Below are 57,671 nucleotides of genomic sequence, written 5' to 3' on the forward strand. Positions count from 1 at the left end.
GTAGTGTAGAGAAAAAATTTATTTCTTTACCCTTTAGCACGCCGTCACAAACAGCGTGGGCACTTGATGCACTTATTTCTTACTACGATCAAGAAACACCGATTATTCGAAAAGGAATTTCATATTTGCTCGCGCAGTCTACTATGAATGAAAAATATCCTACTGGTACAGGGTTACCGGGTGGCTTTTATATTCGCTACCATAGTTATGGGCATATATATCCGTTACTTGCCTTAGCGCACTATGTAAAGAAATATAGAAAATAAACCGAGAGATACTCTCGGTTTATTTTGATGGGTAGTAGGTCCCTGTTGAAAAGAATAAGGAACGTTGTAGTGCCTTATTTTTCTGCTGATTGGCGTTTTTGACGTGCATCAGCGGCATTTGCACGTGCGTTTGCTTCTAAGTCATTGTGGTCAGCGAGTTCGCGAGCGAACTCAACATCAATGCCATCGGCAGCTTTGTTTCGATTTACATTCTTTTTTTTCATTCGACACAATCTCCTTGTGTTTTATCCCGCATAAACGGGTAGTAAAACTCCCACCTCAAAATTCAGATGGAACAAAGAAGCTAGGTGGGAGATTAACTGCCCGTAAATGCCCGATTGGTGAGGGCTAATAATCAGTGGGGGATGAACAAACTCTCTACTGATTAAAGTTTCACTTTATGCGGCGTTGCAAAGTTAGTTTGACACAAATAGACTTTTTTATACAAAGAGGATTTGGAAAGCATAGAGCCGAAATATACAATATAACTAATAGAAATGGGGGATAGGGATGGACTTGTTGAATGGGAAAACAGCTGTTGTAACGGGTGCTGCACAGGGGATTGGAAAAGAAATCGCACGAGTTTTTGCAAAACTAGGGGCTAAAGTATTAATTAGTGATGTAAATGAAGAGAAGCTACAAGAAACGACACGTGAATTATCAGATGAAGGGTATGATGTGAGCTTATATCGATGTGATGTGAGTAATCAAAATGAAGCGAAGTCGTTAATTGAATATGCGGTGCAAAAATTTGGTACATTACATATTTTAGTGAATAACGCTGGGATTACAAAAGATGCAATGTTACATAAGATGGAGAAGTCTGCTTGGGAACAAGTATTACAAGTGAACTTAACTGGCGTTTTTTATTGTATGCAGCCAGCACTTCTTTATATGAGACAACAACAGTATGGACGGATTATTAATATTTCTTCTATTAGTAGGGAAGGAAATATTGGACAAGCAAATTATGCGGCTACAAAAGCAGGGGTTGTAGGCTTAACAAAAACAGCAGCGAAAGAGGTTGGAAGTTTTGGTATTACGTGTAATGCGATTTGTCCAGGGTTTATGGATACTGATATGACAAAAACAATACCGGATAAAGTAAAAGAGAAAATGGTTGGAGCGATTCCAGTTGGAAGAATCGGAACACCGGAAGATATTGCAAACGCAGCTGCCTTTTTAGCATCAGAGTATGCGTCTTACATTACAGGAGAGGTATTAAATGTGAGCGGTGGGTTGCAAGTGTAAATGAATACATAATGAAAAGAACCTGACCGAGTAGGTCAGGTTCTTTCTCGTTAATTTAAGTTAATCCAAACGCTCTTCACTTCTGTATAGTTGTTCAGCGCGTAAGATCCCATTTCGCGGCCAAGGCCAGATTGTTTAAATCCTCCAAATGGAGATGCTGCATCAAAGACGTTATAACAGTTTACCCATACTGTACCTGCACGTACTTTGCTTGCAATATAATGTGCAGTTTTTACGTTTTCTGTCCATACACCAGCCGCTAAGCCGAATTGTGATTTATTCGCACGATCAATTACTTCATCAATATCGTTAAACGGTAATGCAGAAATAACTGGACCGAAAATTTCTTCTTTAGCGATTGTCATCTCATCATTTACATCAGCGAATACTGTAGGAGAAACGAAGTAACCTTGATCGAATGGTTTGTTTCCTCCGCAAAGTACTTCAGCACCTTCTGCAATGCCTTTTTCAATATAGCCCATTACACGTTTTTGCTGTTCTTCAGAAACTAGAGGTCCGATTGTAGTCTCTGGATTTAGACCAGCGCCTTGATTTAATTTTTTTGAATATAGAACGAGATCAGCCATGACATTGTCGTACATTTTCTTCGGAATAAATAAGCGTGACCCAGCGCAGCACACTTGTCCTTGGTTAAACATAACACCAGAAAGCGCAGCTGGAATCGCTCGAGATAAATCAGCGTCTGGTAAAATAATATTTGGCGACTTACCACCAAGCTCTAATGTAACGCGTTTTAACGATTCAGATGCTTGTCTCATAATTTGTTTGCCGACTGGAGTAGAGCCTGTAAATGCAATTTTATCTACGAGTGGATGATTAACGAGAGCTTGTCCAGCTGTTTCACCGAATCCAGGAACGATGTTAACAACGCCTTTCGGGAATCCAGCTTCTTCAATTAATTCAGCTAAGTATAGAGCGGATAATGGAGTTTGTTCTGCAGGTTTTAAGACGATTGTACATCCTGTTGCAAGGGCTGCTCCCATTTTCCACATTGCCATAAGAAGTGGGAAGTTCCATGGGATAATTTGACCGACAACACCAACAGCTTCATGGCGTGTATAGTTAAAATATTCACCAGAAACAGGGATTGTTTGTCCAACGATTTTTGTAGCCCAGCCAGCATAATAGCGCATATGTTCAATTGCAAGAGGAACGTCTGCTGCTAAAGTTTCGCGGATTGGTTTTCCGTTATCTAACGTTTCAAGCTGTGCCAGCTCTTCTTTATGCTCTTCCATTAAATCAGCAAGTTTGTACATAAGACGGCTTCGTTCAGCAGTGCTCATGCGTGACCAAGGACCTTCATCGAAAGCCATTCGAGCAGCTACCACAGCTTTATGAATGTCTTCGCGACCAGCTTCAGCAACGATAGCGAGTGTTTCACCAGTTGCTGGGTTAGGAGTTTTAAATGTTTTTCCGGAAGCGCTTTCAATGAACGCTCCGTTCACATATAGTTTCTTTGTGCCTTGAAGAAATTTCTCTACCTTTTCATGAAGATTTACAGCTAGTTGACTCATTGTATAACCCCCTTGAAAATATAATTTAAACGCAGTACGAGACGGCGTTTATTCCGAAATCAAGGATGTGGGAACTAGATGAAAAGCCTCTACTTAAAATCATAAATAACAAATGCTGAAAATTCAAATTTCATTTTCATTACAATTGTAAAAAATATGTAATGAAACATTGTATTCTATATAATTACAAAAAATCCTGCGCGTTTTTGTTTTCTAGTAGGAAAAACTAGAAAAACAGTGGTACAATTATACATCGTGAGAGGAGGGAGAAAATGAAGAATTATCATGATGATCCGCGCTTTCGAGTTGCCCATAGAGAAGCGTTAATTGGACTTGGCTTAGCTATTATTAATTTTATAATATGGTATGGATTTGCTTATGGGCTTGGAAGTAAGGATCCGAGTGAATATACATATGTATTAGGTTTTCCAGCATGGTTTTTTTATAGCTGTATCGTTGGATTTATCGTAATGGTTATTTTGCTTATTTTAGTTGTTCGTTTTTTATTTCAAGATATTTCACTCGATGAGGAAGAAAAAAGTGAGGAATGATAGATGAATTGGTATGTAATAATCCCAATGATAATTTCTTTTATCGTTGTGTTTTTAATTGGTGTATATGCATCAAGACGTGTACAAGCAACCGCTAATAATAAATTTTTACAAGAATATTTTCTTGGTGGGCGTGAACTTGGTGGCTTATTATTAGCTATGACGATGATTGCTACGTACGGTAGTGCAAGTAGCTTTATCGGCGGGCCTGGTATTGCTTACAATATAGGTCTTGGATGGGTGCTGTTATCAGCGATTCAAGTTGTAACAGGATATATCGTTTTAACGGTTATCGGTAAAAAGTTTGCTATTATCGCTAGGAAGATGGAAGCAATTACGCTTATTGATTATTTAAAGGGCAGATACAATAATAAAGCGGTAGTTGTTCTTTCTGCGTTATGTATTATAATCTTTTTGTTCTCAGCAACAGTAGCCCAGTGGGTTGGCGGCGGACGATTAATTGAGTCGCTAACAGGACTTTCCTACACAACGGCACTATTTTTATTTACATTTTCTGTACTTGTGTATGTGTTAATTGGTGGATTTCGTGCAGTCGCTTTATCAGATACGTTATTAGGAATCATTATGTTAGTGGGAACAACAATCATTTTAATTGCTACTGTCATTGCTGGTGGCGGAGTTGAAAAGATTATGCAGGAACTCGTTCAAATTAATCCGAATTTAATAACACCGTTTGGGGCGGATGGCAGTTTAACGAAATCATATGTTACATCATTTTGGATTTTAATTGGAATTGGCGTCGTTGGTTTACCACAAATTAGCGTGCGTGCTATGTCTTATAAAAATTCAAAAGCTATGCACCAAGCATTAATCATTGGAACGGTTGTCGTTGGTACGATTATGATTGGTATGCATTTAACGGGTGTGTTTGCAAGAGTAGTCCTTCCTGGTATAACGGTCCCAGATAAAGTAATGCCGCTACTCGCGATGGAAGTGTTGCCACCTTGGTTAGCTGGAGTTTTCTTAGCTGCACCAATGGCAGCGATAATGTCTACTGTAAACTCATTATTATTACTTGTAAGTTCGTCAATTATTAAAGATATATATGTGAACTACATAAATAAAGATGCCGCGGATAGTACGATAAAGAAAGGTAGCCTATGGATTACTGGTATCGTAGGATTACTCGTATATGCTGCCGCTATTAAGCCGCCAGACTTTTTAATTTGGTTAAATTTATTTTCTTTCGGTGGTTTAGAAGCAGCGTTCATTTGGCCGATTGTGTTAGGACTATATTGGAAAAAAGGAAATGCAACTGGAGCTCTCGCATCTATTTTAGTTGGAGTAGGTTCCTATATGTTTATTCACCTTTGCTATCCTAATCCATTCGGTATACATACAGTTGTTTTCCCGATTTGTTTTGCATTTATTGCTTATATAATTGGAAGTATGAGTGCTGTGAAAAAAACAATATAGGTTAGATGAAGAACGTAGTCCTTATAGACTGCGTTTTTTCGTATGAATTTGTTCTTTTTTATTCTGTATATCTACGGCTGTTCATAAATTAATAACAATTGAGGGGATGGAGTTGAGGTCGATGAAAAAAGTGTTGTTTTTGGGAGACCCGGGAATTGATGACTCTTTAGCCATAATGTATGGAATTCTGCATCCTGATATTGATATTGTTGGTGTTGTAACAGGATATGGAAATGTAACGCAAGAAAAGGCGACAAGTAATGCAGCATATTTATTGCAAATGGCAGGAAGAGAAGATATACCTGTTATTAATGGTGCGAAAATCCCTTTATCCGGAGATGTTACAACGTATTATCCGGAGATTCATGGGGCAGATGGCTTAGGCCCTATTAAACCGCCAAAAGCATTTTCACCTAATATAAAACCTTTTTGTGCATTTTTTGATATTCTTGAAAAGTATAAAGGTGAATTAATCATTGTTGATGCTGGCAGGTCAACGACACTAGCGACAGCATTTATTTTAGAAAAACCGATGATGAAGTATGTGAAAGAATATTATATAATGGGCGGTGCTTTCTTAATGCCTGGTAATGTTACACCAGTTGCAGAGGCGAATTTTCATGGTGATCCCATTGCGTCACAATTAGTTATGCAAAATGCCAAGAATGTGACATTAGTGCCACTTAACGTTACATCTGAAGCTATTATTACGCCGGAGATGGTAAAGTATATAACGAAACACTCTAAAACAAGTTTTAATAAGTTAATCGAACCGATATTTACGTATTATTATAAAGCTTATAAAAAGTTAAATCCCAAAATAACAGGTAGTCCAGTACATGATGTTGTTACAATGATGGTAGCGGCAAATCCATCTCTTTTAGATTACGTGTATCGCCGTGTTGATGTCGATACGATTGGAGTTGCGAAAGGGGAAAGTATCGCTGATTTTCGCCCGCAGCCTGAAGCGAAAGCATTGAAAAATTGGGTGAGAATTGGTTGGTCATTACATTATAAAAAGTTTCTTGAGGATTTTGTGAAAATTATGACGTAGACATAATAGGAACATACAAGTTAAAATAATGGAGATGATTATTTAAATAATCATCTCCATTATTTTGTTTTTAAGAGATAAATAGAGAAGAGTTACACAATAGGAGAGGAATTTCACTTGAAAAAAACTATAGTATGCGCAGTGATTGTGGGTATTTTTGTTTTGCTGATATCGGGTAACTTTTTAGTGAAAAAAGTGTGGAGTTCAAATAATGATGATGCGCAGTACATAGCATCCTTTATTGAAGAACATAAAGATGAAAAAAATAGTGCGCTTTTAATAAAAAGAAATGATAAAGTCGTATATTCTGTTAATCCTGAAGTAGTCTTACCAGTCGCAAGTACGATGAAATTAATTGTGGCACTTGAATTTACGAAACAAGTTACAGAGGGGAAAATCGATCCGTCTAGTTTCGTTTCAATTAATGATGTGAATCGTTATTATGTGCCGAATACAGATGGTGGTGCACAAGATAGATGGCAAAATTATTTGCAAAAAAAAGAGAAGATAACTGAAGGAGCGGTTTCTTTAGAAGAAGTTGCAAAAGGAATGGTTAAGTTTAGTTCTAATGCAAATACTGAATATTTAATGGAGGTATTAGGATTAGACAATATTAATCGGAATTTACAAAGTTTAGCGCTTCCTGCACATCAACCGCTATTTCCGATTGTTTCATCTTTATACATTCCGGGATATTTGCATAAAGAATTACATGTTCCAAAATATAAAATAGAGAAAAAGTTAAAGGAAATGTCTCAAGAGCAATATCGTGAATATGCTATGATTATTCATGAACGCTTAAAAAAGAAGGGACCATTATTACAGAAGGAAATTCCTCTGTATTTAGAGGAACGATATGATAAAATTTGGTCGGATAGATTGCCGGCTGCGTCCGCTAACGATTATATGGTACTGCTTCAAAAGGCCAATCATCAAGGTGGTCTTACAGAAGCGGAAGAAAAAGTGTGGGCGAATATTGTTGAAACAGATATGAGTGCAAAGAAATATCGTAAAACATTCAGGCATGCCGGGCAAAAGAATGGTTATACACCATGGACGGTAACAAAAGCAGTTTATGCAATGGATAAACGCGGAAACTGTACAGAAATTGTTTTCTTGGCAAATAATTTAAATGAAGATGACAGTGCTGAAATACGTAAACATTTAGCAAATCTACACTTCCAAGTGTTGCAAAGTGATAAGTATGATGCGACTTTTATTAAATAAACTCGGTGCTATGAGCGCCGAGTTTATTTTTATGTACAAGCACTTTTTCACCATCGCTGGGTATGATGGGTAGTAACACCTAGGCGAAAGGGGAAAAGGTGATGAAACAGAGTAAAGAAGAGTTTATTAAAAATGAAGGCGCTGATTTCCCTGGGAAAACATATGTAGATTGTGTATTACAGCATGTATTTAATTTTCAGCGTAATTATTTATTAAAAGATATGTTTCAAGTGCATAGGGCACATATTACTATGTTAACTGAAGAAAAGTTAATGAAAAGAGAAGAAGCGAAAGTTATATTAACCGCACTTAAAAAAGTAGAGGGGATTCCAAAGGAGAAGTTGCTATATACAGAGCAACATGAAGATCTTTTTTTCTTAGTTGAACATTTGCTTTCTCAAGAAGCAAAGTGTGAATTTGTAAGTAATATGCATATCGGTAGAAGTAGAAATGATATGGGTGTAACGATGTATCGCATGAGTTTACGGCAATTTGTATTGCGGTTAATGGAACATCATTTATTGCTGCAAGAAAGTATGCTGGAGCTTGCCGGTGAACATATGGAAACAATTATGCCTGCGTATACACATACACAACCGGCGCAGCCGACGACATTTGGTCATTATGTTTTGGCCATTTACGATACGATGCAACGAGATTTAGAAAGAATGAAAAAAGCGTATCATCTTTTAAATCATTCTCCAATGGGGGCAGCTGCCCTTTCTACAACAAGCTTCCCAATTAAGAGAAAACGAGTGGCACAGTTACTTGGGTTTACAAATGTAATTGAGAACTCATATGATGCTGTTGCTGGAGCGGATTATTTATTAGAAGTTAGCTCGTTACTAATGGTTATTATGACGAATACGAGTAGATGGATTCATGATTTTTTACTATTAGCGACGAAAGAATATGATGGGATTACTGTAGCGAAGCCATATGTGCAAATAAGTAGTATTATGCCACAAAAACGAAATCCTGTTTCAATAGAACATGCCCGTGCTATTACGAGTAGTGCTTTAGGGGAAGCATTTACTGTATTTCAAATGATTCATAATACACCATTTGGCGATATTGTCGATACGGAGGATGACTTGCAGCCGTATTTATATAAAGGAATCGAAAAGGCGATTCGTGTTTTTTGTATTATGAACGCAGTTATTCGAACGATGAAAGTAGAAGAGGAAACGTTAAAAAGTCGTTCATATAAACACGCGATTACGATTACAGATTTCGCAGATGTTTTAACAAAAAACTATGAAATACCATTTCGGCATGCACATCATGCAGCAAGTGCGATTGCGAATATGTCATTGGAGCAGAAAAAGGAGTTACATGAATTAAATTTCAAAGACATAAATGTATACTTACAAGAAAATTTGAAAGTAAATTTATTAGAAGAAGAGTGGAAAGAAATTATATCACCAGAAGCTTTTATTCAAAAAAGAAATGTATATGGTGGACCGAGTAAAAAAGAGATGGAGCGTATGATTAATAAACGTAAAGAATCGTTTCGAAAAGAAGAAGAGCTATTTGAGAAGGAAAAGAAGAGAGTTTTGCATGCTGAAAATGATTTGAACACATTAGTTTCAAATATTATCGAATCGTAAAAGAAGGATTTAATGAATTAATCGCCAATACTTTATTTAAATATAAATTGAGGGAAGAGATTGTCGATGATTCAATTACAAGTATATGAAAATGTTATTCGTTTTAAAGAGGATGTTATACCATTTTTAGAAAAGAATGAGCAGGAGAATAATTTGCTATTAGGTGTATTACAAGTTGCTGAAGAGCCGATGTTTATGGCGGCAGCGAAACAAGGGGAAGAAGTTACGATTGTATTTCTTCAAACAGTGGAGAAACAAGTTATTGTAGCTACATTTGAAATTTCAGAAGAGGCTATAGTGGAACTTGCAAAGCAATTAACGAATGTATATCCAGATATTCCTGGATTGATTGGTAATAAAAAAATCGTACAGAAATTAGCTGAAGAGATTGCGATATTAGAACAGAAAAAAACTACACTTGGAATGGAACAAGGTGTATATAAATTAAAACAAGTAAAGAAGAAGTGGAGCGGAGATGGAATTTTTCGAGCAGTAAATAGTGATGAGCTGCCATTAATAGAACAGTGGATATATCAATTTTGCGAAGATGTGAGGCTTCCTACTACGAAAGAAGAAGCAAAACAAACCGCACATACATTAATCACTAATAGTCGTCTATTTGGTTTGGAAGTGGACGGAAGGTTAGTTTCCGTAGCTGCAAAAACACGACCAACTAAAAATAATATAACAGTTAATTTTGTATATACGCCGAAAGAAGCAAGGAAAAAAGGATATGCATCCAAATGCGTAGCCGCACTTAGTCAACGTATGTTAGATGAAGGTTACGAAACGACTACACTGTATACTGATTTAGCGAATCCGACATCTAATAAAATATATCAAGAAGTTGGTTATGAGAAGATTATGGATTCTGTGCTTATATTTATTGAAAAGTAAAAAGGCACGCTATGAGCGTGCCTTTTTACTTTTCATCAATTCGAATAACCTCGCCTTGCGGAAATTCCTCAGTTTCTAGTAAGTTACGAATAGCTTTCGAAACATATTCAGGTGACAGCAGTTTTCCTTCTTCTTTTAGTGCGATGAAACGGTCTAAATTTGTGAAGTCTTCTTTATTTGTTTCACGAATTTGTGCTTGCATATTTGTATCAACAACACCTGGCGCAAAAGCGACGATTTTTACAGGGAATTCTTTTTCCGCTTCTTCAGTAGCTACGCACTGTGTAAACATATTTACACCAGCTTTCGTTGTACAATAAGCACCCCAGCCAAAGTAAGGATTTTTTCCTGCACCAGATGAAATGTTTATAACACGTTTATCTATTTTCCAGCTTTTCGTATGTTTCATGAAAGTGGATGTAAGAATCATAGGTGCGATTAAATTAATTTGAACGTTCGTAATCAATAGTTCGCTTTCTGACTTTTCAATGGGCTTCATTGGTGCAACTGTGCCCGCATTATTAATTAAATGAATAGATGAGACAGTGCCTTCGTCAATAGATGAAAGAATGTCATTAAAATGAATTTCTAAATTATGTACATCTTGAAGGTCTACGGAATGGAAAATACAATTGCTGTTATATTGTTCTGCGAGTTTAGTAAGCTCTTTATTTTCTCTTCTAGAAATAGAGATGACGGTTGTATTTTCTTCTAATAATTGTGTGGCGATTGCCTCACCTAAACCTTGTGAAGTTCCTGTTATGATAACGTAGCGCATAGTGTAGTAAACTCCTCTCCATATATGTGGAATTTTGTTGGACAACGTACATTGTATAGTTTGTCTACATTTTATAGTATAGAGCACTTTTTACTATAAATGAAATGAGATGATTGTGTGCCTTTTATGAATCGCTTTACAACAACAGTAACTGGTGCCGTCACGTTAACTGGGAACACATTAGGACTAAGTCCTACATCGCCTGCACCAAATAATAACTTCGGTACGATTGATGTATTTACAACGGTAAATACATCGCTCCAAGTACCTGGATTCCCAGCAGGAACAACGAATGACTGGCCATTAAATTCTTCAAGTGCAATTTTGAATCTTCCGGCAGGGAGTAGTATTTTATACGCAGAACTAGTATGGGCCGGCACATACCGGACCGATACAGAGGATGTTTCAGCTTTTTTAAATGATAACATTACATTTACAACACCGGCAGGAACGTTTTCTGTTACACCAGATCCTGCAACTGCGCAGCAAGGTTCAGTAGGGAACCAGTTTTATTACGTACGTTCAGCTAACGTAACGAATCTTGTTAACACAGGGGGAGCGGGAACATATACAACGGGTGCTGTACCGGCTACAAGAACTTCTGCTGATCCAACAGTCAGTCGTTCAGCTGGTTGGACGCTTGAGGTAGTTTATCAAAATACAAGTTTACCACTTCGGAATTTGTCAGTGTATGCAGGTCAAGAAATTATTGATGCTTCATCACCACCAGTTGATGCTACTATTTCAGGTTTCGCAACTCCATCTACAGGTTCTGTTACAGGAAGAGTACTTGTAACTGCTCAAGAAGGTGATTCTAACATTGTTGGAGATCAGCTTCGCTTTGGACCGAATGCAAATGCTACAGTCGCATTATTCGGACCGAGAAACCCCGCGAATAATTTCTTTCAATCACAAATTTGTAATGATAGTGGCAATCTAGATACAAGCGGCACATTTGGAGATTTGAATCAGCCGTTAGGAATCGCTTTAGCGGTCCGAAGACAAGGGTGGGATATTACGAACGTAGATGCCTCATCTTCTTTAGTGAACAATCAGACGTCAGCAACTGTTCGCTTTGTCACAAATGGAGATGGATACGCTGCAGCTGGTTTTGGTGTTCAAATTGATGCGACAGGTCCAATCATTAATCCTGTTAAATCGGTTAATAGGACAGTTGCAGGAGTAGGGGATACTCTCACCTATACGATTACGGTCCCGAACACAGGAACAGGAAGTGCAGAAAACGTTGTATTACAAGATAGTATTCCGAACGGAACGACATTTGTAGCAGGTAGTGTAACGGTAGGTGGAGTAACACAACCGAGTGCGAATCCAGCGAATGGAATTAATTTAGGTACAATCCCAAATAACACGCAAAGAATTGTTACATTTCAAGTTCGAATAACATCGTTCCCGAACCCAAATCCTATTCCAAATCGTGCAATGGTGTCATATCAATTCCGTCCTTTTGTCGGTAGTCCCCCTATTACAAGTACGTCTTCTTCAAATACAGTACAAACGACAGTGAATCAAGCAACTATAAGTATGCAAAAATCTGTGGACCTACAGACGGCAACGCTTAATGACGTATTAACGTACACAGTTAATGTCACGAATAATGGGAATGTCACTGCAAACAATGTTATTTTTGTTGATAGTATCCCTGCAGGAACAACATTTGTCGCAAATAGTGTTACGGTAAATGGAGTTGCACGTCCAGGAGCGAATCCATCAAGTAGTATTAATCTTGGAAGTATTAATGCTTCACAAACGACTGTAGTGCGCTTTCAAGTTCGAGTAACATCTAATCCTCTTGTAAATCCAATTCCGAACCGCGCGAGTGTGACATTTAACTTTACTCCAGTGCCTGGTCAACAACCAATTTCAGGTCAAGCGACAAGTAATACTGTATTTACTACTATTAATATAGCTGATCTAAGAACGAGAAAAACAGTGGATAGAGCTTTTGCGACAGTTAATGACGTTCTTACGTACACCGTTACAATTGAAAATACAGGAAATGTACTTGCGACAAATGTTATTTTTCAAGATCCGATCCCAACTGGAACGACTTTTATTCCAAATAGTGTGACTGTAGATGGGGTTTCACAGCCTGGAGCAAATCCTGCGACTGGGTTTACGGTAGCGAATATATCTCCCAGCGGAAGTAGGACAGTGACTTTTCAAGTACGAGTCACATCTACGCCATCAGGCGGTACGATTGCGAATCGTGGAAATGTATCTGCTAATTTCGTCGTTAAACCAAATCAGCCGCCAGTAACGATTAATAGACAAACGAATACTGTAGTGACACAAGTTAATACAGGTGGTTTAAATGTAATAAAAGAAGTGAATACAACGCAAGCGGCAGTAGGGGACACTTTAACATACACGATTGCCGTCCAAAATACAGGAAACGTTCCGTTAACAAATGTGTTTTTCCAAGACACTATTTCTTCCGCTGTTTCTTTCGTTGCAAATTCTGTAACGATTAATGGAGTACCGCAAAGTGGATTGAATCCGAATACAGGATTTTCTCTTCCAAATATTCCTGCGGCTCAAACCGTTGTAGTCACATTTGACGTATTAATTGTACAGGATCCAGAAAATGAAGATATTTTAAATCAAGCAAATGTGACAGCAAGTTTTCAAGTGAATCCGAGCGAACCGCCAGTAACAATCAATGTTCCGAGTAATATTGTGAATACAACTGTACAATCAGGGAATTTTGAAGTTGTGAAAGCAGTGAATACGGATGTTGCAACGGTAGGGGATGTTTTAGTATATACAATCGAAATCATAAATGCAGGTAGTGTACCAGCTACAAATGTATTTTTCCAAGATTCAATTCCGCAAGGGACTTTATTTATTGAAAACAGTGTATTTGTTAATGGTGTTTTACAAGAAGGGGCAGATCCAGAGCTTGGATTCCCATTAAATAATTTGCCTACTGGTGCGAGTGTAATTGTTACTTTTGAAGTATTAATTGATGAAATTCCCCAAGGAAATAATGTCGTAAATAATGCGAATGTAACTGGAGATTTCCTTGTAAATCCAACGGAGCCACCGATTACTGTAACAATACCAAGTAATACTGTTATGACAGTCGTGAATTCTTCAGGGTTAAATGTAATGAAAAGTGTAAGCGCTACTGAAGCAGGTGTAGGAGATACGTTAACGTATACAGTTCGTATACAAAATAGTGGAACAGTAGCAGCAACAAATGTATCATTCCTCGATCCAATTCCATCTGGAACAACGTTTGTAGCAAATAGTGTAACAATAAATGGAACACCTCAACCAGGTTTAAACCCAACAACTGGATTTCCACTTGCCAATATTCCAGTAGGAGGGATGGTAACAGTTGCTTTTCAAGTGACAATCACGAGTGTGCCACCAAATAGAGTTCTTCCGAATAATGCAAATGTAACTGCTGATTTTCAAGTAAGTCCTCTGCAGCCACCAATTACAATTGTAACGATTAGTAATATTGTTGTGACACGAGTGAATGTAGGATCAATTAATGTAATAAAGAGTGTAAACACACCGCAAGCAGGTGTAGGAGATACGTTAACGTATACGATTCTCATTCAAAATACAGGAACTGTTCCTGCAACGAATATTATTTTTCAAGATCCGATTCCTGTTGGAACTGCGTTTGTAGCAAATAGTGTTACGATAAATGGAGTTGTTCAGCAAGGCGCGGATCCTATGGCAGGTTTCCCAGTACCAAATATTCCGGTCGGACAAACGGCTACAATTACGTTTCAAGTAACAGTGATGAGTGTTCCGAGCGGTGGAAATATTAGAAACCAATCGAACGTTACTGCAAGTTTTCTTATAAATCCAGCTAATCCTCCAATAACGACTGTTACGAATAGCAATTTCGTCGTGACGCAAGTAAACACAGCGCAGTTAAATATACAAAAATCTTCATCTGTACAACAAGCAGCACTTGGAGAAACTTACACGTATTCTGTTGTCATTCGAAATAACGGCACAGTACCAGCGACGAATGTTTCTTTCATTGATCCTATTGCACCCGAAACAACATTTGTCACAAATAGTGTAACGATAAATGGAACGCCTCAACCTGGATTTGATCCAAATGTTGGTTTTCTACTTCCTAATATTGCTGCTGGGACATCAGTGGCAGTAACGTTCCAAGTTACAGTAGTTGCGCCATCCACGCGCGGAGCAGTATTAAATACGGCATCTGCTACAGCCACTTTCTTATTAAATCCTTTACAACCACCTGTAACAACGACAAATTCAAGTAATACGACAGTAGTTACAATACCGTTACCTCCTCCTGGTGAAGTAACAGCAACAAAAACAGTTGACGTTGCAACTGGGGCTGTTGGAGATGTATTAACGTATAGCGTGCTAATTACGAACATAGGAATTATACCTGTTACAGATGTACTCTTCCAAGATGTCATTCCGGAAGGAACGACATTTGTCGAAAATAGTGTAACGATAGGTGGGGTTCAGCAATTCGGTTTAAATCCAGAAATAGGATTTACAGTTACTCCGTTATTAATTGCTGGTGGAAGTATTACGGTAACATTCCAAGTGACGATTACAGAAATTCCAGATAATGAAGTCATATTAAACGATGCTGACGTTACATTTACTTCACAACCGAATCCGCAGGAACCACCGATTACGGAAACGATATTAACGAATTTAGTCGTTACGACAATTAATATAGCGTTTATTTTTCCGTTAAAATTAGTAGATAAAGAAGTAGCGACTGTAGGAGAAATTTTAACGTATGATGTATTGATTTTTAATTTTGGAACAGTGGCAGCGACGAATGTTCAATTTATAGATACTACTTCCGCGGGTGTAGCATTTGTACCAGGAAGTGTGAGCATAAACGGGGTATCGGCACCAGGATTAGATCCTTTTATTGGTTTTACAGTCCCAGATATACCTGTAGATGATTTTGTACTTGTCACATATCAGGAGATGGTAACGAGCATACCAGAAGGTGGTACAGTTGTTAACTTTGTAGACGTTACCGCTACATTTGCTGTAAGTGAAACAGAACCGCCTATTACTGAAACGACGACAAGTAACACGACATTAACAGAAATAAATGAATCTGGTTTGAATGTATTAAAATCAGTAAGTCAGCCGATTGTTGCAGTAGGCGATACAATCACCTATACGACAGTAGTTCAAAATACAGGGACAGTGACAGCAACGAATGTTCAATATAGTGATGTATTACCTTCCTCTATAGCATTCGTGCCGAATAGTGTAACGATAGGTGGTGTGATACAACCTGGGTTCAATCCTAATAATGGATTCCCACTTCCAGATATAAATCCAGGGGGAAGTGTAGAAGTCACATTCCAGGTAACTGTTGTTAGTGTTCCATCAAACGGAACAATTGCCAATACGGCAAATGTTACTGGAAGCTTTATATTAGTACCAGGAGAACCACCAGTTATAGTAAATCAGCCAAGTAACACAACGCTCACAACTGTAAATAGAGGACGCTTTAATGTTATTAAACAAGTCAATAGAGCTGCTACCTTAGTTGGAGATGTATTAACGTATACAGTGCAAATAACGAATACAGGAACAGTAACAGCTAACGATGTTCAGTTTATTGATACGATTTCAGCAGGAGCGTCATTTATACCAAATAGTGTAACGGTAAATGGAGCCCCGCAACCCAACTTAAATCCGATTACTGGATTTGGAGTTGGAGATATACTCGTTGGTGAAACGGTTATAGTGACGTTTCAAGCGACAGTTACAACCATCCCGTCATCAGGAACAATTACGAACGTTGCAAATATAACAGGAAGCTTTACTTTAGTGCCAGGAGAGCCACCTGTTGTAGTAACTGAACCGAGTAATACGACGATAACAAGGGTAAATAGAGGTAGATTTAATGTTATTAAATCAGTAAATAAACAAGCAACACGATTAGGAGATACGTTAACTTATAGTGTGCAAGTTACGAATACAGGAACGGTACTGGCGACGAATGTTCAGTTTATCGATGTTCCATCCGCTAGTTTAGAATTTGTTCCTGGAAGTGTACAGATAAATGGGATTCCACAAGTAGGTTTAGATCCTTTCGTAGGCTTTTCATTACCAAATCTTGCAGTAGGAGATAGCATACTAATCACATTTGAAGTAAATGTAATCGTAATTCCACCTTCTAGTAGCATTATGAATACAGCGAGAGTAACTGGTGATTTCGAATTGATTCCAGGAGAACCACCGTTTACAATTACGAATTCAAGTAATACGACAGTCACACCAGTAAATAGAGGCAGTTTAGATATGCTGAAAGAAGTAGATCATTCAATTGTTGGAGTAGGAGAAACGGTAACGTACCGTGTTCGCATATTAAATACTGGTACGGCTGATGCAATGAATGTTCAATTTATTGATGTACTATCTCCGGAAGCTGTTTTTGTACCAAATAGTGTAACGGTAAATGGAGTAGCGCGTCCAGGAGTAAATCCACAGGTTGGATTTACGATTTTAGACATTCCAGTCGGTGAGACGGCGATTGTAACATATGAAGCTACGATTACGAGTTTTCCAGATGGTGGTACAGTAGTGAACGTTGCTGGGGCATCAGCAGAATATATTTTAGTACCAGGAGAGCCGCCAGTTACAGTGATGGACACGAGTAATACAGTTATTGTAACGGTAAATACTGCAATCTTATTTGTTGCAAAAGGAGCAAACTTTGAAGTAGCAATGGTAGGAGATGTTGTCACTTACGGAATTGCTGTTATAAATGATAGTACAGTTCCTGTGACGGATATTGTTTTAACAGATATCATTGATCCAAATACGTTATTTATAAATGGCACGGTAACGGTAAATGATGTACCTTTTCCATTTGCCAATCCGAATACTGGTATTCCGTTAGGTGATTTTCAACCAAATGATGCGGCAATTATTAATTTCCAAGTTGTAATAACAGGAGGGCAAATAAATAATTTAGTTACAAATACTGCTAAAGCGAATGGGCTCGCAACTGTAAATCCGAATGAGCCGCCTGTAGTAGTTGAAGGCGATAGTAATACAGTTGTTATCCCGTTTATTCCTCAAAATGTCTCAACGACAGTCGTAAAAACGGCAGATCTTCAAACAGCAACAATTGGAGATGTCATTACGTTTACGACAGTCATTACAAATACGGGGGATACTGTCATACAAAATATTCGTTTTCAAGATATGTTAGATAGCAGTTTTCGATTTGTTCCTGGAAGTGTAACTGTTGATAATACGCCAGTGCCAAATGTAAGCCCAGTATCAGGGTTTCTTATAGGAAGTTTAAATCCAGGTGAAGCACGGGCAGTTTCGTTCCAAGTAGCAGTTCAGAGTGCACCAAGTGGTTCAGGAAATTATATTAATCAAGCGAATATTCGCTTTGAACATCAAGTAGGTACAATATTACCACCTGTTACACAAATAATAGAAAGTAACATGGTTGTCATTCCATTTATTCCAACGATAGAACAAATTTGTGAAACAAACTTTAATTGTTTAGATAAAATTCCATTTCACTGTTCTCCGTGTAATCAGTTGCAAATAAATAAAAAGTAAATATAAAAAGAGCATCCTGAAAGAATAGGATGCTCTTTTTTATGTGTATCAATCATGTAGATTCTTTTTCGGGTGAGGTAAAAAATTCGTTGGTTTTGTTGGAGAGTAGAAATGGAATAGCTCCTTTTATGACAGAAATATCCCAGTCCCACCATGCAAGTTTTTCTAGTTTTTCAATGGTTTCTTGCGGGAAACGATATCGAACTAGTTTTGCAGGATTACCAGCGACAATTGCATATGGAGGTACGTCTTTTGTAACTACACTTTTTGCACCAATAATGGCCCCGTTACCAATTGTAACACCAGATAAAACGCAGGATTGATAACCAATCCATACATCATTGCCGACTATGATATCACCTTTTGAAGAAGGGTGACCAGTAATATGTGCTCCTTCTTCGAAGAGGACATTAAATGGATAAGTCGTTATCCAATCAGCACGATGTTCACCGCCAAGTATGAAAACGACTTCTTCTCCTAATGAACAAAACTTACCTATTTTTAATTTCGTTTCATCATTCCAAGAAAAAATAGTTGGACCTACTTTACTATAAGTATAATCACCAATATCATATTTACTATATTCAGGCTTTTGATTTAAATATAACATAATTATTTAGCCCCCTTCCCCAATCAAGCAATAGGTATGGAATATTATATGCAAGGTGAGGTAAGGTGAACTGTGTTGTATGAATTGATAATGTGCAAAGTATATTAGTAGGCAAAATGAATAAAAGGGAGTGGAATGTATGAGGTACGAAATGGGATTATATAATAAACCTTTTCAGTCAATTCAATCAGGAAAAAAGGTATATGAAGTACGCTTATACGATAAAAAACGTCAACTTATAAAACAAGGCGATGAAATTGTATTTACGAACTTTACGACAGCAGAAACGATGGCTGTAAAAGTAACGGAGATAAAACGATATGAGAGTTTTAAAGAGATGTACAAACAAATTGATAAAAAATTATTTGATTGTGAAAAACTTAGTATAGAAGAAATGTTAGAAAGTACATACGAAATATATACGAAAGAACAAGAAAAAGAATGGGGAACAGTTGCGATTGGTGTTGAGGTAATAAAGTGAGAAGAAATCGCGGTGCAGCTATTATTGTACAGGACGATAAAATCGCTCTTATAAAACGTGTTCGAGAAGGTGAGATGTATTTTGTTTTTCCAGGCGGGGGAATTGAAGAAGGAGAAACACCTGAAGAAGCAACGAAGCGAGAGGTTTATGAAGAATTAGGGGTACATATACAAGTGGAGCATTTGATTGCAAAGGTGGAGTATAAAGGTACGGAGTATTATTATAATGCTCATATTACAGATGGAGTTTTCGGAAGTGGTACAGGTGAGGAGTTCGAGCTGAAAGATAGAGGGAGTTATATTCCTTTATGGATGCCGATAAATGAGTTGCCAAATGTAAATATAAAACCGTATGATGTGGCCCAAAGTGTATTCGATTATTATAGAGAATAAGGTCTGACAACATACAAAAAAAACCATTGACATAGTCTTCTGATTTAAGTATTGTATTCGAGTATGTTTATAATCAGGAGGTTTATATGAGCAATCAAACTACTACACATCATGTGAAAATGACAACAGCAGATCCATCTGGAATTGGTCTATTTGGATTAGCGATGGTAACACTTGTAGCATCATCTCAAAAGTTAGGCTTAACAGATGGCGTTTCACTTGTATTACCATGGGCAATCTTTTTAGGAGGATTTGCACAAATCTTTGCATGCATTCACGATGCAAAGCATAACAATACGTTCGGTACAACAGCATTTGGTGCGTACGGCCTATTTTGGTTAGGTGTTGGAATGACTTGGTTAATTCAACTTGGAGTATTTGGCGAAAAATTAGCCCAAACTGCAGATTCAAAACAGCTTGGTGTAGCCTTTATCGGATACTTGATTTTCACGATTTTTATGACAATTGGTGCAATGGAAACACATAAAGTATTATTTATGATTTTCGTCCTTATTGATTTCTTATTTATCGGTCTTTCATTAAGTACTTTAGGTGTTATGCCGCACGCAATGCATAATTTAGCAGCGTATTCTGAACTATGTATTTCATTACTATCTTTCTATGGTTCAGCAGCAGCTGTGTTAAATACACACTTCGGAAAAGTTGTATTACCAGTTGGAAAACCATTTGGTATTTTTAAAAAGTAATAAAGAAGAACAGATGATTGTATAGTCATCTGTTCTTTTTTTATGGAATTAAATAAAATAGCAAAAAATATAATTGAAATTGATTCTCATTATTAATATAATGAGAATGAGAATCATTTATTGTAAGAGGGGGATGCCAAAGTGGCGAAAATTTTAATAGCGTATGCAAGTATGTCAGGGAATACAGAGAGTATTGCTGATTTAATTAAAGTAAGTTTAGATGCCTTTGATCATGAAGTAGTATTGCAAGAGATGGAAGGTATGGATGCTGAAGAATTATTAGCTTATGATGGAATCATTTTAGGATCTTATACGTGGGGTGATGGTGAATTACCATTTGAGGCGGAAGATTTCCATGATGAGTTAGAAAATATAGATTTAACGGGTAAAAAAGTGGCTGTTTTTGGATCAGGTGATACGGCGTATGAACTGTTTTGTGAAGCGGTAACGATATTTGAAGAACGTCTTGTAAAATGCGGGGCAGAACTTGTACAAGAAGGATTGAAAATTGAATTAGCTCCAGAAGATAAAGAAGACGTTGAAAAATGCAGTGATTTTGCAATTGCTTTTGCCGAGAAATTCTAAGAATGGGAGTGTCAACGTGGAAACAATGTTAAGTGCAACTGCTATTACAAAATTAAGAGATGGAAAACTTATGTTAGCTACTACATATGATGGCTTATTTATTGAACAAGACGGAGAATGGAAACAGATTTTAACTGGATTCCAAAAACGAATTCGGGATTTACATAGTGAAGATAACGTAGTTTACGGAGTAGGAGACGAAGGAGTTTTTATTCGTAGTATGAATGGTGGAGAAACGTGGACGATCCAGCGCTTTCCAACGAAAGCAACGAGCTGGAATGTATGTAGTAATGAAAATGGAACAGTAATTGCTCATGGAGATAAAACACTGTATCATTCTAATAATTTTGGTTCCACATGGGAGACTATTCAGCCATTTCTTAATTATGGTAGCGAGGCACCATCTATTCGATCATTATTTTTATATAAACATTACTTATTTATTGGTACGAAAATACATACTAAGTATGGTGGTGTTTGGCTTTTTGATTTAGAGACACGTAAATTAAAAAGGATTAAAATAGCGATGAATCAGATGATTTCTGCGTTGACTATACATAATTCCTATTTAGTAGCGGCAAGTGGATCGTGCAGGGGAATTAGCGGGAATATTTCTTTTTGTAAAATAGATGAGAGTATTGAGAATGAAAAAATATGTTGGCATACATGTCAAAGTGAACAAAAAGCTAGTAGTTATTTAGATTTAAGTGTAGATCAACATGTGTTATATACAACGTCAACGCAAAATAAGGCGGGAATTAGCAATGTTTGCCGTGTGCTTCTTGAAGAAGGAATTGTTACAGTATGTGATTCGGTTAAAGGGCATGGTTGGCGCATTGTTAATGAAAAAGAAGGCTATGTTGTAGCGGGATCAGGTGAATTAAAAGCGATGCAGTGGAAGAAAAAAGCTGTATAGCTTAAAAAAAACTTTACTTTTATTATATTGATATGATATAGTTACTTTAAACCATTTTACTTTTAATAATATAGAGATTTAAATGAGCTGTAACTTCCGAGGAGGATAGCAATGTTAAATCTCCTCTGGGGTTGCAGTTTTTTAATATATGAAGTATTATTGTAAAGTGGTTGAAAATGAATATGTACATATAGGTACATTGTAGGAGGATTTTTTAAATGCAAAACGGTAAAGTAAAATGGTTTAACGCAGAAAAAGGTTTCGGTTTCATCGAAGTTGAAGGCGGAGAAGACGTATTCGTACATTTCTCAGCTATCCAAGGCGACGGCTTCAAATCTTTAGAAGAAGGTCAAGAAGTTACTTTCGAAGTAGAACAAGGTAACCGTGGACCTCAAGCTACAAACGTAAACAAGAAGTAATTATGAAAAAAAGAAGGGCTTGCCCTTCTTTTTTTTTGCGTTTTTTTGGTGAATGAATGTCCTCCTATGTATATTTGTGAATAAGACTGAATTTTTGTTTTATATTTAAGTTTATTAAATGTATAAACTGTATGTATAAATAGATACTGAAAATAAAGAGAAGCTGTTAATTAGGCTTTTCATATTAATAGGAATTTAGAAAGAGGTAAATAAATTGAAAAATGCTACACATTTCATTGTGTTTGATATTGAAAGGAATTTTAGGCCGTATAAATCGGAAGATCCGTCAGAAATAGTTGATATTGGAGCTGTAAAAATAGATGTGAGTACAATGAAGATTATTGGAGTATTTTCAGAGTTAGTAAAACCAAGTGCTCCATTAACTCGTCATACAACAAAATTAACTGGAATTACAAAGAAAGATTTAATTGGTGTAGAGAAGTTCCCTCAAATTATAGAGAAATTTATTAAGTTTATCGGAGAAGATTCTATATTTATTTCATGGGGAAAAGAAGATTATCATTTTCTATCTCACGATTGTACATTACATGGTGTAGAATGCCCATGTATGGAAAAAGAGAGCAGATTTGATGTGCAAAAATTTGTTTTCCAAGCGTATGAAGAATTATTTGAACATACACCAAGTTTACAATTTGCAGTGGAGCAGCTTGATTTAACGTGGGAAGGTAGGCAACATCGTGCTTTCGCAGATGCTGAAAATACAGCAAATATATTTCTTAAAGTATGTGGTGAGAGAGATATTAACAAACGATATAAAAGACATGGTGAGCTTGAACTTGTAAAGAACGGAAAACTAACAGAAAAAGCGAAAAAAAAGATGCGAAAATGGGCATTTAAAGAAATGAAAAAAAGTGCAGAGCGTCCTTTTGTATGGAGTGCATTTGAAAGTAGTGACACGTGGGAAAGTATAACGGAAAGATATTATATAAGTGAATCTGCAGTAGAACTTCTGAAAAAACACTTTCCTACGGCGGTGAGAAAAGCGGAAAGGCAGCTTAGGTATTTGGCTGAGATGGAGGAGAATGCAGAGGTTAAATGACATTCTCCTCCATCTTTAACTACATAAATTTAATGTCATCGTATTAACGGAAGAATAAAGTATTCATATTAAATAGGAATCAATTTGTTGTTATTATTGCTTTGTAATTTAAGGCGGTAGCTAGAATTTTAATTTGTATTAATAAAATAAGAACTCATACAAATGAAAGAGGGTACAGTTAAATGGAAGCAGTCTTTAACATTTTAACCATTTTAGTTTTTGGTATAATATTCACATCACTTATTGCTTTTATTACACTTCCTTTTATAGCAAAGAAGAAGAATTGGAAAAAGCTTAACATATCTTTAAACCGTGGTGTATTAAAGATTAAAATTGAAGAGTAAGGTAAGCATTTTATACATGGGAGATGCGATGATGATAAACTTGGATATTAAAGATGTCAACGTAAATATGGAATTAAATGGTGTCTTTTGGGATGAGGATAGGATTGCTGAAATGATGGTGACTACAGAAGCAGAACATTCTCTTATTCTTCGTCTATTAGTTGACTTAGAAAGAAAAACTATTAATGCGATGAGTGCCGAGATAGTGGATGGATTCTGTCCTCTGTGCAAACAGAAAAAGGAAGAATGTAGTGAACTTAATGACTCACAAAACAAAATGGATATTTTAGAAGAAGCCTACGATTGGGTGAGAGAGCATCCAAAATATCGTTTCCAATTATCTTTTTACGAGTACAATAAATTTGAGGTAGTAAAGTGAAATTTTCATTTTAACAAAATACATAGTGACTTAAAGGAAAACCATCAAAAGTTTATAGAAGGACTTGGTCTACTAGTAAAAAGTAAAGAATTTCTAATACGTGGTATACAAGTAAATATTGAAGAGGATCTATCGACTGGAAATGCGTTTGTACAAAAAGGAAAGAATCTCCTGGATCCTGCAACAAATTTCATCTTGGATCAAAAATAATTTTTAAAAATAAGCATATTTTGTTATAAAGCAGAGAAACCGATTCTTAGTAGAATCGGTTTTTAATGTAAACGTCAAGTAAGTCCAAAAAAAAGAGCGCTTTTTAATAGCGCTCAGTAAAAAATAGTTATATGGAAGCATTTATTTAATATTAGAACTAAGAATTTTAGTACTGGATGTTCACAAACGTGGTCACGCTTGTGAACACATAATTGATATTATAAACACTTTAGTAGTCACTGTTTATAAAAGAGTTCTATTCAATCTCGCTCGGATTATACCCAAACTGTTGCTTCTTCTCAATCCGCTCAATCACATCTTGCAATTCATCTGGCTTCAGAAACTCAATTGGAGAGAAGCCTTTTTCAAACGTAAGTGTGTCAGCCTCGATCATTAATACATAGCGGTCGTTTACCTTTGCGATATGTATTAAGTCTCCGAAATCAGCAAGCAGTGCTTTCACAGAGATATGGTCTGCTTTTAACTTTAATTCCACTTCAGGGGCGTGTTCGACGATTTGAGCGGTCGCTTCCATTACTTCTTCGGTTGAAAATTGTTCCATAATTTCACGTTTTGGACTGGCAGCCCATACTTCCATAGCTTGGTCGAATTGTTCGCGTTCTTCAGTACCTTCCTCAAATACATCTTCAATTTGGTCATATACCATGTCCATTACTTGTGTTTTCATAATTTCAGGCATAGAGCGTTCGTACTCGACGAATTTCAAGAAGTCCTCAAAGTAGCGGGCGTGTGATGCTTGGTGTATTTTTAGCTCGCCCACTTCGACCATACCTTCTTCAGGCATGTACGGATATTGGATAGATTTCATATTTTTTGTTGTGATGGCCATTTCAACGTTACGAATCAGTGTTGATTCATCAGAAATGGAAGCAACCTTTGGCTCGAAGTCACATTTCATTACGAATACGAATGGATCATCAAAGTATTTGCGTAGTTTTGCTTGAGCGATTAAAAATACACCACCACGTACAGCGCTTGTGTCAAGATATGTATAAACGAGAGGTTCGCTCATATCTTTGAAATGTTCTTTTGTTTCTGCAAAGCGAATACGATTAAAAAGGTTGTAATGAGGGTTTGAATCAAGTTCATGTCCTTCTTCTACAATAAAGCGACCAATCTTGGTTGGGGCTTGTTCCGTTTTTGCGTGACGTTCCACTTTTCGCTTTGAAATTTTTAATAATTCACCATTCAAAAATTCTTTTAAGGAGCTATCTTCATATTCTTCAGCGTCTAATGTTTGAAAATGTTTATAGCGTTTATCAACTGCTTCACCTTTTCCTTCTACTTGTACTACATAAAAGGAAAGAAAATTTATTTCAAAATCCATTTTTATCACCTTGTTTCATTTCATTAACTCTTATCAGTATAGAGATGTAAAAAACTTTCGTCAATTTATATAAGGAAGGGGGAGTCCCTTCCTTATATATTTGTTATTTTCGAAATTAAAATCCGTCTTCTAATGCTGAAAATGGAATGTTTAGCCTGTTTTCTACTGTACGTAAACGCTGATTTAAGCGGTTTAATCTACGCGTATGACGCTCAACTGTGTTTTCTAGTTGACGTACTCTTTGCTCAAGCTCATTTACTCGTCGTTCTAGTTGACGGTTTCCAGTACCAGGGAAAGAGATTGGAAGTTGAAATTGGCGATTTTGATCATATGGATTAATTTGTTCTGTTTGATCTATATATTGTTGGTATTGTGCCTGTAAATCATATTGAGGTTGGTAACCATATTGGTTATATGGATCATAAGGATTGTAGGGATACATAAAAACATCCTCCATTTCTTTATAATAGGTTAAATTCACCATAATGTATGTGCAAAAGCGGAGTAGTGGCACGGCAAATACCTAATTATGTTTACAGGATTTTTCTTTATAAATAAGAATATGGAGTTTTTACATTTGTATTTATTTCGTTTGATGGTATATACTGGATAAAAGGGTTGAGGTTACATAAAGGTTACAATTCTATCAAACTAAAATTTTTATATAAATATGTATAGACATTTACAAAAGAAAAGAGTAATTTTAATAGAGTAAAAAACAACTTGTAACATTTTCTAAATATATTGTAAAATGATTGTAACAAAACATACATAAAAATGAAATAATACATAAGAAATAATGTTGGGGAAAAGGAGAGAGTATATTGTTCCGAAAAATAAAGGGTATATTAGTAGGGGTGCTATGCGTAGCTGTAGTAAGTGGTTGTGGTACAAAGGTAAGTGATGTGGCATTAGTAAGCGATTTTGGTGGAAACGTTGTAGAGGCTAAGGCTGATGTACAGGATTCAATTAGCTTAGTGGATGGGCGTACTGGTACTGAAGTGAAAAAAATAGACTTATCGAGCTTAGGTTATTTTGAAGATGAGGCTAAATTCAAAAAATCGGTAACGAAGGTTGCAGGTGAAGTCGGGAAAAGCGTTGACAAAAAGATGGTCCCTTCACGGATAGCACCTGATGGATCATGGCAAGAAGGAAAGCCTTCTTATGAATTAATGGAAAAAGAATTAGTAGACAAATTATTAAATGTAGGTATGTGGGATTCTTCTTATCAGTTACCAATTGTGGAGAAAAAACCTGTCGCAACATTAAGTGATGGGCAAGGAAGCGGTACTGTAATTGGTAGATATGAAACGAATTTAGGTGGCTCAACAGGTGGCCGAATTGAAAATATTCGTTTGTCTGCAGCGAGCATCAATGGTGTAGTTTTAGCGAAGGGAGACAGTTTCTCTTTCAATGCATTAATCGGTGATACAACGCCAGATAAAGGATATCAATTAGGAAAAGAAATTGTAGATGGTAAATTAGTAGATGGTTATGGTGGTGGCGTTTGTCAAACATCATCAACTCTATACAATGCAGCCGATCAAGCTGGTTTGAAAATGGTAGAGAGAACTACACATTCTAAAACAGTAGGTTATGTCCCGCAGGGAAGAGATGCTACAATTGCATACCCATATTTAGATTTAGTGTTTGAAAATACGAATGATGCTCCTGTTAAGCTTTATATGGGCATTCAGGGCGGAAAGTTAGTTGCAGAAGTACATAAGATGAAATAAGCGTAATGGTTAAAAGGTAATACAATAATAGAGTTATAGTTTGCATAATAGAAGCCATCTCTTCTGAATTTCAGAGGAGATGGCTTTTTGTCATTAATGGCCTTGAAAAACTATTAATTCTGATTTTTCTTATTTACATAGTCTGTTTTTAGTTGTATCCTTCATAGTAACGGCTATGTTAATTTGTTTTGAAATAAAGGACTAGGAGAGGAAGTAATTCATGGTACAAATTCATCCGAAAACACGTATTGGTCATGTTGAATTTAAAGTAAAAGATTTAGAGCGTCAAATTGCTTTTTATGAGAATGTAGTAGGGTTAGAAGTAATTAAGCAAGAGGGGAATAAAGCATATTTAGCTGGAAAGGGTGGTGAGAAGACACTACTTGTACTTGAGCAGTTAGAAGATGCAGCGCTTCAAGAACCACGTACGACGGGTATATATCATGTTGCCTTTTTAGTCCCGACTCGTGAGGCTTTTGCTTCGGCATTATTTGGTGTTATTCGCAATAAGAATGTCATTGAAAGTCCAGCTGAGCAAGAAGGGCGTTATACATATTCAAATGAAATTTTACCAATTTCAAGGTTTAATAGCGCAAGTGATCATACGTATAGTGAGGCGTTTTACTTACAAGATTTAGAGGGTAATGGTATCGAAATATATGCAGACCGTCCACGTGATCAGTGGGGAGAAGGGCCAGGAGGAAGTACGCCACTTGATTTAAAAGAACTAGCAACGCTCGTTGATTATGAGTTTGATGGATTACCAGCTGATACGGTAGTTGGTCACGTACATTTACGAATAGCTGATGTCGAGAAGTCACATGAATTTTATGTAGATACAGTAGGTTTTGAAGTGCAACAGCGTGAAGATGATTGCTTATTCATTTCGGCAGGAGGCTATCATCATCATATTGGTGCAAATACGTGGAACGGGGTAAATAACCCGCATCCACCAGCATATGAAACTGGATTAAAAGTATATACGATAGTACTACCGCATAAAGAAGCGTTAGATGAAGTGAAAGAAAGATTAATAGAAAAACAACATGAAATAAATGAAACTTCAAATGGATTTAATGTAGTAGACCCAAGTGGTATTACAGTCCAGTTTGAAATAGAAGCAGTATAAAGTGAAACTTTAATCAGTGGGGGCTTTGTTCATCCCCCACCTAACTTCTTTGTTCCGGCTGAATTTTGAGGTGGGAGTTGTACTGCCCGTTAACGCGGGATAAAACAAGCCAGAAAGTGTGTAATCACTTTCTGGCTTGTTTTTAATTATTTATAGCTCAATCCAATACCTTCTCACAACATTACCATCTTCTTCAGTGAAATCTTCATCCCGGAGACCACCGTTATGTAAAATTGTTTTTTCCGAAGCTGTATTCACTTCGTCGCAAACGACAAGTGCTTTCGTGATGTTTAATTCCTTCGTTTTTTCTAGTGATAACTCTAGTAGTTTCGTAGCATAACCTTTTCTTCTTTCAGAAGGGCGAATGCCATAACCGATATGACCGCCAGCGTTAAATAGATGATCCGTTAAACTATGACGTATATTAACAGCTCCTACAATTTTATTTTCATCTGTAACGAGCCAATACGTAGAGTCTGGTACCCAAGTTTCAGGAATATTTATTCCGTTATGTGCATCGAGTAATTCTTGAATCATAGCTGGGAAGTTAGAAGGGTCTTTTGAGATAACCCATGGAATCATCGTTTCACCGCTATCTTTCCATTCGGTATAAAACTCTAAGTATTCTTCTTGTAAATCGGTAGTAGGTGTAAGTAAAGAGACGTTCATTGTTAGTAAGCTCCTTTTCTTTATGTTTTATTTCACAAAAAATTATGAGAAAAAATGAAAGCGTTTTCTGTTTTTCTCAACCTCAGTTCATGCAAACCACATTCTATTTTTAAATAAAATAGAATGTGGTTTGCAATTTAAAGTTTTTCTTATAAAATTAGGTTATTTTTAATTTATGTTAATATTAAAAATATTAACATAAATCGATTTGGATAGTAAGTGTATTTTAATAAAATGCTTTTATATCAATGAATAGATGCATGTGATAATTTTTATTTTATCTATCTATAATGAATGAAAGGGGGAAGTGCCCGTGAGCTTACATATTGATTTTATTATACGAATCGGTGTTGCCGGTTTATTAGGAGCAATAATTGGAATTGAAAGGGAAATTCGATCAAAAGAAGCTGGATTAAAAACACATTTCCTAGTAGCCGTAGGGAGTGCTTTAATAATGGTCGTTTCGAAATATGCCTTTTCAGATATTGTATTTAAAGATCATATGTCTCTTGACCCAAGTCGTATTGCAGCGCAAGTTGTTAGTGGGGTAGGCTTTTTAGGTGCAGGTACAATTATTATTCAAAAGCAGGCAGTGAAAGGATTAACGACAGCGGCTGGTTTATGGGCTACAGCGGGAATAGGATTAGCAATTGGGGCGGGAATGTATGTGGTAGGGATTGGAGCAATGATTCTCGTTTTGATTGGTTTAGAGATTGTAAGTCGTATTTTTAAGGTGCAATTTTTATTTCCGCAAAATATAACAGTGCAAATGTGTATGAATAAACACGCAGCTGTACAACAAATATTAGAAACGCTACGAGTGAAAGGTATTCCAATACTTTCATATGAAGTTGAAGCTTTACAGCAAGATACAGGGATAGTTTATAAGGTAGGGATACAGTTGAAAAATATATCGTCCGAAGAAAAGAATGCATTTATTCAACATATGCAAACATTACCGGAAGTTACGTTTATAAAGTTAAAATCATAGCGTTGAAATAGAGGATAGATGTAGCAGGAATTTCGCTATTATCTATCCTTTTTTTGACACAAATCGCATGAGGAGTCAAGCGTTAATTTTACTTTGCATGGATACATGTGTGAACGTTACCTTCTTTTTTCTCAATACAGAATAAATAGTCAGAATAGTAAAATAATGGAGCGGGACACTAAAAAAATGTAAGGTAGGGGAGAGCATGAAAGGCTATTCAAAAAAAGTTTTAGTAGGGGTAAGTTTTGCTAGTTTAATGTTAGGTAGTTTTCAAGGAAACATATTGGCGGAAGATACTAAGGGAGAACAAGTTTCTTATCGAAATGTGCTGAAAATGGAGCCGGTTGGTATACAATTGCCAGTGGAAGAATTAGCTCATTCATCGAAAGTACTCGAAAACAAATCTTTTGAGAAAAGGCTACAATTTGCTGATTTATCGCAAAGACCGCCTGAAGTAAAAAAGGAAAGTAAGCAATTAGCTGTAGCGAAAACTTATACAATTGCTGAATTAAATCAGTTAAGCAATCAGCAGTTAGTAGATTTACTTGTAACAATCGATTGGGAGCAAATTACGGGGCTATTTCAGTTTAATAAGGACAGCCTTGCATTCTATCAAAATGATAGTAGGGTGCAGGCGATTATTGATAAATTGAAGCAGCAAGGACAAGCTTATACGAAAGATGATTCAAAAGGAATTGAAACATTAGTAGAGGTATTGCGCTCTGGGTTTTATTTAGGGTTTTATAATGCAGAATTAAGTAAACTTAATGAGCGGAGCTATCATGACAAGTGCTTGCCGGCATTAAAAACGATTGCGAACAATCCAAATTTCAGCCTTGGTACATTGGAGCAAAATAGAGTTGTATCATCATATGGAAAATTAATAGGGAATGCTTCGAGTGATGTGGAAACGATAACATCAGCTGCAAAGATTTTTAAACAATATAATGATAACTTTTCTACATTAGTAGATAATCTTTCAGCTGGCAATGCGGTTTACGATATTATGCAAGGTGTGGATTATGATATTCAATCGTATTTGTACGATACGAGAAAAGCACCAAAAGATACAGTATGGTATCAGAAAATAGATAGTTATATTAATGAGTTAAGTAGATTTGCGTTAATGGGAACGATTACAGCGAAAAACGGCTGGCTTATTAATAATGGCATTTATTATACAGGTAGACTCGGTACATTCCATAGTACAGGGACGAAAGGATTGCAAGTTGTAACAGATGCGATGAAAATTTATCCGTATTTAGGGGAGCAATATTTCGTAGCAGCTGAGCAAATTACGACGAATTATGGCGGGAAAGATGCAAATGGTAACGTTGTTGATTTAGATCAAATACGAGAGGATGGTAAGAAAAAGTATTTGCCAAAAACGTATACATTTGATGATGGAGCAATTGTTTTAAAAGCTGGAGATAAAGTGACAGAAGAAAAAGTAAAACGGTTATATTGGGCGGCAAAAGAAGTGAAAGCTCAATTCCATCGTACTGTGGAAAGTGATCAGCCTTTAGAAAAAGGGAATCCTGATGATGTATTAACGATGGTTATTTACAATAGCCCAGCTGAATATCAATTTAACCGTCAATTGTACGGATATGAAACGAATAACGGCGGTCTTTATATAGAAGGAACAGGTACGTTCTTTACTTATGAACGTACACCGCAGGAAAGTATTTATAGTTTAGAAGAATTGTTCCGACATGAGTTCACGCATTACTTACAAGGTAGATATGAAGTGCCAGGACTTTGGGGACAAGGTAAGTTATATGAAAATGAGAGATTATCTTGGTTTGAAGAAGGAAATGCTGAGTTCTTTGCAGGGGCAACGAGAACGGATAATGTTGTACCGAGAAAGAGCATTATAGGAGGACTATCTTCAAATCCAGCAGAACGTTATACGGCAGAGCGAACGTTAAATGCAAAGTATGGAACGTGGGATTTCTATAATTATTCCTTCGCTTTACAATCATATATGTACAATAAGAGATATGATATGTTTGACAAAATTCATGATCTTATTAGGAAAAATGATGTGACAGCATATGATGCATACCGCTCTGCTTTAAGTAAAGATGCAAATTTAAATAAAGAGTATCAAGACTATATGCAAATGTTAGTAGATAATCGTGAGAAATATAATGTGCCACTTGTGTCAGATGATTATTTAGCAACTCATGCACCGAAACCAGTTTCGGATATTGCGGCAGAAATTACAGCGGAAGCGAAATTAAATAATGTATCAGTAAAGAAAAATAAATCACAGTTCTTTAATACATTTACACTGCAAGGAACTTATACAGGTACTACTGCAAAAGGAGAAAATGAAGACTGGAAAACAATTACGCAAAACGTTAATGATACGTTAAAACGTTTAAGTGCAAAAGAATGGACAGGCTATAAAACAGTAACAGCTTACTTTGTGAATTACCGTGTAAATGCATCAGGGCAATTTGAGTATGACGTTGTGTTCCATGGTATTAATACAGAAGAAGGTGCAGTGAATAAAGCGCCGGTTGCGGTTATTAATGGCCCGTATAGCGGAAATGTGAATGAAGCAATCTCGTTTAAAAGCGATGGATCAAAAGATGAAGATGGAAAAATTGCTTCTTATAAATGGGAGTTTGGCGATGGTACTGTAAGTAATGAACAAAATCCAACTCACGTGTATACAAAAGAAGGAACATATACGGCAAAATTAACAGTAACAGACGACAAAGGATTAACTAATACTGTTACAACGAATGTAACGGTTCAGAAGAAAGAAGATAATAGTGTAGAAAAAGAACCAAACAATTCATTCCAAACAGCAAATAAACTGCAGTTAAATCAATTGTTACGTGCAAGTTTAGGAAACGGTGATACAAGTGATTACTTTGAAATAAATGTAGAAACTGCAAAAAACCTTCAAATTAACGTAACGAAGGAAAATAATATTGGGGTAAACTGGGTTCTTTATTCAGCAGCAGATTTAAATAATTATGTTACGTATGCTCAGACGCAAGGAAATAAATTAGTGGGCAGCTACAATGCGCATCCAGGTAAGTATTATTTACATGTATATCAATATGGTGGGGGAACAGGGAATTATACGGTGGAAGTGAAATAGCAAAAAGGTCGCCATTCATGGCGACCTTTTTATTACGCGTTATACCCAAATAATTTTAAATCTTCTCCTGAGTCTGAAATTATTTTTTCAAATCGCAATCCTACTTTTTCTAACAAATTGCCTGAAGCAGCATTATCTATAGAAGTAATTGCTACAATTCGTTTCATACCTAGCTTATGTACACCGTATTCGATTACCGCAGAAGCTGATTCATAGCCGTACCCTTTCGAACGGAATTTTTCTAAAAAGGCAAAGCCGATATCAACATCTTCTAATGAATCTCTTTTAATAAGGCCGCACATGCCAAGTGGAGTGAGATCTTCTTTTCGTTCAACTAAGTAAAGACCAAAGCCCATTTTATTATACATATCGACGGGTCCGTTTAAGATGTAATTTTTTGCATCTTCTAAGTTTTTAACCCCTTTATCACCAATAAACTGAATCCATGCAGGATCGTTTACTAACTGGAGAATGAACGGAGCATCTTGTATATTGAACCAACGAAGAGTGATTCGTTCAGTTTCAAGAACTATCAATCTATTGCACCACCTTTAAAAGTTATAATAATCAGTATGGATTGTGTAACACAAAAGCGCAACATATTTTAATAGAGCCCTGCTTGTTCACACAAAGTTCGATTGTTTTGTATAAAAGGATATTTTATAATTAGGATTAATTGTAAAGAGTGAGATGCTTATACAATGACTCCTAGGAAACTAGGAGTTTTTACTATATAACTATCATTATTACTAAATATGACACATTACACATTCTACTTAAGGAGGTACATAATGAAGAAATTATATAACGCATCGTTTACGTATTTAATTATTGGTTTACTATCAGGAATATTCGCTAGGGAGTATGGGAAATTTAAAGGAATACTAGGATCTACACTATTAAATCTTTTGCATACACATACGTTAGTACTTGGCTTTTTCTTCTTTTTAATTGCTTTAGGATTAGCGAAAGTATTCGCTTTTCATGAAGTGAAAGGATTTAATAAATGGTTTGTTTTACATAATATCGCATTAACTTTAATGTTAGGATCGCTGGCAGCGAGAGGACTTCTTCAACTAAATGGAGCGGACTTTAAAGGGTTAACTTATATTGTAGGGTTTTCTCATTCTCTGATGGCATTTACTTTAGTTTGGTTTATGATTTTATTGAAAAAATCGTCTAAAATATAGGTTTAAAAAAGAACTTGTAGGGAATACTGCAAGTTCTTTTTTGCACATAAAATTTCATAAATTCAACTATTCTGATTATTTTGTATAAAAATGGTATAATTAATGTAGAGTAAATAATATAAAAGGAGAGTGTGTAATGGAAATAACAATTGAGCGTTTAGTAAATGAATTAAAGGATGTACTTCCTGAAGATCAAGTAGTGGTTAATAAGACAGTAAGAGAGTTACATAGTAAAGATGAATCTTACCATACTAGTAGTTTACCTGATGTAGTTGTTTTTCCAAAAACGACGGAAGAGGTTAGAGCAATAATGAAAGTAGCGAGTGAGCATAAAAAACCTGTCATTCCATTTGGAGTAGGATCTAGTTTAGAAGGTCATATAATTCCTTATGAAAAGGGGATTACAGTTGATTTTTCATTAATGAACAAAATACTTGAAATAAGAGAGAAAGATTTTCTAGTGAAGGTACAACCGGGAGTGACACGCTCTCAGCTCAATAAAGAATTGAAAAAGTACGGTCTGTTTTTTAGTGTAGATCCAGGTGCAGATGCAACGTTAGGTGGAATGGCTGCTACGAATGCAAGCGGAACGACAGCGGTGAGATATGGAGTTATGCGTGATCAAGTTCGTGATTTAGAGGTGGTACTTGCTGATGGACAAGTGATACATACTGGCAATTTAGCGGCGAAGTCATCATCAGGTTATCATTTGAATGGTATTTTCGTAGGGTCAGAGGGAACGCTAGGATGCTTTACAGAGCTAACATTAAAAGTATACGGCATACCAGAACATGTTATGGCGGCGAGAGCATCGTTTCTAACTATAAATGATGCAGTAGAAGCTGTTATTAATATACTGCAAGCTGGCATTCCAATTGCGAGAATAGAACTTGTTGATGAATTATCTATGAAACAAGTAAATCATTATAATGAAACAAATTACAGAGAAGAACCAACACTGTTTTTAGAGTTTCACGGAAATGAAGCAGGGCTAACGCAAGATATCGAGTTTACGAAGGAAATTGTTTTTGATCATAAATGTAGAGAAGTTGCTTTTGAAACTGAAACTGCGGCGAGAAATAAATTATGGGATGCAAGACATAACTTAGCATACTCTTACGTTCATAGTTACCCTGGTAAAAAGCTAATGAGTACGGATGTTTGTGTACCAATTTCGGAATTAGCTGGCGCAATACAACATGCGAAAGAGACATTAGATAAAGTTGGTCTTGTTGGTGGTATTCTTGGTCATGTAGGAGATGGGAATTTTCACGTGCTCTTAATGATTGATCCAAATGATAAAGATGAAGTGAGAAAAGGGGACGAAATAAACGAAAGTATCGTACTGTATGCTCTTAAACGTGGTGGAACGTGCACAGGAGAGCACGGCGTTGGAATAGGGAAGCAGAAGTATCAAGAAGAAGAGCATGGGGCTGCGCTTTTAGTAATGGAAAAAATAAAGAAAGCTCTTGATCCGCAAAATATTTTAAATCCGAATAAAATTTTTAAGTTAAAAAATAAGGAATGATGAAGTTTGGAGAAACGAATTATACACTTTGAAGGATTGGTCGTCTTATTAGCTGCGGTTTATATATATGCATTATGTAGATTTAGTTGGTTATTATTTATCGTATTACTTTTTGCGCCTGATTTAGCGATGGTGGCGTACGCTATTAACAAACGTGTCGGTGCACAAATTTATAATCTATTTCACACATATATCATATCAATATTACTTGTTTTAATAGGGGTCTATTTAAAGATGGATACAATTTTAATGGTTGGTTTAATATGGACAGCACATATTGGAATGGATCGAATGCTTGGGTATGGATTGAAGTATGAAACTGATTTTAAGGATACGCATATTCAGAGGTTATAAAAGTGATTTGAGAAGGGTGGTCAATTGAAACAATTTATTACTGTTGAGAAATATAATACACAATGGGAAAGTGAATTTTGTAAATTACAGACGTTGATTAATAACGTAATGGGAGAACTCATTTTTTCTATAGAGCACGTTGGGAGTACATCTATTAAAGGTCTTGCTTCTAAACCGATATTAGATGTCGATGTTATAATAGAAGATTATGATGTTTTTCCAAAAGTAATAAAAAGGCTTGAACACATAGGTTATTTTCATCAAGAAGAGTGGAGTTTTAAGGGGAGAGAAGCCTTTGGGAGAAAGAATCAATATGTTCCGAGGGACGGGAAGAATACAATTTGGATGGAACATCATTTATATGTATGCGATAAGAATAGTGAAGAGTTAAGAAGACATGTGGCGTTTCGTGATTACCTTCGTGGAAATCCAAACGTTGTTATTGAATATGGAAAGCTAAAGAAAGAATTAGCAGAAACGGCGGAAAATCGCTTAAATTATAGCTTAGGTAAAACGGAATTTATTGAATATGTATTAGAAAAAGCTATGAAGGGATCGTTGAATAAGGGAGTTTGTATAAATAAAAAAATTGACTAGACTAAGGTGGCAGAGATTATATAATGTCACCTATTATTTTTGAAGAAGAGGTTTTACTATATGAACTGACCTTATAAAACTATTACAATCTGCCCCTGCCCAATAATAAATTTCATAAATATAATGAGAAATAAGAAGATAAGAAAAGAGGGAGCTTATGTACATACCAAAACATTTCACTATACAAGATGAAGAGACGAAGTACGAAATTATTGAACAAAATAGCTTTGCAACTTTATTTTCTCAACATAACGGAGCACCTTACGCAACGCATTTGCCGTTATTGTTAAATAGGGAAACACTTACTTTATACGGGCATTTTGCACGTCCGAATGAGCAGTGGAAAGATAGTGGAAATCAACAAGTGTTAGCTGTTTTTCAAGGACCACATAGTTACATCTCTCCGTCATGGTATGAAACAAATAAAGCAGTACCAACATGGAACTATGTTGCGGTCCATGTATATGGAGAGTTAGAAATTGTTGAAGATGAACAGGAATTAATAGATTCTCTTCAAGATTTAGTACATAAATATGAAAACTCAAAGAGCACCTACTCACTGAAGGATGTAGATCCGAATTATATGGAAGGATTAAGGATGGGAATAGTTGGGTTCAAAATAAAGATAAATAATATAGAAGGAAAAGCGAAGTTAAGTCAAAATCATTCTGTGGAGAGAAGAGAATTAGTTATAAAAGAACTTGAGAAAGTTGGGAGTGAGGGAAGCAGGGGGATTGCTAAAATGATGGAAAGGAATTAGTTGTAATTACGAAAAATAAGCACTAATCTCTCAGCTAATACATAATAGACATGGATGCAGTACAAGAGAAGAGCTCTTGTTAGTGGTATGAAAAACAAGCTATTTAGTAGTAATGCATAAGGGAGCTAAGAATAAAAGAGTGAATTTTTCAATGAATAAACATGAAGTCATACAATAATGCATGACTTCATGTTTGAAATTTTTGCGTGATAGGATGTATAAATCAACCGCCGCCATCACCTACAGAAAGACTTTGTATCTTGGTATTAGAATGATCCAATTTCGTTGGGTTTGTTACACCGATACTTAATGCTAGAATTGTAATGATTCCCATAAAACTTAAGAGTAACTTTTTCATTTTAATCCTCCTTTAGCGTTTGCTTTTTTCTTTGCCTGTAATGCCCGGTAAAAATATTCACTTGCCTCAGAATGTTGGTTTTCGTCATGGAACTTAATTGCCAATGATTCATAATGTTCCTGAACATCTTCATATAATTCTTCTCTGTCAAAATATTTAATTCCTGCTAATGCTACTTTTTCAAATACTTTAGCAGATGAACTGTTATTTAATTCTTGTAAAATCGTAAAGCGATGTTGGAATTCCTCTTGTTTTAGTTCGTTACTAATATTTAATCCTCTTTTTATTAGCTCGTCTGCGATACCAATTTCCTTTAATTTGTAGTGTTCTAAAGCACTAGCAAAGATAGCCTTATAATGATTTGGGGATTTCTCGACAACTTCGGAAAGATAACGAATAGCCAATGTATGAAGGTTTTGATTTGAATACATCCATCCTAAATTATGTCGAACCATTAAAATGAATTTTTCTTTTCCTGTTTTTTGGAACTGATTCATTGCAGCTGTAAAATGTTCCTCAGCAAGTTCCCATTCTTTTAAATTTATACATGCTAAACCTAAAATGTTATCACAAAAAGCTACATTCACTTCATATCCTAGGTGATTAGAAAACATCTCTTTAGCTTTTGTTACTTCTTTGATGGCTTGAAGTGTTTGTTGATTATCATAGTAGGAGTAGCCTAGTTTATAGTAGAATTCTGCCTTTTCAATTTCATCAGGAATGTATTGAAGTAAAGCCTCAGCTTTATCATAATGCTCTCTCGCTAATATGTAGTTTCCAATTGCATCAGAGTGAATAGCTTTAAAGAAATGATAGTAATATGATAAAAAATTATTTGTTGGAATTTCAAACGATTCAACTTTATTGAAACTGTCCTTAGAGACGCCTAAGTTATCAATTAAATAATTGTATCGGAAATTTAGTAGAGAATAATAAAGTAATAGGTTTTGGTCAGGTATACCTTTTGGATATTCGGTTTTTAAAATGTTAATTTTATTATCTATTTGCTCTTTAAAACGATTTGCACTATCTATACGTCTTAAACGAATCTCTATGTACCATTCGTTTAATAGCTGTGTGATTTGTTCACTTTTAGTGGATGTAAACATGAAAATTCCTCCTTTTTCGAATATTCTTATAAATAATAATAACAAAAATAATAGTATTAAAAAGTAAAACTTATATTTCTCAACATTTGTCATGGAAATTATGCATTAAATTGATTGGAATAGTAAGATATGTTTTTTGATTTCATAGGATTATAATTTGTGCTTGTGTTAAATAGAAAATGTGCCTTCAATAATTGAAAGCACATTAAAAATATTAAACAATCACGTCCCGCAAAAAGTCCTATAAGGACGATTAGTCGGTGCAGGAGGTGTACAGTAATCCGCTTGTTCTTGAGAATATTCATAAGGATTTGATAAAGCTTCAAGAAGTTTATCCATTACGCTATAGTCACCATTTGTAACAGCTGCTTCTAATGCCTCTTCCACTCTGTGGTTTCGAGGGATGATTGATGGGTTATTATTTTTCATCATCTCATAGGCGTTCTCTTTCGATTCTTCTTGTCGTTCTAATCGAGATTGCCATTGATTGTACCATTCTTTAAATTCGTCGCTACCAAAGAGAGGACTGCTTTCTAACGTGTTAAGAGTTAAAGAACGGAATGTATTTGTGTAATCGGCTTTATATTTCTCCATCATTTTTAAAAGTTTCTCAATAAGTGCTTTGTCTTGTTCGTCTTCGTTAAATAGTCCTAATTTCTTCTTCATTCCGAGGAACCAATTGTTTTCGTACTGCACGCTGAATTTTGAAATTTCGTCTTGTGCAATCTTTAATGCTTCTTCTTCATCTTCGTGCAGAATAGGTATTAAAGATTCTGCTAATCGCGCAAGGTCCCATGCGGCCATATATGGCTGATTCCCATATGCGTAGCGACCTTGTGTATCAATAGAGCTAAATACAGTTCCTTGGTCGTAATTGTCCATAAATGCACAAGGGCCGTAATCAATCGTTTCTCCACTAATCGTTATATTGTCAGTATTCATTACACCATGGATAAATCCAACAAGTTGCCATTTAGCGATGAGACTTGCTTGTTTCTTTACGACTTCTTGTAGTAATGCAGTATATCGGTTTTCATGAGCCTCAATTTCTGGATAATGCCTTTTTATCGTATAGTCAGCTAGTGATTGAAGATCCTCGATAGAACCGCGAGCTGCAGCATATTGAAATGTGCCGACACGTATATGACTGCTAGCGACTCTAGTTAAAATTGCTCCAGGTAACTTTGTTTCACGATATGTTGGTTCGCCAGTTGTAACAACTGCTAAACTGCGAGTAGTTGGAATATCGAGTGCATACATTGCTTCACTAATAATATACTCACGTAGCATCGGACCGAGTGCAGCGCGACCATCACCGCGTCGTGAATACGGAGTAGGGCCAGAACCTTTCAGTTGAATGTCAAAACGTTTACCTGAAGGAGTAATTTGTTCGCCAATTAAAAGAGCACGACCGTCGCCTAACATATTAAAATGTCCGAATTGATGACCGGCATACGCTTGTGCTAATGGATGAGCTCCTTCTGGGAGTGCATTACCAGCGAAAATAGCAATTTCAGCTTCTTTTTTCAATTCTTCAGGATTAAAGCCAAGAGATATTGCTAGTGAATGATTTAGTTTAACTAGCTCCGGTGAACTTACGGGAGTAGGGGGGATTTCTGTATAAAATGTTTGTGGTAGATTCGTGTAACTATTATCTAAATTCCAACCAGCTTCATTATTTTTAGTCATTTTATCTCCTCCTTGTTTATTTTTTTATTATGTATTTGTACGTATGTATTCTTTGTAAAATTAGCTAAAAGTATAATATGATATTTCCCCTTGCAATCTATTGTAAGGACTTCACTGCACTATGTCTATTTAACAGTAAATATAAAGACTCCATTTTAAGAAAATGGAGTCTTTATATTTATTTTATTTTTACAATGATTTTTCCTTTTGCTCTTCCAGCCTCTGAGTATTCCATTGCTTTTTGAGCATCTTCAAAAGGGAAAACTCGATCGATTACCGGTTTGATTTTTCCAGCTTCAATATAGTTTGCAATTATACGTAATTGATCCCCACTTGGCTTCATAAATAAAAATGAATACTGAGCATTATGCTTTTTTTCAAGTGTAGTAAGTTTTTTGCTTGCTAATGAAAATAAGAGTGTTTTGAAAAATCCTGAACCAAATTCTTTACCGAAGCGAGCATTCGGCATTCCTGAAACGGAAACAATGTTCCCTTCGCTTTTTATAATATCGAATGATTTTTCAAGTGTTGTACCGCCAAGTGTATCAAATACCGCATCATAATTTTTCAGTATATCTTCAAACTGTTCTTTTTTGTAATTAATAATTTCATCTGCGCCAAGAGACTTTACTAAATTTTCACCAGCTTCACTAGCAGTTGTTGCAACAGTGGCACCCATTATTTTGGCTAACTGAATTGCGAAAGTACCAACGCCGCCGGATCCAGCGTGAATTAAAATCTTTTGTCCTTTTTGTAATTGCATGATGTCATGTAATGCTTGATATGATGTTAAGCCAATGAGTGGAATCGACGCTGCTTCCTCAAAAGTTAAATTTTTCGGTTTTAAGGCTATATCATCTTCATGAATGGCTATATATTCCGCAAAAGTACCGATCTTATTTTTTCTTGGACGTGCATATATTTCATCACCAACTTTAAATTGAGTCACCTTAGTTCCGACTTTTACAATGACACCAGAAAAGTCATTACCAAGAATAAGGGGCATTTTATATTTAAGTAACAACTTCACTTTTCCATCGCGTATTTTAAAATCAATTGGGTTAATGCTAGCTGCATGAATTTCTGCGAGCACCTCATACTCATTTATTTCAGGGGTAGGTACCGCTGCCATACGCATTGGAACTTTCCCGTATTTATCAATTATCATCGCTTTCATTGCTTATACCTCCAAATTTCAATAAAAGTTGTGCAATAGCTTTTCAATATCTAATACAAGGTTCTTTAATAAACCTAATTTTGTACGTATATCAATATAATAAAAGTTTTTTGTACCTTCTTTTCGCATTAAAATAATACCGGCTTCTCGTAAAATTTTAAGGTGATGTGATACCGCTGGTCGAGAAAGGTGTGTTTGTTTCGTAATTTCTCCTACACGTAATCCTGCTTGACATTCAGTTTCCATGAGAACTAACAAAATAGCTTGACGTGTTTCATCACCAATTGCCAATAATACTTTTTGTGAATCAATAAAATCTTTTTTTATAACACTTAATTGTTCTTGTTTATTCATTTTAATCACTATACCTCCAATAGTAAGTCGAAAGGTTTAAGATGATGGACCATTACTTCGATACGGTAATGCTACATGATTGTTGTATGAGCTGCAATATTGGGAAAGAAAATCGAGACGAATGAATTTTCTATGTTGAAAATGATAGGGGGATAGAAAAGGATTACATACCAGGATGGATAAAGTTTTAAAAATAGAAAATGATTTAATAATACGTTGTTTCCAAATGAGGATGGTTAAGCCATTGAGCAAAAAATTAAGCGGTCATAACCCTGTATAATTTTTAGGGTTACGACCGCTTATAATGTTTTCATTATTTTGGTGTCTACTAAAGTGAGTTCTTTAGTTTTACTCTTTCATACACGCATAATTCAAGCAGATTATAGATGCATGAAAAAGTAAAAGTAATTTGGGGCGTAATCTATCTATATGATAATTTAAAATGAAATATAAGTCTATATTTTTGTTGTTTTTTTGATTATATTTATGTCACTGAGCTCAGAACAATGATGTGGAGGATAAATATATGAAACCAAATTATGTACCAGTTTTAATTGTTGGAGGGGGATTATCAGGATTAGCATCTGCGTTATTTCTTGCAAAACATAATATTGATTATTTACTGATTGAAAGGCACCAGTCTACTGCAATTCATCCGAAAGCAGGTGGAATCACTTTTCGTACGATGGAGTTATTTCGAGAATTGGGTTTAGAACAAAGAATTAGATCGGCGGGTAAAACATTAGAAAATTGCCGAGGAAGAATAGCGGTTCATACAATAGCTGAGGCGAATAAGGAAGAATTGGCAAAAATGAGGACCGCTCAATATGGAAACGATGAAAAGTTACTTCAAAAAATAGAAGAGATTAGTCCATCAAAACAAACTGCTTGTTATCAAATTACTTTAGAAGAGATGATGTTACTAGAAGCAAAAACATTAGGCGGGCAACTATCTTTTTATCATGAATTAGTTTCTTTTGAACAAAAGGAAAAAGGAGTAATAGCAACGATTCGGGATCGCGAATCGGAAAAAGAGAGCGTTGTTCATTGTGACTATGTAATTGCAGCAGATGGAGCGAAAAGTAAAATACGTGAGCAACTAGGAATTACAACCGAGGGACGAGGTACAATCGGTGGCTATTATATGAATATTTATTTTGAAGCGGATTTAGGTGAGTTTATACAAGGAGATGCATTTGGTTTTTCTATGGTACTTCATCCGGAAGTTCTTGGTGCACTTATCCCGGTTGATAACGTAAAAAAATGGATTTATCATGTAGCTTATGATCCAATAAAAGGGGAACGAGCAGAGGATTTTTCTATAGAACGCTGTAAACAAATTATTCAAACAGCAATTGGAAGTACAAATGTTGAACCAGAAATATTAAGTGTTTTACCGTGGGAAGCGAGTGAAAGTACAGCGGTAAAATTCCAAGATAATCGCATTTTTTTAGTTGGTGATTCTGCACATATTATGCCGCCAACAGGAGGATTTGGTTCAAATACAGGAATACAAGATGCACATAATTTAGCTTGGAAATTAGCTGCTGTTATAAGAGGGAAGGCAAAACCAAAATTGTTAGAAACATATCATGAAGAGAGATACCCTGTTGCAAAATTAACGACGAATTATGCGAGTAGTTTATTATTTCGTGCTGCGAATAGAGAGGAAGGCAGTTTGAATAATATGGATGGTTTAGCTGTAACTGTTGGGTATCGGTATTGTTCAGATGCGATAATAGATGACTCAGTTACCTCGCATAGAATGGATATCGTAAAGTTGAACGGAAGACCTGGAACGCGAGCACCACACTTTTGGGGAACATATGATGGGAAAGAAGTTTCGATACTTGATTTATTAGGTAACGATTTTGTATTACTTACTAGAGCGGAAAATCGCACTTGGGCCGAGTGTGTACAGGATGTTTCATCTAAATTAGGAATAAATATAAAAGTTTGTCACGTTGGTTTAAGGGGAGACTTTATTGCTCAAGAAGATATTTTTAGTAAATTATATGGGATAGAGAATGGAGAAGCTGTATTAATTAGACCAGATGGCTTTATAGGATGGCGTTCGGAAAAAGAGGTAGTAAATCCAGATGTAGTGCTTGGAGAGGCAATGGGTAATTTATTATGTGATTTTTAAGTAACTACGGAAGTATTGTCTTATATAGGACGATACTTCTATTTTTTTAGTTTGCAAAATAAAAATTGTGTAGTGAAGAGACATTATTATTATAAAAATATATGTAAATTAATTCCCTTTCTTTTTGTTGTTATTAGAATGTTTTTAGTTTTTAGTTATAAGTGTTGGCAATTACTAGATTGAATCATTTTTTTATTGTATTATATTTCCTAGAGATTACATACTACATTACCTTTAGCCGAAGTAAAGCAAGTAGACGATGTAAAAAGGCATGTTTTATCACCAAAAGAAATTCTGAAAGATTCATTGAAATTAAAAACAGATGCTTTAGGCTATGCAGCTATAGGATGGGATGTAATTAATGATACAAAGGAAAATATTGAAAATAAAGCGTCAAAAACTAAGATAGCTGGTGATATTATTGGTGATGCAGCAATTGGGGTTGGTACAACTGCTGTAAGTGCCTTTGCGGGAGCCAAAGTAGGTGCAGCTGTTGGAACTGTTGCTGGAGCTTGTTTTGGCTTTGGTGTTTCTATAGGAGCTAGTATATTAACAGATGGAATTAAGTTTAACAAAGGTGATTGGAATCATGATGGTAAACAGGATTCGATAAAAGATAGAGTTAAATCTGGAATCGGAGCAACTTTAGATAAAATTTTTTAGTTTTTGGGAGATTAATATGGAAAAATACCACGGAAAAAGCACAGAACAAATTATTCAGAAATTGATGCCTGACAGTGTAAGATCGAGTGTCGTTATGGTGTGGGTAGTTATTAATTTTATGATTTTAACCCCATTTTTATTTCCTCCAACCTTTACTATATACTTATATATAATTTTACCTTTTCTTTTGACTGCTAATATATGGGGGGGATGGGTATTTTTTTGTAAACCAAATGAGCCAAGGTTGGTACACATTTTATATAATGGATTTATGGGAATAACTTTTTCTTTTGGAAGCTTTATAGTGATTCAAAAGATTGCATATACTTTTATTAAAATTGAAACACCTCTGTTTTTTATTGTTACTTTTGTGCTTTACATTTTTACAATTTATAAATTGATTTCTATTGGAATGAAAAGTTTTTTAAAGCGATTAAACAATGAAGAAAATGGAAATATAAAAATTTCTCCAATTGTTTATTTTTCAGGGTTGGGATATATTATTGGACAGATATGTGTAGGTACATTATCACAAAATGGTTTAGCGACGCTCTTAATTTTAGTCTTTTCTTTATTGGCTATTGTGTCTAGTATATATGGTGTATACATATGTATATATATTGATTTAAAGAAGCAGAAAACCAAGCTAGATTCCTTAAATTCTTAAAAAAACAATTAATAAGGAGGAGGCCATACAATGAATTCGCAACTTTTTCCTATAGGCTCTATTGTAATTTTAAAAGAAGGTACAAAGAAAATCATGATTTTTGGGCGGAAACAACAAGTAGAAACGGATGAGGTAAGAAAATTCGATTATATGGGATGTCCTTATCCAGAAGGCTATATTAATCCAGATTTCACTTATTTATGTAATCATGATGATATTCAAGAAGTTGTTTCAACTGGATATGAAGATCAAGAAGAACGTACTTTCCAAGAAAATGTATTGTCTAAAATATAATAAGAAATAATGTGAAAAAACTGTTTTAACAAGTAGTTTTTTTTACATTATTTCTTATTAGTGATGCAACAAATGGAACCTTTATTGGCATGAAATAAGCTTGGTTGTTTTTATAGAAATTAATATATAAACTGATGGAATTAAATTTAACAAAGGTGATTGGAATCATGATGGCAAACAAGATTCGGTAAAAGATAGAGTTAAATCTGGAATCGGAACTGTATTAGATAAAATCTTTTAATTTTTTATGAGGTGCATAATGGACAAATATAATGGCAACAACATAGACGATTGTATGCGAATATTAATACCATTTGATGTAAGAAATATTGTAGGGGCCTTTGTGTGGGTTATCATGAATTTTCTTCTACTCATCATTTTATTCATATTTCCACCGTACAATATATACTCTTACGTAGCTTTACCATTTTATGTGATATGTAATCTATGGGGAATTTGGGTTTCTATTTATAAGCCTCGGCAGCCTCAGTTGCAACATTTACTATATTCTGGATTTGTTTCGTTAAGTATTTCATTTTGTAGTTTTATAGCTGTGCAAAAGTTAGCTTACGAATTCGTAGAAATAGAGTCCCCTTTATTTTTTATTCTATCGCTTATTGCATATAGTTTAATTGTTTATAAATCTGAATTATTTTGGATTAAATATTTTACAGACCGCTTAAGGGGGACAACTAATCAAGGTGTGAAAATTCCTAGAATTGTATTTTTTTCAAGTTTAGGTTATATAATTGGTCAAGTTAGTATTGGAATTTTGAGCCAAAAAGCTATGGCGATTGTGCTAATCGTTATTTTTTCATTTATTTCAGTTGTTTTCCTAGGGCTAAGTACACATTTATATTTTTACTTTGATTTCAAAAAACAAGGTATTACTTCGGAACATTTTAAAAAATTATATTCTCAAAAGAATCCTAAACTGTCAAGGAAGGAAAGGAGACAATCCATGACTGCTTCGGGACATGTAAATATACCACAATCTCAAAAGAAAACTAAAGTTACAAGAAAGGAGAAAAGATAATGAATTCGCAACTTAAAATTTGACTATATGGGATGTCCTTATCCAGATTTCAATTATTTATTTAACCTTGATGATATTCAAGAAGTTGTTTTAACAGGGTATGAGGTTGTTGATTAAATGGGGTGCTACAGGAATGTTTACAAATTACTTGGATCGATTACATAGTGTATTAAAAGAAAAATAAGTGGGATAGGATAAAAGGTATACCAGTGTTTTAGGTATACCTTTTACTTAAGGGTTCTTTCTTCTATGCAAGAGTAAAGTAATGGGATACATATTCTTCTAAACCATGAACCTCTTTCTCAGGTGGCTCAATACCACCTTTTCTACCATAGCAAACATTTCTCAAGTATTCTCCGAAAATCATAGAGCGACTTTTCTCATTTTCCATCCAACTATATCTGTTAATTATAAAATCACCATCAAAACTTGTATCAAATGTATATGGAATACAAGTTATATGTTTTGGTAAATGTTTTTTTAATACTCTATATTGCCGACCTGCTCCTAAACTTTTACATACAAACAGTAAACTATTAACTGTTGTAAAATCAAAAATCTTCTTAGCTTCAATTAGATTTGCGATAGAATGGAGAGAGTTTTTCTCGAAAGTGATAGCATCTTCGGGTACACCGTGTTCAATTAACTTGTTAACAATTACTTCTGATTCTGATAAATCTCCATAATTCCAGTTTGGATGTTTCATTCCATGTAAACTAGTACCACCTGTGACGATAATTTGTGCACCTAAACCTTGTTGATAAGCATGTAGAGGAGCTTGCCAATTACCAGGATGGGAACCACCGAAAACGAAAATTGCATCACACTCTTGTGGTGTTGATTCTTTTAGGAAAGTGATTTCGGTTATTTCTTCAATTTGTTTTTTCGTAAGACATGGGATTTCAGGGTATTTAGGGATTACCATATGAAAACCTCCTATATAGTGAAACGTTAAATTCATTATATAGCGATGTTATTTAGTGGAAAAAGGGAAGTTTTTCATTTGACAGTTCCCCTTTTATGATAACTCTCCTATGAACAAAAGTCCTGCTTCATCATAAAATTCATCTTCATCCTTGATTATCTCTTGGAAATGCAATGTTTGGATGCTGTTAGAAATTGATATTCCCCATTCATGCCTGAAGTCGAACTCATTGGAAAGAGGAATCCATTTTTGAAATTCGTTATCTCTATTGAAAAAACTGTGAAAGTAGTCATTGTTTTTAAAGATGATGATTTGTGAGTGCCATAAACTTGCTATTTTGATCATAACAACGACTCGATATGTATTTGTATCGTTCGGTTTCATTGTCATTAATTGATTCGCTTGATTTAACAGGGTTTGAATGCACAATCGCTTTACTTTCCTAGGTGTTGTACTAGAATCGATAAAAGCTTGAGAACCTGGTAAAGGCATATGCCAGTATTCATCGTTATAGAAAGTAGACGGAAATGCTTTAGTGGCGTCTTCAATTCTTTTTATAAGAGTTTTTGTTTTTCGTTTCATTCCGCGTATTTTCTTTTCACGCATTGTTGATCATCTCCATAAATTTTTGCAAGGCAGCTGAGTGAAAAATATCTTTTCGAGTAATAAAGGTAGTAGGAACCTTTTTAAAGTGATTTGGTAATGTATTTAAAGATAAACCATGTTCGTAATCTGGAATAATAGATTTTATCATAATAGCCGCGCCCATACCTGATTTTACACATGCAAGTATTGTTTCAATTGTTCCAAACTCTAGTATTCTTTTAGGTGAAATTCCCTCTTTTTGCAACCAGTTTTCTAAGAGTCTTCTATAATAGCAACCATGACTAAAAGCGAGTAAATTCATTTTGCCTAGCTCTTTAAGGGAATATAAAGGGTTCTTGCTAATGAGAACTAATTCTTCTTCACGAAATAAAATTGTATGAAGTTCAGTATGCTGAATATTTCCAGCGATAAGAGCCCCGTCTAGTTTTCGCTCTAAAACGAGCTGAGTTAATTGGTCTGTCGTGTTTGTTTCTAGAATCAATTCAATTTCGGGATACTTTTCATAATAGGTCGTTAATATAGGTGGGAGACGAACGGCTGTTGTCGATTCTGTACACCCGATTTTTAACGTGCCTTTTGGCTCGGTTCCGTTACTTTGGACAGCTTGAATGGATTGATCGATTAAGTGGATGATTTGTTTTGCATATGTTAATAAAATTTCTCCGTTAGAAGTTAAAGTAACGCCTTTTCCATTTCGATAAAATAAAGGCACACCTAACTCAATTTCTATTTGTTTTATACGCATCGTTACACCTGATTGTACATAGTTTAAGTTTTTAGCAGCATGAGATATATTTCCTACTGTCGCAACTTCGTAAAAAACCGTTAAATCTTTTATGTCCATTTATTATCACCCCGAAAAAGGTATCAATTTTTTTGATGGATTCTATTATTAACACTTATTTTACATGATATCAGAACCTTCATACAATGAAAGGGATATGGGGGAGATAACGTTGATAAGTGAAGAAAAAATTGAAAAATGCAGTAGTTCTAATAAATGGATCATGTTAACTTTGGCAACGGTAGCACAGGTAAGTGCAACACTTATAACATATGGAGTAGGGGTACTCGCGTTATTTTGGAAACAGAAATATGCACTTTCGAATATGTAGGTTGGATTGTTAATAAGTGCTGTAAATATTGGTCCGCTGTTTTGTATGCTTTTTGCCGGAAGGTTACTAGATCGATATAACGAAAGAATATTAATTGGAGCAAGTGCTGTATTACTTGGTGGGGCGCTTTTACTTGCTCATACGGCAAGGGGATTTATTGGGTTATTATTTGTTCTTCTTTTAATAGGGACCTTTTATAGTGTGTCCCAGCCAGGTGGAAGTAAAGTAATCTTGAAATGGTTTCCGAAAGAAATGCGCGGATTAGCTATGGGAATACGGCAAACTGGTATACCTATTGGCGGGGCGTTAGCAGGCGTAACGATCCCTTTGCTTACAATTAAATTTAGTTTATCTTATACGATAAATGTTATTGCAACTATATGTATAGTAGGCGGGTTATTGTTTTTCATATTTTATAAGGAATTGTACGTACGAGAACACACGAGCCAAGAAAATGTAAGTATTTCTTTTTGGATGCAGTTAAAAAAGGTAATATGTAAAAAAGAGATGTATCCAATTTTTATTACAGGTATTTGCATGATTTCTTTACAAATGATATTAGTCGGACATTTTATAAAATTTTTAGCTGTTGAAAAATCGATAACACCTATTTTAGCAGGGAAAGTATTTTCAGGTATGCTATTTGCAGGAATGATAGGCCGAATTATATTAGCTATAATAAGTGATACATATTACAAAGGGGATCGTCGTACACCGTTGTTTGTATGTGTATGTCTTTCTTTTTGCTTAATTTTAGTTGTTGTAATGAGTATACACACAATGACACTTGGGGTATTATTTGTGGTAAGCGGACTGTTAGGATTCTTTGCGATTGGTTGGTTTAGTCTTTTTATGGTCGAAGTTGTTGAGTCTGTAAGTGAGGAATCGGTAGGCCTGACAGTGAGTTTTGCGCTTACGCTTAATCAAATTGCTATTATCTTTGCACCTGCTTTGTTTGGTTATATAGTAGATGGAAAAGGCTACACATATGCATGGATGGGTATAGCTGCATTAATAAGCGTTTCAGCGGTAAGTTTATGTAAAAGTAAAAAAATATTAAAAATGTAAATCATTTATGAAGAAAATATAAAGAAATGTCATGGGAGTGACATTTCTTTTTTAATATGCTGTATAATCAATTTAGAAATGAGATTCGTTTTCATTAACGCTCATTTCCTCTTTTGAAATTACCTGTAATTTTAGCCATAATAAGTTGTTTTTCTTTTTCGTTATTTGCCCGATTTATTTTGTTTAAAAATTTGTCAGCTTCATTTCCTTTTAAAATCATTATTTGTTTTCCGTAATATTCAATTAAAACTATGTCATTTTTTGTTACTCGATAATGAAACATCATATCATCTAAACGATTGCGTTTATCGGTCTTTTTCAAATTGCCACCTCCATTTTTGTTAATATGTAACGAATGTTACATAAAAAATTTAAATTAAAGTTGGATCTATCCGATTGTAAGGTGGAAATTTTGTAAAAAAGAACTAAAATAGAGAGTAGTTAAAATTTGAACGTTAGAAAAAAGGAATCTAGTTTACTATGAGGAATAATAGAGTAGATAGATTATAAAATATTTAAAAATAAAAAGATATAGAATAGAATGGAAAAGTATAAAGTGAAACTAGATAAAAGAGGGTTCCCATATGTTTAAGAAATGGTTAATCTTTTTCTTTGTTTTTGCTATTTTTTGTGGGAGTGTCGCTGCACTCATACATGCAAATAAAGAAAAGAAATACAGTTTGAAGGCATTTTCAAACTCTGGAGATCAGGTTGGAAATGATAAACCGAAAGTAGATGTAAATCAGCAAAAGCGTTATGATATTGCAGCAACGAAACTTGATCAATATTTAAAAGATAAAGGATTTAACGGAACGGTTCTTGTAACGGATAAAAATAATGTGGTTTTACGAAAAGGATACGGATATGCGAATATAAAAGATAAAGTTTTAACAACGCCAAGAACAAAATATCGCATCGGTTCCATAACAAAAACAGTAGTTGCAATATCTATATTACAGCTAAGAGAAAAAGGAAAATTAAGTATAGAAGATAATGTGAATAAATATATTCCGTCGTTTCCGGCAGATAAAAATATTACGTTAAGAAATTTGTTAACACATACTTCCGGATTGCCAGAGCAGGGACAAGGTGGTGTTGATGCAGCATCGCGCTTAAAGTTAGTAACATGGATTGGATCTCAAAAGCTTGAATTTCCTGCAGGGATGGGATGGAGATATACAGATTATAATTATATGGTGCTTGCGTATATTGTAGAAAAGTTATCGAATAAACCGCTGGCTGAATATGTGAAAGAAAATATTTTCACTCCTGTTGGAATGCATGAATCTGGGATGGGAGCAACTTTCCCTGGAGATATGTTTTTAGCAGAAGGGTATACGAAAAAAGATAATGAGTTAATAGCTACGCCTCGTTTAAGAATGAATTGGCTATATGGTTGTGGTGAAATGTACACTACTGTTGATGATATGAAAAGGTTAGATGAGGCAATTATAGATGGTAAATTACTTTCTAAACAAAATTTATCAGATATGTTTACTGTATCACCCGCTAGAAAGTATGGATTTAGTTTCTATATTAATGCAGATTATAATCATAATCATGGAGTGTTAGCTGGATGGAACACATTTAATAATTTTAATGGAGATAAACGAATTTTTGTAATTCTTTTCTCTAACGTACAAAATGGAATGAACGATGCATTTAATCAAGAGTTTAGAAAGATGGCGAAAGATTTAATAGAAGGAAAATAATTATTTGAAAATCGGTATTGATATGAAATTATCAATACCGATTTTTTTATTTAGTAATGTGTTATTTAGTGAACAGGCAGGCGTGAGAGAGGATTAGTACTCGAATAAATTTATGAAGGAAGTTAAATGATATTAATGTTAAATATAGGGAATGTATTTTGTGTATGTCATCTATTTGTATTGAAATTATGTGATTATCATGCGGAAGAATAATTGGTAATTTTTACATTGATGAAAAAGCTTGAGCTTCACACTATGTTAAGCCTTACATTATTGTAGACATGAACAGGAGGTTGCAAAATGAAAAAGGTAGTAAAGTATTGTTTAATAGTTACATTATCTACAACGATTATTAGTGGATGTTCTTTTGAAGGGAATAATGAAAATGTCAAAGGGAAAGAAGATAAAAAAGTAGAGGTACAGAAAAACGCTGGAAAATATACGATGCCGGATGAAAAAGATAAACATGAAGGTACATGGCTACAATGGCCTCATGAATACACATATGGTCAAGAGTATAAACAAGAAGTCGAGCCTATTTGGATTAAGATGGCAAGTGCTTTAACTGAGGGTGAAAAAGTCCACATTGTTGCATATGATGAGGAGGAGAAAGAGCGAATCAATAAGCTTTTAATAGATAAAGGGCTGAATATGGATAAAGTTGATTTCTTTATCACTCCTACTGATGATGTGTGGGCAAGAGATAGTGGACCGATTTTTGTTTATGACAATAATAAAAAGCTAAAAATATTAGATCCAGCATTTAATGGTTGGGGAAAGAAAACTCCTTATAAAAATGATGCCCGTATACGTGAGAATGTTAGTAAACAATTAGGGATTGAAAGAATTGATTGGGGCAAATTTGTCCTTGAAGGTGGCGCAATTGAATTAGACAGCAATGGGACTGCTTTATTAACTCGAAGCGCAGTAACAAATAAAAATAGAAATCCTGATTTATCAGAAGGAGAAATTGAAAAATATATAAGTGACCTTGGGGTGACAAACTTTATTTGGTTAGATGGAGTGCCTAATTTAGATATTACTGACTTTCATATTGATGGATTTGCTAAATTTCATGATAAATCTACGATCGTAACGATGGCAGAAGATGATTTGGCTGAATGGGGTTTGTCAAACAAAGATATGGATAAATTGTTGGATGCAAAAAATGCTTCAGGAAAGAAATATAAGTATGAATACTTACCCCTTAGTAAAGATAAAGTTACTTTAGAAAATGGGAAAACTCTCGATTATAAGGGATCATATATCAATTATTATATTGGAAATACAGTTGTATTGGTGCCTAACTATAATGATCCAAATGATAAAATCGCAAACGATACGATTCAGAAGTTATATCCGGATCGTAAAGTAGTTGGAATTGATGTGAGAGAACTTTATAAAAATGGCGGAATGATCCATTGTGTGACACAGCAACAACCGATTCAATTGAAGTAATCGATTTATAGTTTCGTTATGTTGCTTTATAGACAAAATAGGTGAAATGCTATCTTTACTTATTTTGTCTTGTTTTAACACCTGTAATAAGAATGAAATGTATAATTTTAATATAATAATAATTAAACAAAAGTATGTTGCCATGATTGTTTTATATGGAAAAGGAGAAAAATGTTTGTGTTGAAGAATTTAAAAAGAGTATTTTCGTTTTTCCCTATCGTTCTACAGTACATTATAAATGTAGCTTTGATCTGTTTGGGAATTGTTTTAAGTGTGTTTCTTATGAAAGAAGTTATTCAATTTATACAAGAACTGAAATTGAGTGGTGAGGAATCTAGTTATCATTTAATTGATAGCATTGTCGTATTCTTTTTATATTTTGAATTCATCGTAATGATTATAAAATATTTTCAAATGAACTTTCATTTTCCATTACGCTATTTTATATATATAGGTATTACGGCTATTGTTCGTCTCATTATTATAGACCATGATAGTCCAATGGATTCATTGTTATATGCTTGCGCGATTCTTGTATTAATTAGTGCTTTATTCATTGCAAATTCTAAAATAATGCGTCGTGATTTAGAAGAGTGAACATTAGTTGTTTAAATCAAAAAAAGATGTTTTATCTTTTGGTAAAAAAGGAGTAAAGATATTGAAAGAAATAATTTTAACCAGTTTCATAATAATAGGATTTATGATTCTACTATTTAATTGTATACTTTCGTAATTTTAAAGGATAAAAAGTTAAAAAGGGAAGAGGCTTTTGTAAATATGGTACATTACAATAATCAAAATAGTTTACATCAAATATTTACACTAAAGGGAACAGTTATAAGAGATATTTTCCCGCAAATTTTATTATATATATGCGTTTCAACGATAGTAACTGTGATTAATTATTATTATGTAGAAATAAAAATGAATCAAACTCCTTGGGTAATTGTTGGAGGGGCTTTAGGTCTACTGTTAGTTTTTCGTACTAACACTGCTTATGATAGGTATTGGGAAGGTAGAAAGTTATTTGGCACGATTGGTGCTTGTACTAGAAATTTAGCAGTTAGTTTTTTATGTTATTGGGAGTCTGAAGAGGAAAATACGGATAAGGAAAAACTAAAATTTTTACATTTATTAATTGCTTTTCCAAAGTTAGCGAAAGGACATTTGAGAGATGAAAAAGATTTATCTGAAATAAAATCATTGTTTGATATTTGTTCTGAGAAGGAACGAGAAATCTTGGATAAGTCTATTCATTTACCGATTAGTATAGTTTTTATGTTAAAAACTATACTATCAAAAGGTTTGAAAACCGGTCAAATTCATCCCAATGCAATAATTAATATGGAAGCTGATTTGAATACTCTGCTTACGGCTGTGGGTGGATGTGATCGGATCAAAACAACGCCTATTCCTTTTGCATATTTTGCTCATATTAAAATTTTACTGCTCATATTTTGCGGGACTTTACCGATTGGTCTTGTTGATAGCCTTGGATGGTTTACAGTACTTGCAACTACGTTTATAAGTTTTGCATTTATAGGGATTGAAGCAATAGGAGTTGAAATTGAGGATCCATTTGGTCAAGATCCAAACGATCTTCCGCTAGAAGGGATTTGTATAGGGGTAGAAACGCATTTAGTGAATTTATTTAATCAAAACGCCCTATTAGAAGTAGTGGATTTCAATCTTGATAAAAAAATCATCTAATCCTTCATTGTGTACGATGATTAAAATTTAAAAATCTTGTCAAGAGCCAGTTTACGGCTTAACGACGGCTTTATCCCGCTATTTGTGGGCAGTAAAACTTCCATCTCAAAACCTGGCGGATGCAAGGAAGTTAGGTGGAAGATAACTTCCAGTAAATGCCCGATTGGTGAGGGCTAATAATCAGTGGGGATGGACAAAACCCCCACTGATTAAAGTTTCACTTTATATTTTTTATATAAATATATAATATCTCTCCGTGCTATAATCCATTCATGAAATGTGCACGTTTTAAAAATTGTAATGAAAAGAGAAATGAATTGGGCAATAGTGGGTTTATTGAAATAAGTTATTCAATCATTATTAAAAAGTGAGGTAAATAATATGGAACAAAAACATAATGGAATTATTTTTACTGCAATACCAGATAAATCGAATGAATATTATCGACCATTTTATGAAGACATTATTTATTTTAATGAATACTTAAATGAAAATAAAGCATTTACCGATCAACTTATATCTTTATCTGTTGAAGAGCAAGACTTTCATACAAACTTTTTTGAGTATGATGATATTTGGCTAAGAGATGTTGCACCAGTTGTAACAAATCATCTAGTTAAATTTAAATATCAACCAAATTACTTACCGAAAGATCAAGGACGATATTTAGATCAACAATTTAATAAATGGTTGAAAAAGAACGACTTTGAATATGTGACATCTCCATTGATATTAGACGGTGGAAATCTTATTTGGAATAAAAAAGATACTGTTATATTAACAGAACGCATATTTGATGATAATTATGATTGGACGGAAGAAGAAATTATAGAGCAACTGGAATGGGATTTAGATGCGAGCCGAGTTATTATTATTCCTGCTGAAGAAGGGGATGTACTAGCACACGCAGACGGAATGGTTAAATTTATTGATGAACATACAATGTTTATTAGTGATTTTTTAGGAGATCATGAATTTAGATATAATGTTCAAGAGATGATTCAAGAACAAATGCCAGAAGCTGAATTTATAGTTGTTCCTTCTTCATATACAGAAAAGGGGCAATATGATCAAGAAATAGCATCGGCAAAAGGGTTATATATAAATATTTTAGAAACATGTGATACGATTTACGTTCCTAAGTTTGGATTAGCTAAAGATGGGGAAGTTTTACGATATATTCAACAACATACGGAGAAACAAGCTATTCAAATTCATGTAGGAGAAATATCGACAATGGGAGGCGCAATGAATTGTTTAACGTGGTATTGTCCACTTCATTTGTTACCTTCAAATATGAAGAGAATGAAAAATCAGAATGAAGATTTTTCAATTAGGAAGATTTTTGATTGGTTTTAATAAATAAGTTTTAAAGAAAATGTATTCAAGGGGTAAGTATATGTATACAATTACTGAGTTTTCGCGGATTTGTAAAATGAGTACACGGATGCTAAGGCATTATGACAAAGAGGAGATATTAAAACCAGCATATGTGAACCCGGAAAATGGGTATAGATATTATGAGCAAGGGCAGTTAGAAATAGCGCTAAAAATTAAAAGGCTAAGGGAGTATAAGTTCCCTCTACCGAAAATTAAAATAATTCTTCAGTCAACAGATCAAGATTCATTTATTAAACATATGCAAGAACAAATTATAGAGTTGTCTCATGAGGTGAAACAAAATTTACAGGTTATTTCTGAAATGAACGAAATGGTAAGTATGAATAATGGTTTAAATATCGCTCGTCATAGAAGTTACGATATATTAATTGGAATGAGAAATGAAATAACGGTAATTGCTCAAAGATTACAAATAGATATAGATGATATGGATGATTATTTTTATGACTTATATGAAAAAG

The 57,671-nt window shown here is 34.9% G+C and carries 55 protein-coding genes and 4 pseudogenes (2 of these 59 only partly in view); 42 read left to right on the forward strand and 17 right to left on the reverse strand.

Annotation, left to right across the window (positions count from 1 at the left end):
- Nucleotides 1-266, forward strand: partial view of a terpene cyclase/mutase family protein gene (locus QCI75_RS09970; RefSeq protein WP_144503767.1) — the 3' portion only. 1,588 nt of this gene lie to the left of the window's left edge; the window shows 266 of its 1,854 coding nt (coding positions 1,589-1,854); its start codon lies off the left edge, out of view; the stop codon is at nt 264-266.
- A gap of 74 nt (nt 267-340) precedes the next feature.
- Here QCI75_RS09970 and QCI75_RS09975 read toward each other — a convergent pair whose 3' ends face one another.
- Nucleotides 341-490, reverse strand: a complete 150-nt coding sequence (locus QCI75_RS09975) for a YfhD family protein (RefSeq protein WP_353760369.1) — start codon at nt 488-490, stop codon at nt 341-343.
- Between the two features lie 286 nt (nt 491-776).
- Between QCI75_RS09975 and fabG the strand changes: the two genes are divergently transcribed.
- Nucleotides 777-1,517, forward strand: coding sequence for a 3-oxoacyl-ACP reductase FabG (gene fabG / locus QCI75_RS09980; protein WP_002111090.1), 741 nt, complete (start codon nt 777-779; stop codon nt 1,515-1,517).
- A gap of 50 nt (nt 1,518-1,567) precedes the next feature.
- Here the strand turns inward: fabG and dhaS are convergent, their stop codons facing one another.
- Nucleotides 1,568-3,052, reverse strand: a complete 1,485-nt coding sequence (gene dhaS / locus QCI75_RS09985; RefSeq protein ID WP_131230915.1) for an aldehyde dehydrogenase DhaS — start codon at nt 3,050-3,052, stop codon at nt 1,568-1,570.
- A 272-nt stretch (nt 3,053-3,324) separates the two neighbouring features.
- Here dhaS and QCI75_RS09990 point away from each other — a divergent pair, with 272 nt between their 5' ends.
- The 6 genes from QCI75_RS09990 to QCI75_RS10015 all read left to right on the forward strand — a co-directional run bounded on the left by QCI75_RS09990 (nt 3,325) and on the right by QCI75_RS10015 (nt 9,828).
- A complete protein-coding gene (locus QCI75_RS09990) occupies nt 3,325-3,603 on the forward strand; it encodes a YhdT family protein (RefSeq protein WP_002014357.1) in 279 nt (92 codons plus the stop codon).
- A gap of 3 nt (nt 3,604-3,606) precedes the next feature.
- Nucleotides 3,607-5,040: a sodium/pantothenate symporter gene (gene panF, locus QCI75_RS09995; RefSeq protein ID WP_144503763.1), complete on the forward strand. Its 1,434-nt coding sequence runs from the start codon at nt 3,607-3,609 to the stop codon at nt 5,038-5,040.
- A 121-nt stretch (nt 5,041-5,161) separates the two neighbouring features.
- A complete protein-coding gene (locus tag QCI75_RS10000) occupies nt 5,162-6,094 on the forward strand; it encodes a nucleoside hydrolase (RefSeq protein WP_144503761.1) in 933 nt (310 codons plus the stop codon).
- 117 nt (nt 6,095-6,211) lie between these two features.
- Nucleotides 6,212-7,321, forward strand: coding sequence for a serine hydrolase (locus QCI75_RS10005; RefSeq protein ID WP_144503760.1), 1,110 nt, complete (start codon nt 6,212-6,214; stop codon nt 7,319-7,321).
- A gap of 101 nt (nt 7,322-7,422) precedes the next feature.
- Complete coding sequence (gene argH / locus QCI75_RS10010) at nt 7,423-8,931, forward strand: argininosuccinate lyase (protein WP_144503758.1); 1,509 nt, start codon at nt 7,423-7,425, stop codon at nt 8,929-8,931.
- Nucleotides 8,932-8,997: 66 nt separating this feature from the next.
- Nucleotides 8,998-9,828, forward strand: a complete 831-nt coding sequence (locus tag QCI75_RS10015) for a GNAT family N-acetyltransferase (RefSeq protein WP_353760370.1) — start codon at nt 8,998-9,000, stop codon at nt 9,826-9,828.
- 25 nt (nt 9,829-9,853) lie between these two features.
- Here QCI75_RS10015 and QCI75_RS10020 read toward each other — a convergent pair whose 3' ends face one another.
- Complete coding sequence (locus QCI75_RS10020; protein WP_144503754.1) at nt 9,854-10,606, reverse strand: (S)-benzoin forming benzil reductase; 753 nt, start codon at nt 10,604-10,606, stop codon at nt 9,854-9,856.
- A 117-nt stretch (nt 10,607-10,723) separates the two neighbouring features.
- On the opposite strand from QCI75_RS10020, the gene QCI75_RS10025 reads away from it, so the two are divergent.
- Complete coding sequence (locus QCI75_RS10025; protein WP_353760371.1) at nt 10,724-18,196, forward strand: DUF7507 domain-containing protein; 7,473 nt, start codon at nt 10,724-10,726, stop codon at nt 18,194-18,196.
- A gap of 52 nt (nt 18,197-18,248) precedes the next feature.
- Here the strand turns inward: QCI75_RS10025 and QCI75_RS10030 are convergent, their stop codons facing one another.
- Nucleotides 18,249-18,806: a CatB-related O-acetyltransferase gene (locus tag QCI75_RS10030; protein WP_144503750.1), complete on the reverse strand. Its 558-nt coding sequence runs from the start codon at nt 18,804-18,806 to the stop codon at nt 18,249-18,251.
- Nucleotides 18,807-18,945: 139 nt separating this feature from the next.
- Here QCI75_RS10030 and QCI75_RS10035 point away from each other — a divergent pair, with 139 nt between their 5' ends.
- The 9 genes from QCI75_RS10035 (at nt 18,946) to QCI75_RS10075 (ending at nt 24,089) form a co-directional block, all read left to right on the forward strand.
- A complete protein-coding gene (locus QCI75_RS10035) occupies nt 18,946-19,287 on the forward strand; it encodes an ASCH domain-containing protein (protein WP_144503748.1) in 342 nt (113 codons plus the stop codon).
- Nucleotides 19,284-19,679 (forward strand): NUDIX hydrolase, encoded by a 396-nt coding sequence (locus QCI75_RS10040; protein ID WP_144503746.1) that lies wholly within the window; start codon nt 19,284-19,286, stop codon nt 19,677-19,679. Before QCI75_RS10035 ends, QCI75_RS10040 begins: the two co-directional genes overlap by 4 nt.
- A gap of 86 nt (nt 19,680-19,765) precedes the next feature.
- Nucleotides 19,766-20,386 (forward strand): acetate uptake transporter, encoded by a 621-nt coding sequence (locus tag QCI75_RS10045; protein ID WP_000070943.1) that lies wholly within the window; start codon nt 19,766-19,768, stop codon nt 20,384-20,386.
- A gap of 141 nt (nt 20,387-20,527) precedes the next feature.
- Nucleotides 20,528-20,971: a flavodoxin gene (locus QCI75_RS10050; protein WP_001062757.1), complete on the forward strand. Its 444-nt coding sequence runs from the start codon at nt 20,528-20,530 to the stop codon at nt 20,969-20,971.
- A gap of 16 nt (nt 20,972-20,987) precedes the next feature.
- Nucleotides 20,988-21,887, forward strand: coding sequence for a WD40/YVTN/BNR-like repeat-containing protein (locus QCI75_RS10055; RefSeq protein WP_144503744.1), 900 nt, complete (start codon nt 20,988-20,990; stop codon nt 21,885-21,887).
- 218 nt (nt 21,888-22,105) lie between these two features.
- Nucleotides 22,106-22,306, forward strand: coding sequence for a cold shock-like protein CspB (cspB, locus tag QCI75_RS10060; RefSeq protein ID WP_001179147.1), 201 nt, complete (start codon nt 22,106-22,108; stop codon nt 22,304-22,306).
- 214 nt (nt 22,307-22,520) lie between these two features.
- Nucleotides 22,521-23,366: an exonuclease gene (locus tag QCI75_RS10065; protein ID WP_144503742.1), complete on the forward strand. Its 846-nt coding sequence runs from the start codon at nt 22,521-22,523 to the stop codon at nt 23,364-23,366.
- 182 nt (nt 23,367-23,548) lie between these two features.
- The gene (locus tag QCI75_RS10070) at nt 23,549-23,710 is read left to right on the forward strand and encodes a hypothetical protein (RefSeq protein ID WP_186320830.1); all 162 of its coding nucleotides are present in this window, start codon (nt 23,549-23,551) and stop codon (nt 23,708-23,710) included.
- Nucleotides 23,711-23,741: 31 nt separating this feature from the next.
- Nucleotides 23,742-24,089 carry a hypothetical protein gene (locus tag QCI75_RS10075; protein ID WP_144503740.1) on the forward strand — a complete coding sequence of 116 codons (348 nt, stop codon included), beginning with the start codon at nt 23,742-23,744 and terminating at the stop codon, nt 24,087-24,089.
- Between the two features lie 466 nt (nt 24,090-24,555).
- Here the strand turns inward: QCI75_RS10075 and QCI75_RS10080 are convergent, their stop codons facing one another.
- Both QCI75_RS10080 and QCI75_RS10085 read right to left on the reverse strand, forming a co-directional pair.
- Nucleotides 24,556-25,647, reverse strand: a complete 1,092-nt coding sequence (locus tag QCI75_RS10080) for a DUF3900 domain-containing protein (protein ID WP_144503738.1) — start codon at nt 25,645-25,647, stop codon at nt 24,556-24,558.
- 115 nt (nt 25,648-25,762) lie between these two features.
- Nucleotides 25,763-26,089, reverse strand: a complete 327-nt coding sequence (locus QCI75_RS10085) for a hypothetical protein (RefSeq protein ID WP_144503736.1) — start codon at nt 26,087-26,089, stop codon at nt 25,763-25,765.
- Between the two features lie 382 nt (nt 26,090-26,471).
- Here QCI75_RS10085 and QCI75_RS10090 point away from each other — a divergent pair, with 382 nt between their 5' ends.
- The gene (locus tag QCI75_RS10090; protein ID WP_144503734.1) at nt 26,472-27,383 is read left to right on the forward strand and encodes a VanW family protein; all 912 of its coding nucleotides are present in this window, start codon (nt 26,472-26,474) and stop codon (nt 27,381-27,383) included.
- A 220-nt stretch (nt 27,384-27,603) separates the two neighbouring features.
- Nucleotides 27,604-28,512 carry a VOC family protein gene (locus QCI75_RS10095; RefSeq protein WP_144503732.1) on the forward strand — a complete coding sequence of 303 codons (909 nt, stop codon included), beginning with the start codon at nt 27,604-27,606 and terminating at the stop codon, nt 28,510-28,512.
- 150 nt (nt 28,513-28,662) lie between these two features.
- On the opposite strand, the gene QCI75_RS10100 is transcribed toward QCI75_RS10095, so the two are convergent.
- Nucleotides 28,663-29,181 carry a GNAT family N-acetyltransferase gene (locus QCI75_RS10100; protein WP_353760372.1) on the reverse strand — a complete coding sequence of 173 codons (519 nt, stop codon included), beginning with the start codon at nt 29,179-29,181 and terminating at the stop codon, nt 28,663-28,665.
- 313 nt (nt 29,182-29,494) lie between these two features.
- On the opposite strand from QCI75_RS10100, the gene QCI75_RS10105 reads away from it, so the two are divergent.
- Together QCI75_RS10105 and colA are read left to right on the forward strand one after the other, a co-directional pair.
- Nucleotides 29,495-30,172 carry an MgtC/SapB family protein gene (locus tag QCI75_RS10105; protein ID WP_353760373.1) on the forward strand — a complete coding sequence of 226 codons (678 nt, stop codon included), beginning with the start codon at nt 29,495-29,497 and terminating at the stop codon, nt 30,170-30,172.
- 205 nt (nt 30,173-30,377) lie between these two features.
- The gene (gene colA, locus QCI75_RS10110) at nt 30,378-33,293 is read left to right on the forward strand and encodes a collagenase ColA (protein ID WP_144503726.1); all 2,916 of its coding nucleotides are present in this window, start codon (nt 30,378-30,380) and stop codon (nt 33,291-33,293) included.
- A gap of 32 nt (nt 33,294-33,325) precedes the next feature.
- On the opposite strand, the gene QCI75_RS10115 is transcribed toward colA, so the two are convergent.
- A complete protein-coding gene (locus QCI75_RS10115) occupies nt 33,326-33,829 on the reverse strand; it encodes a GNAT family N-acetyltransferase (protein WP_144503724.1) in 504 nt (167 codons plus the stop codon).
- A 255-nt stretch (nt 33,830-34,084) separates the two neighbouring features.
- On the opposite strand from QCI75_RS10115, the gene QCI75_RS10120 reads away from it, so the two are divergent.
- The 5 genes from QCI75_RS10120 (at nt 34,085) to QCI75_RS10140 (ending at nt 37,722) form a co-directional block, all read left to right on the forward strand.
- Entirely contained in the window at nt 34,085-34,483 is a 399-nt protein-coding gene (locus QCI75_RS10120; RefSeq protein ID WP_002146401.1) for a DUF2871 family protein, read from the forward strand.
- Nucleotides 34,484-34,619: 136 nt separating this feature from the next.
- The gene (locus tag QCI75_RS10125) at nt 34,620-36,011 is read left to right on the forward strand and encodes an FAD-binding oxidoreductase (RefSeq protein WP_353760374.1); all 1,392 of its coding nucleotides are present in this window, start codon (nt 34,620-34,622) and stop codon (nt 36,009-36,011) included.
- Between the two features lie 6 nt (nt 36,012-36,017).
- Nucleotides 36,018-36,365, forward strand: coding sequence for a DUF4260 domain-containing protein (locus tag QCI75_RS10130; protein ID WP_353760375.1), 348 nt, complete (start codon nt 36,018-36,020; stop codon nt 36,363-36,365).
- A gap of 24 nt (nt 36,366-36,389) precedes the next feature.
- Nucleotides 36,390-36,962, forward strand: a complete 573-nt coding sequence (locus QCI75_RS10135) for a GrpB family protein (RefSeq protein ID WP_144503718.1) — start codon at nt 36,390-36,392, stop codon at nt 36,960-36,962.
- Between the two features lie 157 nt (nt 36,963-37,119).
- Nucleotides 37,120-37,722: an FMN-binding negative transcriptional regulator gene (locus QCI75_RS10140; RefSeq protein WP_353760376.1), complete on the forward strand. Its 603-nt coding sequence runs from the start codon at nt 37,120-37,122 to the stop codon at nt 37,720-37,722.
- A gap of 223 nt (nt 37,723-37,945) precedes the next feature.
- On the opposite strand, the gene QCI75_RS10145 is transcribed toward QCI75_RS10140, so the two are convergent.
- The 5 genes from QCI75_RS10145 to QCI75_RS10165 form a co-directional block, all read right to left on the reverse strand.
- Nucleotides 37,946-38,080, reverse strand: a complete 135-nt coding sequence (locus tag QCI75_RS10145; protein WP_144503714.1) for a Phr family secreted Rap phosphatase inhibitor — start codon at nt 38,078-38,080, stop codon at nt 37,946-37,948.
- Entirely contained in the window at nt 38,077-39,189 is a 1,113-nt protein-coding gene (locus QCI75_RS10150; RefSeq protein WP_144503712.1) for a response regulator aspartate phosphatase, read from the reverse strand. Before QCI75_RS10150 ends, QCI75_RS10145 begins: the two co-directional genes overlap by 4 nt.
- A gap of 222 nt (nt 39,190-39,411) precedes the next feature.
- Nucleotides 39,412-40,878, reverse strand: coding sequence for a protein adenylyltransferase SelO (locus QCI75_RS10155; protein ID WP_353760378.1), 1,467 nt, complete (start codon nt 40,876-40,878; stop codon nt 39,412-39,414).
- A gap of 178 nt (nt 40,879-41,056) precedes the next feature.
- A complete protein-coding gene (locus tag QCI75_RS10160; protein WP_353760379.1) occupies nt 41,057-42,055 on the reverse strand; it encodes an NADP-dependent oxidoreductase in 999 nt (332 codons plus the stop codon).
- Between the two features lie 18 nt (nt 42,056-42,073).
- Entirely contained in the window at nt 42,074-42,418 is a 345-nt protein-coding gene (locus QCI75_RS10165; protein ID WP_144503706.1) for an ArsR/SmtB family transcription factor, read from the reverse strand.
- Between the two features lie 517 nt (nt 42,419-42,935).
- Here QCI75_RS10165 and QCI75_RS10170 point away from each other — a divergent pair.
- The 8 genes and pseudogenes from QCI75_RS10170 to QCI75_RS10205 form a co-directional block, all read left to right on the forward strand.
- The gene (locus QCI75_RS10170; RefSeq protein ID WP_144503704.1) at nt 42,936-44,555 is read left to right on the forward strand and encodes an FAD-dependent oxidoreductase; all 1,620 of its coding nucleotides are present in this window, start codon (nt 42,936-42,938) and stop codon (nt 44,553-44,555) included.
- Nucleotides 44,556-44,777: 222 nt separating this feature from the next.
- Nucleotides 44,778-45,218: pseudogene (locus QCI75_RS10175) on the forward strand (WXG100 family type VII secretion target); the annotation flags it as partial.
- A 16-nt stretch (nt 45,219-45,234) separates the two neighbouring features.
- Entirely contained in the window at nt 45,235-45,885 is a 651-nt protein-coding gene (locus tag QCI75_RS10180) for a hypothetical protein (RefSeq protein WP_353760380.1), read from the forward strand.
- Between the two features lie 30 nt (nt 45,886-45,915).
- The gene (locus QCI75_RS10185) at nt 45,916-46,179 is read left to right on the forward strand and encodes a DUF4176 domain-containing protein (protein WP_144503698.1); all 264 of its coding nucleotides are present in this window, start codon (nt 45,916-45,918) and stop codon (nt 46,177-46,179) included.
- A 130-nt stretch (nt 46,180-46,309) separates the two neighbouring features.
- A pseudogene (locus tag QCI75_RS10190) lies at nt 46,310-46,420 on the forward strand (WXG100 family type VII secretion target); the annotation flags it as partial.
- Nucleotides 46,421-46,426: 6 nt separating this feature from the next.
- Nucleotides 46,427-47,215, forward strand: a complete 789-nt coding sequence (locus tag QCI75_RS10195; protein WP_353760381.1) for a hypothetical protein — start codon at nt 46,427-46,429, stop codon at nt 47,213-47,215.
- Between the two features lie 27 nt (nt 47,216-47,242).
- Entirely contained in the window at nt 47,243-47,332 is a 90-nt protein-coding gene (locus QCI75_RS10200; protein WP_144503696.1) for a DUF4176 domain-containing protein, read from the forward strand.
- Nucleotides 47,316-47,399 (forward strand): annotated as a pseudogene (locus QCI75_RS10205) (glycerophosphodiester phosphodiesterase family protein); the annotation flags it as partial. The gene QCI75_RS10200 and the pseudogene QCI75_RS10205, both read left to right, overlap by 17 nt.
- Before the next feature lie 63 nt (nt 47,400-47,462).
- On the opposite strand, the gene QCI75_RS10210 reads toward QCI75_RS10205, so the two are convergent.
- From QCI75_RS10210 to QCI75_RS10220, 3 genes are all read right to left on the reverse strand, one after another.
- The gene (locus tag QCI75_RS10210) at nt 47,463-48,140 is read right to left on the reverse strand and encodes a YdcF family protein (RefSeq protein WP_144503694.1); all 678 of its coding nucleotides are present in this window, start codon (nt 48,138-48,140) and stop codon (nt 47,463-47,465) included.
- 93 nt (nt 48,141-48,233) lie between these two features.
- Nucleotides 48,234-48,746 carry a DUF3916 domain-containing protein gene (locus QCI75_RS10215; RefSeq protein ID WP_144503692.1) on the reverse strand — a complete coding sequence of 171 codons (513 nt, stop codon included), beginning with the start codon at nt 48,744-48,746 and terminating at the stop codon, nt 48,234-48,236.
- The gene (locus QCI75_RS10220) at nt 48,739-49,590 is read right to left on the reverse strand and encodes a LysR family transcriptional regulator (protein WP_353760382.1); all 852 of its coding nucleotides are present in this window, start codon (nt 49,588-49,590) and stop codon (nt 48,739-48,741) included. The genes QCI75_RS10215 and QCI75_RS10220 overlap by 8 nt, the downstream gene beginning before the upstream one ends.
- Before the next feature lie 112 nt (nt 49,591-49,702).
- On the opposite strand from QCI75_RS10220, the pseudogene QCI75_RS10225 reads away from it, so the two are divergent.
- A pseudogene (locus QCI75_RS10225) lies at nt 49,703-50,929 on the forward strand (MFS transporter).
- 94 nt (nt 50,930-51,023) lie between these two features.
- On the opposite strand, the gene QCI75_RS10230 reads toward QCI75_RS10225, so the two are convergent.
- Nucleotides 51,024-51,251, reverse strand: a complete 228-nt coding sequence (locus tag QCI75_RS10230) for a hypothetical protein (RefSeq protein ID WP_353760383.1) — start codon at nt 51,249-51,251, stop codon at nt 51,024-51,026.
- Nucleotides 51,252-51,513: 262 nt separating this feature from the next.
- Between QCI75_RS10230 and QCI75_RS10235 the strand changes: the two genes are divergently transcribed.
- The 6 genes from QCI75_RS10235 to QCI75_RS10260 all read left to right on the forward strand — a co-directional run.
- Nucleotides 51,514-52,641, forward strand: coding sequence for a serine hydrolase domain-containing protein (locus QCI75_RS10235; RefSeq protein WP_144503686.1), 1,128 nt, complete (start codon nt 51,514-51,516; stop codon nt 52,639-52,641).
- A 300-nt stretch (nt 52,642-52,941) separates the two neighbouring features.
- Nucleotides 52,942-54,099 (forward strand): agmatine deiminase family protein, encoded by a 1,158-nt coding sequence (locus QCI75_RS10240; RefSeq protein ID WP_353760384.1) that lies wholly within the window; start codon nt 52,942-52,944, stop codon nt 54,097-54,099.
- A 177-nt stretch (nt 54,100-54,276) separates the two neighbouring features.
- Nucleotides 54,277-54,696: a phosphate-starvation-inducible protein PsiE gene (gene psiE, locus QCI75_RS10245; RefSeq protein ID WP_142344561.1), complete on the forward strand. Its 420-nt coding sequence runs from the start codon at nt 54,277-54,279 to the stop codon at nt 54,694-54,696.
- A gap of 180 nt (nt 54,697-54,876) precedes the next feature.
- Nucleotides 54,877-55,809, forward strand: a complete 933-nt coding sequence (locus tag QCI75_RS10250) for a bestrophin family protein (protein ID WP_353760385.1) — start codon at nt 54,877-54,879, stop codon at nt 55,807-55,809.
- A gap of 381 nt (nt 55,810-56,190) precedes the next feature.
- A complete protein-coding gene (locus QCI75_RS10255; RefSeq protein WP_353760386.1) occupies nt 56,191-57,168 on the forward strand; it encodes an agmatine deiminase family protein in 978 nt (325 codons plus the stop codon).
- Between the two features lie 40 nt (nt 57,169-57,208).
- A protein-coding gene (locus QCI75_RS10260) for a MerR family transcriptional regulator (RefSeq protein ID WP_144503678.1) crosses the window boundary here: on the forward strand, nt 57,209-57,671 show its 5' portion. 359 nt of this gene lie beyond the right edge of the window; the window shows 463 of its 822 coding nt (coding positions 1-463); the start codon lies at nt 57,209-57,211; the stop codon falls past the right edge of the window.

Origin of the sequence: Bacillus cereus group sp. RP43 (assembly GCF_040459645.1) — a bacterium.
Taxonomy (GTDB): Bacteria; Bacillota; Bacilli; order Bacillales; family Bacillaceae_G; genus Bacillus_A; species Bacillus_A mycoides_C.

Coding starts and splice junctions, on each gene's coding strand:
- QCI75_RS09975 (WP_353760369.1), bottom strand. CDS start 490: ATGAAAAAAAAGAATGTAAATCGAAACAAAGCTGCCGATGGCATTGAT.
- fabG (WP_002111090.1), top strand. CDS start 777: ATGGACTTGTTGAATGGGAAAACAGCTGTTGTAACGGGTGCTGCACAG.
- dhaS (WP_131230915.1), bottom strand. CDS start 3,052: ATGAGTCAACTAGCTGTAAATCTTCATGAAAAGGTAGAGAAATTTCTT.
- QCI75_RS09990 (WP_002014357.1), top strand. CDS start 3,325: ATGAAGAATTATCATGATGATCCGCGCTTTCGAGTTGCCCATAGAGAA.
- panF (WP_144503763.1), top strand. CDS start 3,607: ATGAATTGGTATGTAATAATCCCAATGATAATTTCTTTTATCGTTGTG.
- QCI75_RS10000 (WP_144503761.1), top strand. CDS start 5,162: ATGAAAAAAGTGTTGTTTTTGGGAGACCCGGGAATTGATGACTCTTTA.
- argH (WP_144503758.1), top strand. CDS start 7,423: ATGAAACAGAGTAAAGAAGAGTTTATTAAAAATGAAGGCGCTGATTTC.
- QCI75_RS10015 (WP_353760370.1), top strand. CDS start 8,998: ATGATTCAATTACAAGTATATGAAAATGTTATTCGTTTTAAAGAGGAT.
- QCI75_RS10020 (WP_144503754.1), bottom strand. CDS start 10,606: ATGCGCTACGTTATCATAACAGGAACTTCACAAGGTTTAGGTGAGGCA.
- QCI75_RS10030 (WP_144503750.1), bottom strand. CDS start 18,806: ATGTTATATTTAAATCAAAAGCCTGAATATAGTAAATATGATATTGGT.
- QCI75_RS10035 (WP_144503748.1), top strand. CDS start 18,946: ATGAGGTACGAAATGGGATTATATAATAAACCTTTTCAGTCAATTCAA.
- QCI75_RS10045 (WP_000070943.1), top strand. CDS start 19,766: ATGAGCAATCAAACTACTACACATCATGTGAAAATGACAACAGCAGAT.
- cspB (WP_001179147.1), top strand. CDS start 22,106: ATGCAAAACGGTAAAGTAAAATGGTTTAACGCAGAAAAAGGTTTCGGT.
- QCI75_RS10070 (WP_186320830.1), top strand. CDS start 23,549: ATGGAAGCAGTCTTTAACATTTTAACCATTTTAGTTTTTGGTATAATA.
- QCI75_RS10075 (WP_144503740.1), top strand. CDS start 23,742: ATGATAAACTTGGATATTAAAGATGTCAACGTAAATATGGAATTAAAT.
- QCI75_RS10080 (WP_144503738.1), bottom strand. CDS start 25,647: ATGGATTTTGAAATAAATTTTCTTTCCTTTTATGTAGTACAAGTAGAA.
- QCI75_RS10085 (WP_144503736.1), bottom strand. CDS start 26,089: ATGTATCCCTACAATCCTTATGATCCATATAACCAATATGGTTACCAA.
- QCI75_RS10095 (WP_144503732.1), top strand. CDS start 27,604: ATGGTACAAATTCATCCGAAAACACGTATTGGTCATGTTGAATTTAAA.
- QCI75_RS10100 (WP_353760372.1), bottom strand. CDS start 29,181: ATGAACGTCTCTTTACTTACACCTACTACCGATTTACAAGAAGAATAC.
- colA (WP_144503726.1), top strand. CDS start 30,378: ATGAAAGGCTATTCAAAAAAAGTTTTAGTAGGGGTAAGTTTTGCTAGT.
- QCI75_RS10120 (WP_002146401.1), top strand. CDS start 34,085: ATGAAGAAATTATATAACGCATCGTTTACGTATTTAATTATTGGTTTA.
- QCI75_RS10125 (WP_353760374.1), top strand. CDS start 34,620: ATGGAAATAACAATTGAGCGTTTAGTAAATGAATTAAAGGATGTACTT.
- QCI75_RS10140 (WP_353760376.1), top strand. CDS start 37,120: ATGTACATACCAAAACATTTCACTATACAAGATGAAGAGACGAAGTAC.
- QCI75_RS10145 (WP_144503714.1), bottom strand. CDS start 38,080: ATGAAAAAGTTACTCTTAAGTTTTATGGGAATCATTACAATTCTAGCA.
- QCI75_RS10150 (WP_144503712.1), bottom strand. CDS start 39,189: ATGTTTACATCCACTAAAAGTGAACAAATCACACAGCTATTAAACGAA.
- QCI75_RS10155 (WP_353760378.1), bottom strand. CDS start 40,878: ATGACTAAAAATAATGAAGCTGGTTGGAATTTAGATAATAGTTACACG.
- QCI75_RS10160 (WP_353760379.1), bottom strand. CDS start 42,055: ATGAAAGCGATGATAATTGATAAATACGGGAAAGTTCCAATGCGTATG.
- QCI75_RS10170 (WP_144503704.1), top strand. CDS start 42,936: ATGAAACCAAATTATGTACCAGTTTTAATTGTTGGAGGGGGATTATCA.
- QCI75_RS10180 (WP_353760380.1), top strand. CDS start 45,235: ATGGAAAAATACCACGGAAAAAGCACAGAACAAATTATTCAGAAATTG.
- QCI75_RS10185 (WP_144503698.1), top strand. CDS start 45,916: ATGAATTCGCAACTTTTTCCTATAGGCTCTATTGTAATTTTAAAAGAA.
- QCI75_RS10195 (WP_353760381.1), top strand. CDS start 46,427: ATGAGGTGCATAATGGACAAATATAATGGCAACAACATAGACGATTGT.
- QCI75_RS10200 (WP_144503696.1), top strand. CDS start 47,243: ATGGGATGTCCTTATCCAGATTTCAATTATTTATTTAACCTTGATGAT.
- QCI75_RS10210 (WP_144503694.1), bottom strand. CDS start 48,140: ATGGTAATCCCTAAATACCCTGAAATCCCATGTCTTACGAAAAAACAA.
- QCI75_RS10215 (WP_144503692.1), bottom strand. CDS start 48,746: ATGCGTGAAAAGAAAATACGCGGAATGAAACGAAAAACAAAAACTCTT.
- QCI75_RS10220 (WP_353760382.1), bottom strand. CDS start 49,590: ATGGACATAAAAGATTTAACGGTTTTTTACGAAGTTGCGACAGTAGGA.
- QCI75_RS10235 (WP_144503686.1), top strand. CDS start 51,514: ATGTTTAAGAAATGGTTAATCTTTTTCTTTGTTTTTGCTATTTTTTGT.
- QCI75_RS10240 (WP_353760384.1), top strand. CDS start 52,942: ATGAAAAAGGTAGTAAAGTATTGTTTAATAGTTACATTATCTACAACG.
- QCI75_RS10250 (WP_353760385.1), top strand. CDS start 54,877: ATGGTACATTACAATAATCAAAATAGTTTACATCAAATATTTACACTA.
- QCI75_RS10255 (WP_353760386.1), top strand. CDS start 56,191: ATGGAACAAAAACATAATGGAATTATTTTTACTGCAATACCAGATAAA.